The organism is Euzebya sp. (assembly GCF_964222135.1).
GTDB lineage: Bacteria > Actinomycetota > Nitriliruptoria > Euzebyales > Euzebyaceae > Euzebya.
Genome location: NZ_CAXQBR010000075.1, coordinates 54,872 through 111,725, shown reverse-complemented (window position 1 = coordinate 111,725; position 56,854 = coordinate 54,872). Strand labels below are relative to the sequence as shown.

The following is a 56,854-nucleotide window of genomic DNA, read 5'->3' as shown; positions in this document are numbered from 1 at the left end:
CTTCGACCTGCCGGGCTACTCCCACACGATGTCCTGGACGGAGTGGGGTGAGCTGGCGGAGTCCCAGCCGGCGTTCGCGATCATCCGCGAGATGGAGCCGCCGGAGGGCATCAACGAGGGTGCTGGCTGGTACCCCGAGGTGCTGTTGGTCCCCGAGCCCCTCGAGCCCTACCAGCCGGAGTAGGCTCCCGCCGGAGGGACCCCACACCATGCCGATCCTCGAGCTGCGCGACGTCCGCAAGCACTTCGGTGGCCTGCCGGCCGTCGACGGCGTCACGCTCGACGTCGACCGCGGGCTGATCTACGCGATCATCGGCCCGAACGGCGCGGGCAAGTCGACCCTGCTGAAGACGATCAGCGGGATGCACGACGCCACCAGCGGGCAGGTCACCGTCGACGGGGTGGACATCACGGCGATGTCCGCCCACGCGATCCGCCAGCAGGGGATCGGCAAGGTGCTCCAGACCCCCCGGCCCCTCGCGTCGCTGTCGGTGCGGGAGAACGCCGCGCTCGGCGCGATGTTCGGCACCCCCGGTGGGCGCAGGGGCGAGCGGGAGGCGCTGGTCGCCGCCGACGAAGCGCTCGAGCTGGTCGGCCTGTCCGACCGGGCCCACTGGCCGGTGGGCCAGCTCAACCTCCACCAGCAGCGGATCCTCGAGCTGGCCCGTGCGCTCGCCGGGCAGCCCAAGCTGCTGCTGCTGGACGAGGTCATGGCCGGCCTGAACCCCGGCGAGCTGGAGGACTCGATGGCCATCGTCAGACGGGTCCGGGACTCCGCCGACGTCACCGTCGTCTGGGTGGAGCACGTCATGCGCGCGGTGACGGCCCTGGCGGACCACGTCGCGGTGCTGAACTTCGGCCAGCTGCTGGTCCACGGGACGCCGGACGTGGTCATGCGCGACGACCGCGTCGTCGAGGCGTACCTCGGCCAGGGCGCCGCCGTGGGCGGGGGTGGCGCCGGTGCTTGAGGTCACCGAAGTCTCCGCGGGGTACGCGGGCAACGACGTCGTCCACGACGTCGCGTTCACCGTCGCCGCCAGCGAGGCGGTGGCCATCATCGGCTCGAACGGGGCGGGCAAGACCACCCTGTTGCGCGCGGTGGCCGGGCTGCACGCCTCGAGCGGTGGGACCGTGGTCCTCGACGGCGTCGACATCTCGGGGTGGTCCGCGCACCGGATCTCCCGTGCGGGGCTCGCCTACGTCCCGGCGGAGCGCCACCTGTTCGGGCAGATGTCGGTGGCGGAGAACCTGGCGCTCGGCGCCTACCCGTCCAAGCCCGACAGCGCCCAGCTCGACGTGGTCTTCGACCTGTTCCCGCGCCTGCGGGACCGGAGGGGACAGCACGCCGGCACGATGTCGGGTGGGGAGCAGCAGATGCTGGCCGTCGGGAGGGCGCTCATGGCCAAGCCGAAGGTGCTGATCCTCGACGAGCCGACCACAGGGCTGGCGCCCAAGCTGGCCGCCGACGCCTACACGGCGCTCGGCGTGCTGAAGGGAGAGGGCATGACCATCCTCGTCGCCGAGCAGCAGGTCCCCCTCGCGCTCGGCCTGGCCGACCGCGGCTACGTCCTCGAGGACGGTCGCATCGAGCTGACCGCCTCGTCCGCTGAGCTGGCCAACAACCCCGACGTCCGCCGCGCCTACCTGGGGATCGCCTGATGCTCGCCACCATCCTGGACGGCATCGTCGACGGCCTGCAGCTCGGCCTGCTCGGCATCGGCCTGTCCCTGCTGTACGGGCTGGGAGGGGTGCTCAACCTCGCCCACGGCGCGATCGGCGTCGGCGCCGCGATGATCATCTCGAACGCCATGGGCGCGGGCTGGCCGGTCGGCGTGGCGGCGGCGGTCGGCATCGCCGCCGCGGGGCTGTTCGGGGTGCTGATGGACCGGTCCATCATGCGGTGGGTCTACGCCGCGGAGGGCGAGCACCGCGTCCTGCTCAGCCTGCTCCTGACGCTCGGCACCGCCTTCGCGATCGACGGGCTGATCGGCTGGCGCTACCCCAACAAGGCCCTGAGCGTGCGGATCGGCGGCGGGTCGATCGACCTGCTCGGCGTGCCGATGCGGGCGGGCAGCATCTACGCGGCGGGCATCGCCGTCGTCTGCCTGGCCGTGATCATCTACGTGCTGCGGCGCACCAGCGTCGGGCGGGCGGTGCGCTCGATCATCCAGGACGAGGAGGGGGCGAAGCTGGTCGGGGTCAACCCCGCGGCGATGCGCACCGCCATCTTCGCCGTCGGGACCGCCCTGGCCGGACTGGTCGCCGTGACCACGTCGATGACCTCGCCCGTCACCGTCAACTCGGGCTTCGACTTCACCATCGAGGCGCTGATCGTCACCGTGGTCGGCGGGCTCGGCAGCGCGTCGGGCGCGCTGCTGGCGGGCATCCTGCTGGGCATCGTGAACGCCCTGTCCAGCTTCTACATCGGCGCCTACATCACCTCGATCATCCTGCTCGCCGCAGCCGGCCTGACCATCCTCCTCAAGCCGTCCGGGCTGATGGGGCGGGCCGCGTGAGCGCCTCGACCGCCCCCTCGTCCGAGGCCAGCACCGGCGCCGCCGCCGTGACCGGGGCCTCCGAGCACATGACCGCGACCAGCCGGCCGGTGTGGACCGCGTACCTGCCCATCGCGATCGCCGTGGCGCTGCTCGCGCTCGTCCCCCTCGTCCTGGGGGGGTCGCGGACCTACATGGGCCTCGCGATAGGCGCGCTCGTGTTCGCCGGCTACGCCACGTCGTTCAACGTCATCTTCGGCGCCACCGGGCAGCTGTTCCTCTGCCTGGGCGCGCTCGCGGGGGTCGCCGGCTACACCTCGGCGATCCTGACCGACCGCGCCGGGATGCCGCTCGTGATCGGGCTGCTGGCAGGGACCGCCCTGGCCTGCCTCCTCGGCGGCCTGTTCTCCTGGATCAGCGTGCGCCGGTCCCTCGACACGATCTTCACCGGCATCGTGACCCTCACCTTCGCCCTCGGCTTCGAGAACCTGCTGCTCGGCCAGCGCGAGTGGACCGGCGGCGAGACCGGCCTGGTCATCGACACCGGCTCCGAGGGGTTCCTCGCCGGCGACACCGGTGGCTACTACACCTTCCTGGCCGTGCTCGCGCTGTTCCTGATCCTCTTCCGCCTGCTGCAGCGCTCCCACTACGGCTGGGCGTTCCGGGCGCTGAAGGACGACGAGATGACCGCCGAGCTCGCCGGCGTGGACGTCGCCCGCTACCGCATCGCCGCCGGCGCGATCGGCTCGGCGATGATCGGCGTCATCGGCGCCCTCTACGCCCACCACGAGGGCTTCGTCTCACCGACCAGCTACGCCTTCCACCACGTCGACGTCCGCACCCTGGTGATGCTCGCGTTCGGCGGGATCAACACCCTGCTCGGACCCGTCATCGGCGCGGTCAGCTTCGGGTTCATCGACGAGTGGCTCCGCGACCTCGGCCAGCTGCGGGTCGCGATCTACGGCGCGGTCCTGGTCAGCCTCTTCCTCGGGTTCTCCGACGGCGTCGGCCCCGCGGTGGCGAAGGCCGTCAAGCGCGTGACCGGCCGGCGCTGATCGCCAGCGCCCGGGTCACAGCGCGAACAGCACCGACCAGACCGCCACGAGGATGACCGGCGCGGCCGTGGCCAGCAGGGCGAGGGCCTGGGCGATCGCGCCGCGGCGGGCGCGTGCGCGGACGTCGGTCAGGGCGGTCTGGGCGATGACGGTGTCGGTGGCGGGCTGCACGCGCATGGTCTTCCCCGGCGGTCGGGGGTGAAACCCTCCGCGAACGGCCGATCGCACAGCGTGGTCCCGTGGGTCGATGGCGGGGCGTGCGCTGGCGTGGTCGGTCCTGTTCGGCGCCCGTGGGTCGATGGCGGGCTGCCGATCGTCCCGCACGGGCGGGCGCCTCAGGTGGCGGGGTACGTGGCGAGGGCCTCCTCGACCGCCGCGGACACCGCGCCGGGGCCGCCGGCGATGGTGATGAGGAGCGGGCCGAGACGCCTGAGCTGCGCGTCGGTCGCCGGCGGGATCCGGTCCCGTTCGACCAGGAGGACCGGGGCGCCCCGCATCACCGCGGCCGGCCCGGCTGCCAGCGCGTCGGCGAAGTCCGCCCCCGTCGCCACCACGACCTCGTCGGCGGACGCGAACCGCGCCGCGCAGATCGCCGCGGCAGTCGCGATCCGGTCCGCGCCGGCGATGCGTTCGACGACTGCCGCGTGGCTCCCGAGCGCGTCGACCACCTCGTCGGCGATCGCCCCCGCCCCGCCGACGACGAGGATCCGCTCGGGTGACAGCCGATCGAGCTCAGCCGCCACGACGTCGGGCACCCCGTCGGGGCGCACCAGCAGCAGCGGTCCGCCGACCCGCGCGATCGCTGGCCCGCTCGCGAGCGCGTCGGCGAAGTCCGTCCCGGTCGCCACCACGACCTCGTCGGCGGACGCGAACCACGCCGCCACGATCGCCGCGGACGTCGCATACCGATCGGCCCCCGCGATCCGGACGACGTCCTCGGCGTGCGCACCGAGGGCCTCGACGACGGGGTCGGCGACGACCTCCGTCCCGCCGAGCACCACGATGCGGTCCGGCGTCAGCCGGTCCAACTCCGCGGCGACGACTGCGGGCACCGCGTCGGCCTCGACCAGCAGGAGCGGCCCCCCCGACGGTGCCACCGCGGGCACCGCGGCCAGCGCGTCGGGGAACGCGCCGGCCTGCGCCACGAAGACCACCGGGACGCCCACCGGGAACGTCGACCGGGACAGCTCGACGGCCGTCTCGATCCGGGTGGCCCCGCCGCGGCGGCGGACAGTCGCCGTCACCGACGGCTGGCCGGTGGGCGGCGCCGTCGGGTCCGGAGTGGTCGTCGGCGCCGGGGTTGGCGAGGGCGCGCCGACAGGCCCGCCTCCAGCGCCCGCGTCACCCCGCATCAACGGGGCGCGGTCGTCCGCCGGCGGTGCGAGCGCGGGATCCAGCCACACGGGGCTGGCGTACGCCCACGCGGCGCCCAGCTCCGCCCACACCCCCTCGGCCCGGACGTCCCGCTCGAAGGGCAGGTCGTCCGTCGGCTCGTGCGCCGGGTCGCTGAGCCGCACGACCAGCCAGGGCGAGGCGGCCGGGTCGACGTCCGGCACGAGGACGTCGATGACCGGCCCGTCGGCCCGGACGGTGGAGGTGTGGAGGATCGCCGGCATCGCCCCGCCGTCCCGCGGGCGGCTGAGCACCTGCAGCACCAGCTCGCGCCCGGCGTACCGGCCCCCGGTGTCGAGGTCCACCTGGACGCGGACCGGACCGCCGGGGTGGCCGAGCACCCCGCCCATCCGCACGGCGTTGCACGCGACGTCGAGGCGGAGGCCCCGCACCCGAGTCGCGTAGAACCTGCGGTTGAGCAGCGCCTCCTTCATGCCGACGATCGACAGCTCGCCGACCCAGAACCCTCCCCTGCCCTTGCCGGCCGGACGGCCCCAGTCGGTGCCGTGCTCGTCGGTGACGCCCAGGATCCCCGGTCGCCACCCCGCCGCGAGGCACTGCACCAGCGGGCTCACCTCACCGCGGTCGGTCCCCTCGAAGAGGTAGTCCTCCCGCCGGTTGAGCAGCTCGAGGGACACGATCCGGTCGGCCAGCGCGGGGGAGTAGGCGAACTCCCCGAAGCGGCCCACCTCACGGCCGGGGTGGTTGAAGCCGGCGAACCCCGAGCCGCCTCCACCGAACACCTCGTCGTCGGGCCGGGACAGCCAGCGGTGGAGCAGCGCCATCGCGACCGGCCCCTCGGCGAGCTGGAGGCCGTCGAGCAGGCCGTCGACCAGTGGCAGCACGAGCGCGGTGGCGGCGTCGCCGACGCCGGGGATCTCCCGGATGCCGTCCCCCACCGGGTCGATGAGGGTCTCCGCGCTGGCACCGGCCCCCAGCCCCGCGGTCGACAGCACGTCGATCCAGGTCGACGTGAACCAGACGTTCACGTGCCCGAGAGTGGGGCTCGACCACTCGAACCCGCGGACGGCGAGGAAGTCCCCGGTGGTGCGCTCGGCTGCCAGCTGCCCGGTCAGCGCCCACGACTCCTCGGTGATCCCGGCCAGCGACCCGCACCCGTCGCCGACCTCGGGGATCGCGCTGATGCCCGCGCACACGTCGCGGCGGAGCGGGTCGTCGGGCGAGTTCAGCACGGCGTGGTCGGTCAGCGCCGCCACGTCCAGGCCGGCGTCGCGCATCGAGTCGAACGCGAGCGCCGGGTCGCCGTCGCCGTCGGACAGCCGCGTGTGGTTGTGCAGGTCGGCGTGGACCAGTCGCTGGCCGGGGAAGAGGCGCGAGGCGCGCGACGTCCCGTACGCGTCGTCGGGGGCGAGGGGGCCGCCGAGCGCGCCGAGTGGGCGCAAGAGGAGGGTGGCGCCGGCGGCGGCGGTCGCGCGGTGCAGCAGGCGGCGGCGGTCCAGGCGCATGGGGGGATCCTCCGGGTGGGGGGGTCGAGGCGGAGTTCGACGTGGCCGTCCCCGGATCCTGCCCCGGCGCGGCGAACGGCAGGTTGCCGCGCGGTTGACGCGGCCCGTCCAGCGCTCAGGATCGCGCCGACCATCGCCGTCAGCCGACGCAGGCCCCGATCGCGCCCACCCTCGCCGGCCCGCGGGCGCGAGCCGGCTCAGCCGGCTCAGCCGGCATCGGTCCCGTCGCCCCCCACCACCGGCGACTCGAGGTAGGCCACCACCCGAGCGGCGTAGGCGACCGGCTCCTCGGCGTACACCCGGGGCGCGACGTCGGCGGCATCGCGCCGCAGCGCGTGGCGCTGGACGGCGGCGGCCCCGACGATCTGCTCGGTAGCACCGGGGTCGACCAGCTCCCCCGTGCGAAGCAGGCCGACCAGCACGCCGAGGTCGTGGTCCTCGCCGAGGTCGTCGCACAGCCCGTCGAGGTCGTCGGCGACCCCCTCCATCACCGCCGGCCACACCGGGGTCAGCAGGCGCACGTGGTACCAGAGGTACTTGGCGCGCTTGCGCCACTGGTGCCACTCGTGGGTCGTGGCGTGCGGGTCCTCGCCGACGGTGTCCGCGAGCGCCTCCCACCACCGCCGACCGCGCCCGTAGACCCGCTCGATGCTCGGCTGGAGCGCCGCGGGCGCCAGGTCGTCGTCGAGCGGCCAGGCCTCGATGCGGCTCGCGGCTGCCTCGAGGGCCTCGAGGGCGACCTGCAGGCGCCCCTCCTCGTCCGCCTGCTGGCGGAGGGTCAGGTAGCGGTCGCAGAGCCGCTCGCGCAGGCGTCGGAGAGGGCCGGCGTCGAGGAGGTCGTGGGACCCCGCGTCGTCGTCCAGCCCGGTGAGGCGGTCGGTCGTCTCGACCAGCGTCCAGCCGTCCCGCACGTCGGACAGGGTGGCGGCCGCGTCCCGGAACTCCGCGTTGACGTCGCGGTAGGCGTCCCCGAGCGCATCGCGGCAGAGCCGGGCCACCGCGCGGATCTTCTTGCACGACTTCCGGGCCTCGTGGACGCCCTCGTCCCAGACGTCCTCGCCGTCGAGGTCCACGTCGCCGACCGGGTGGGCGAGGGCGGCGCGCAGGGCGGCGATCGCGTCGTGGGCCTGCTCGCCCGCCACCCTGCGCAGCGCGGTGGCCAGGTCCTCGTCGTGGGGTCGGAGCTCGTAGGGCATCGCTGGTGGGGATACCCGACGCGGGGCTCGGCGACGCGCCTGACGGGTGCCTGACGTCGCACCCCTCGCTACCCTTCCCCGGCTGTGGACGAGCGCACGGGAGACACCCCACCCGAGGTGATGGTCGCCGCGGTCGGCCTGACCAAGCGGTTCGGCGACGCGGTGGCCGTCGACGGGATCGACGTCCGCATCCACCGCGGCGAGGCGTTCGGCTTCCTGGGGCCGAACGGGGCGGGCAAGACGTCCACGATGCGGATGATCGCGGCGCTGAGCCCGGTCTCAGGCGGGTCGCTGTCGGTCCTCGGCATGGACCCGACGCGGGACGGGTCGGCGGTGCGCGCGCGGCTCGGGATCGTCCCGCAGGAGGACAACCTCGACAACGAGCTGACGGTCCGCCAGAACCTCCTCTTCTACGGCCGGTTCTTCGGCCTGTCGTCGCGCGCGATCGGCGACCGGGCCGAGGAGCTGCTCCGCTTCGTCGAGCTGTGGGAGCGCCGCGACTCGCCGGTCCAGACCCTGTCGGGTGGGATGAAGCGGCGGCTGGTGATCGCCCGGGCGCTGATCAACGAGCCCGACCTGGTCCTGCTCGACGAGCCCACCACCGGACTCGACCCCCAAGCCCGCCAGCTGGTCTGGGATCGGCTGTACCGGCTCAAGTCCCAGGGCGTCAGCCTGGTGCTCACGACCCACTACATGGACGAGGCCGAGCAGCTCTGCGACCGGCTGGTGGTGATGCACGGCGGCCGGATCGTCGCCGAGGGCGCCCCGCAGCAGCTGATCGAGACCTACGTCAACCGCGAGGTGGTCGAGCTGCGCTTCCCGCGAGGTGTGCCAGACGACACCGCCGCGCTGGAGGCGGCTGCCCCGCGAGCCGAGGTGCTCGCCGACCGGGTGCTGCTGTACACCGACGACGCGACCGCGACCAGCGCAGCGGTGGCCGGCAGCGGCGTCGCGGTCGCCCAGACCCTCACCCGCCGCAGCACCCTCGAGGACGTCTTCCTGACCCTCGCCGGCCGCACCCTGACGGAGTAGGGCGTGACCGGGTCCCTCCGCTTCGCCCGCCACCAGGTCGACCTCTGGCGTCGGTCCTGGTACGGCAGCGCCTTCAGCACGTTCGTCGCCCCCGTGCTGTACCTGGCGAGCATCGGGCTCGGCCTCGGCAGCCTGATCGCGGACGGTGGCGCGAGCGAGGCACTCGGCGGGGTGACCTACGCCGCCTTCGCCGGGACCGGGCTGATGGCCGGCGCGGCCATGCAGACCGGCGCGGGGGAGATGGCCTGGCCGGTCCTCGGGTCGATCAAGTACACCCGGACCTGGCTGGCCGCGGTCGCGACGCCCCTGCGCCCGGTGGACCTCCTCGGCGGCAAGGCGCTGCTGCTCCTGGCGAAGCTGACCGTGTCGAGCGGGGTCTTCGCGGTGGTGCTGGCCGCCCTCGGGCTGGTCGACCCGCGGGGCGCGGCCGCCGCGGTCGTCCCCGCGGTCCTGACCGGCATGGCCGTCGGCATGAGCCTGTTCGCGGTCACGGTCACCGCGCAGAAGGACTTCACGCTGAGCTCGGTGTTCCGCTTCGGGGTCGTGCCGATGTTCATCCTCTCCGGCACGTTCCTGCCCGTCAGCGAGCTGCCCGACCTCGCCCGGCCCCTCGCCGTCGCGTCACCGCTGTACCACGGGGTGGAGCTGCTCCGCGCCGCCGCGCTCGACATCGCCCCCGCCTGGCCGTGGCCGGCCCACGTGGCGTTCCTCGCGGCCTGGACCGCGGTCAGCGCCGTGGTCGGCGAGCGGATGCTCCGCCGGAGGCTCCACCCGTGAGCGTCCCCGCGAGCGCGAGCCCCGCCACCGACCCCTACCGCAGCGCGTGGATGTCCCTCGCCCGGCTGGCGCCGTACCGGCTGCTCGGCGCGCCGGCGGCCCGCTTCGTCGTGGAGCGCAACCTGCTGCTGTGGCGCGGGCAGTGGGTGGTCCTGGTCAGCGGGGTCTTCGAGCCGCTGCTGTACCTGCTCGTCCTCGGCGTCGGCGTCGGCGGGCTGGTGGGCGAGCTGACCGACGCCGCCGGCAACCCCGTGGCCTACGACGCGTTCGTCGCCCCCGGCCTGCTCGGCGCCGCGGCGATGAACGCGGCGGTCTTCGAGACCTACAACGTGTACTTCAAGATCAGCGACAAGCTGTACGCGGCGATGGGCGCCACCCCGGCGCGGCCTCGCGACATCGCGACCGGCGAGGTCCTCTGGGCCGTGCTGCGCACCGGGATCTACGCCGTGGGGTTCCTGGCGGTGATGCTGGCCCTCGGCCTGGTCCGCTCCCCCCTCGCCGTCGCGGTCCTGCCCCTCGCGATGCTGGTCGGGTTCGCGTTCGCCACCACCACGCTCGCCGCGACGACCTTCATGCGGACGGTCAACGACTTCGACCTGCTGCAGATCGTCGTCGTCCCGCTGTTCCTCTTCTCCGCGACCTTCTACCCCCTCGAGGTGCTCCCCGGCTGGGCGCAGGTCGTGACGACCCTGAGCCCGCTGTACCACGGGGTCGAGGCGCTGCGTCAGGTCAGCCTGGGCGTCCTCGACTGGACCCTCGCCCTCCACCTGGTCGTGCTGGTCGCCGTCGGCCTGGCCGGCCTGGCGGTCGGCGCACGGCGGTTCGAGGCCCTGCTGCGGGACTGACCCCCGGTCCGCGGTGACGGTGCCAGGGCACGACGAGCAGACCGGCCCGCCGATCCGGTCTGCTCGTCTGACCCCGGTGCCCGCGGGGTGGGGTCTGGCGGTGGAGCCCTCCGCCCCCTGGCAGAGCTCCTCCGACCCGGAGTGTGCCGAACAGCGCCGCCGAGACCAATAGGAAGATGTGACTAGCTTCGGATGGCCCGACCGGCGGGGGAGGGGCTGGGGAGCTTGGGGTCGGCGGTGGGCCAGCGGGTACACTGCCGAGCCGCACCGCACGCAGCAGCAAAGGTCTTCTGACGATGGTCAAGCGCTCATTCGCCACCCTCCTCCTGGTCGGGCTCCTGCTCACCGGTGCGATGGCGTCCGCCGCGGTGGCGACGGAGGCGGAGGTCGAGCACCGCGAGTACGAGGAGATCGTCGAGAACGCGTCGGACGCCGGGCTCGAGTTCATCCCCGAGGAGTACGAGCGTCCCGGGTTCTTCGACTGGATCATCTTCCCGCTGGTCGGCGTCGGGGTGCTGGTGACCGTCGGCATCCTCGGCTACTACCTCGTCGCCCAGCCGCGGTTCCAGCGCGAGTCAGAGACGCGGTCGCGACGCTGAGCGCGACCGCGGCCGCGGGGGACGGCGCCGGCGCCACGCTGGCGGACTGGACCCTGGCCGAGCGCGTCGGCCGCTGGGTCGCCGGCCTCTCGGGCGTCGACGCGGACGTGCGGGACGTCGCGCGGCTGCGCGCCATGGTCGCCGACGCGGTGCGGCTGGCCGACGAGCCGAGCCGCCTGGCCACCGGCCTGGGGGAGGGGCTCGAGCCCGCGTCCGCGCGGGTCGTGGGCCGCGGCGAGTGGATCGCCTCGAACCTCGCGTCCATGCGCCACCTGACCGACCCGCACGCGGCCACCCTGCTGCGCCGATCGACGTTCCCGCCCGCCGCGTCCCGGAAGGCCGTCGGGATCCAGGTGGGCCTGGTCTTCGGCTACCTCTCCACCCGGGTGCTCGGCCAGTACGAGGTCTTCCTGCCCGGCGGCCGGACCCCCGGTCGGCTCACCCTCGTCGGGCCGAACCTCCTGCAGGTCGAGCGCGAGCTGGCCGAGGGGTCCGACATCGACGCCGAGGAGCTCGTCCGCGGCGTCGTCCTGCACGAGCTGGGCCACCGCCTGCAGTTCGAGGCGGTGCCGTGGCTTCGGGGCCACCTGCGCCACATCATCGACGACTACCTGGCACGCACCGAGATCGATCCCGAGCGGATCCGGAGCGGGATCGCGACCCTCCGCCACAAGGTCACCTCCGGCCAGCTGGACCTGCGCGACCTGGCCGAGGCGTTCCTCAGCCCCGAGCAGGCCGAGCGCCTTGAGGAGGCGCAGGCGGTCATGTCGCTGCTCGAGGGGCACGGGAACGTGGTGATGGACTGGGGTGCGGAGCTGATGGACGACGGCGGGATCGATCCCGCACGGGTCCGCACCGCGCTCAACGCCCGTCGCCGGTCGGTCAGCGGCCCGTCGAAGCTGGTCGGCAAGGCGCTCGGGATGGGGATGAAGGCCGCCCAGTACGCGGTCGGGGAGACCTTCATCACCGATGTCGCCGACGCGCACGGCCGTGCGACGTTCAACCGGGTGTGGGAGGACCCCGCCCACATCCCCACGGCTGACGAGCTGACCGACCCCGACGCGTGGGCCGAGCGGGTCGGCCGCGCCGCCTGACGCGAGGGGAGGCGGCGGGCGTGGGCGACCTGGCGGATCTGGTCGCCCGGCTGGCCGAGGGGCTGGACGACCCCTCCGTCGGGCTCGGTCCCGGCGCGACGGTCCTGGTCGCGGTCTCGGGTGGACCGGACTCCGTCGCGCTGCTGCACCTCACCGCGGCCGCCCGACCTGACCTCCGCGTCGTCGTCGGCCACGTGCGCCACGGCCTGCGGGACGACGCGGCGGATGCGGCCGCCGCGCAGGCCAACGCCGGCGCGCTGGGTGCGCCGTTCCTCGAGCGGGCCGTGCAGGTCGGACCGGGGGACGGCCCCGAGGACGCAGCGCGGCGGGCGCGCCGCGCGGCGCTGGCGGCGATGGCTCGCGAGGTGGGGGCGGCCGCGGTCCTGCTGGCCCACACCGCGGACGACCAGGCCGAGACGGTCCTGCTCCGCATCGCCCGCGGCACGGGCATCGCCGGGCTCGCCGGCATGGCCGCGGTGGCGGAGGGCGACGGGATCCGCCTGGTCCGCCCGCTGCTCGGCGAGCGCCGCGCCGCCGTGCGCGCGGCGGCGGCCGGGCACCCGTGGGTGGCGGACCCCACGACCGACGACCCGGAGCAGCGACGGGCCCGGGCGCGGCACGAGGTGCTGGGAGCCCTCTCCCGGCTGCACCCGGCGGAGGCCGACGTCACCCCCCTCCTCGCCCGCCGCGCCGCGCACGCCCGCGCGCACCTCGCCGACGTCCCGCCTCCCGGCGACGCGGGCGGAGGGGCCGGCACCCGCATCCGGCGCTTCGGCATGGCCGTGACCGTCGAGGCCCCTGCGGGCGGACCGGCCGCGGTGGAGCCCGCGCTGCGCCAGGCGTGGGAGGCCCTCCCCACCCCTCCCCGGTGGCCTGGCACGGCTGCCGCGGCGCGGATCGCGGACCTGGCCGTCGGGCGGTCCGTCGACCTACCGGGGGCGGTGCGGGCGACCAGGCTGGCGGACGCCGGGACGGGCCGGGGACCCGCCCCCCCGGCCGACGTGCCGCGCCGGCGCCACGTGCTGGTCGCGGTGGCCGACGACCCCCTGCCCGCGATCCCCCTGCCCCTCGACGGGCGGGTCGCGGTCCCCGGGTTCGGGTGGCTGGACGTCGGGCGCGGGGACGATCTCGCCGGGCCGGACCCCGAGCCCCCGACCCGCCCCGTCTGGCGCCGGTGGGACTGGACCGCCATCCTCGACGCGGGCGACGGCCACCTCGCCGTCCGCGGCCGCCGGCCCGAGGGGGACCGGGCCGCTCGCCGGGTGCTGCAGACCGTGCCCGCGGCCCTGCGCGGGCAGGTGCCGCTGGTCGTGGACGGCGCGGACCGGGTCCTGATGGCGGCCGAGGTCGTCCTCGCCCCGCCACGTCCGGGGGCCCGGTCGGTCCGGTTGACCGCCCGCCCCGATCTGTAGCCCGCACCCGCGGCCGGCTACGCTGCGCGCCCATGACCTCGCATGCCGAGCCTGACCACCCGGACATCGAGAAGATCCTCATCACCCACGAGGAGATCCAGGCGCGTCTGGCGGTGCTCGGCGAGGAGATCAGCCAGCACTACCGGGGTGAGGAGGTCGTCACCGCGGCGGTCCTGAAGGGCGCCTTCATCGTCCTCGCCGACTTCGCGCGGAACCTGTCCATCGACACGGTCTTCGACTTCATGGCGGTGTCGTCCTACGGCGCCTCGACGAAGTCGAGCGGCGTCGTGCGGATCCTGAAGGACCTCGACACCGACATCGAGGGCCGCCACCTGCTGATCGTCGAGGACATCATCGACTCGGGCCTGACGCTCAGCTACCTGCTGAAGAACCTGCGGGCCCGCAAGCCCGCGTCGATCGAGATCATGTCGCTGCTGGTCAAGCCGGACCAGCTCCAGGTCGAGCTCCCCGTCCGCTGGACCGGGTTCGAGGTGCCCAACGAGTTCGTCGTCGGCTACGGGCTCGACTACGCCGAGAAGTACCGCACCCTCCCCTACATCGGGACGCTGAAGCCCGAGGTCTACGCCTAAAGGAGCCGTAAAGCCCCAGGCCGCACGCCGGTCGGTCCCAGGAGGCCGCTGGTAGCATGCGGCTGCAGGCGCAGCCTGCACCACGAGGGGCTGCAACGCGTATCGACTGAGGATCCACCTCGAATGAATGTGCAGCGCTTCCTGCGGGGGCCGGTCATCTGGATCACCCTGCTGCTCGTGCTGGCCGTGCTCATGGTCTCGAGCCTGGGGTCCGGCGGCGAGGTCACGGAGCTGACCTACGGGGAGTTCACCGAGCGGCTGGAGGCCGACGAGGTCGACTCGGTCACGATCCTCTCCCGCGCCAACCAGCTCGAGGGTGAGCTGGCCGACGGCAGCGCGTACACGGCCACCTACGACCCGGTGATCAACGACGAGCAGCTCGACCGGCTGCTCGACGAGGCGGGCATCCAACCCGAGGACCTGGACGTCAACGCCCAGGACCAGAACGTCTTCATCACGCTGCTGATCAACCTGGTCCCGTTCGCGCTGATCCTCCTGCTGTTCTTCTTCTTCATGTCGCAGATGCAGGGCGGCGGCCGCGGCGTGATGAGCTTCGGGCGGGCGAAGCCGAAGCAGGTCTCGAAGGACCAGCCCAAGGTGACCTTCGAGGACGTCGCCGGCGCGGACGAGGCGGTCGAGGAGCTCCGCGAGATCAGGGACTTCCTGTCCAACCCGACGAAGTTCCAGGCCATCGGGGCGAAGATCCCGAAGGGCGTGCTGCTCTTCGGCCCCCCGGGCACCGGCAAGACCCTCCTGGCGCGCGCCGTCGCCGGCGAGGCGGGGGTCCCCTTCTTCTCCATCTCCGGATCCGACTTCGTCGAGATGTTCGTCGGCGTCGGCGCCAGCCGCGTCCGGGACCTCTTCGAGCAGGCCAAGAGCTCGGCCCCCGCGATCATCTTCGTCGACGAGATCGACGCCGTCGGCCGCCACCGCGGCGCCGGCATGGGCGGCGGCCACGACGAGCGCGAGCAGACCCTCAACCAGCTCCTGGTCGAGATGGACGGCTTCGACGTCCGCACCGGCGTGATCCTGATCGCCGCCACCAACCGCCCCGACATCCTCGACCCGGCCCTGCTCCGCCCCGGCCGCTTCGACCGCCAGATCGTCGTCGACCGCCCCGACATCGAGGGCCGCAAGGCGATCCTGAAGGTCCACGCCCGCGGCAAGCCCCTCGCCCCGGACGCCGACATCGAGGTGCTGGCCCGTCGCACCCCCGGCTTCACCGGTGCCGACCTGGCCAACCTGATCAACGAGGCCGCGCTGCTGGCAGCCCGTCGCGGCATGGCCGAGGTGACGATGGCCTCCCTCGAGGACGCGATCGACCGGGTCATCGCCGGGCCGGAGCGCCGCACCCGGATGATGGACGACGAGGAGAAGCGCCTCATCGCCTACCACGAGGGCGGCCACACGATCGTCGGCCACGCGCTGCCGCACGCCGACCCGATCCACAAGGTGTCGATCATCGCCCGCGGGCAGGCGCTCGGCTGGACCCTGTCCCTCCCCACCCGCGACAAGTACCTGGTCAGCCGCGGCGAGCTGATCGACCGCCTCGCGATGATGCTCGGCGGCCGGGTCGCCGAGGAGCTGACCATCGGTGACTACACCACCGGTGCCAGCGACGACATCGCCAAGGCGACCGCCACCGCGCGGGAGATGGTCACCCAGTACGGCATGAGCGAGAAGCTCGGCCCGATCGCCTACGGCGAGAAGGACGCCCAGCCGTTCATCGGCAAGGACGGCGGCCACAGCCCGAACTACTCCGGCGGGATCGCGGGGACGATCGACACCGAGATCCGCGCCCTCATCGACGAGGCGCACGACGAGGCGCTCGAGATCCTGGTCGACAACCGCGCCGTGCTCGAGGAGCTGGCGGAGGCGCTGATCGAGCACGAGACCGTGGAGAAGGAGGCCCTCGAGGCCATCCTCGGCAAGGTCACGTCGCGCCCCTCGCGCAAGATCCGCCCGCTGATGCACGGGGAGCCGTCCGGCTGGAGCTCGTCGGCGGTCCTCGGCGCGCTGCGACGGTCCACGGGGGCTCCCGGCGAGGTCGAGTCGCCCAGCACGATCCACGCCACCCGCTCCGAGGACCCGCCCCGTGGCTGACGCCGCCGGTGACGCCCACGAGGCGGGTGACGCCCACGAGATCGTCGGCGCCCGCGACCACCTCGACGAGTCCAACGACCGCGTCCGCGTCCTGACCAACGCCGAGCCGCGCGCGAGCTTCGACCACGAGAAGATCCGCGCCGGCGTGCGGATGCTGTTCGAGGGCATCGGTATGGACCCCGCCGACCCGCGGATCGTCGACACCCCGGACCGGGTGGCCCGGATGTACGACGAGATCTTCGCCGGCCTGCTGGTCGACCCGGCGGACGTGGTGGACACCGTGTTCGACGAGGGCCACGACGAGATCGTGATCGTCCGCGACATCCCCTTCGCGTCGGTCTGCGAGCACCACCTCGTGCCCTTCGTCGGGCGGGCCCACGTCGGCTACCTGCCGGCCGTCGGCGGCCAGGTGACGGGTCTCAGCAAGCTGGCCCGGCTGGTCGACGTCGTGGCGAAGCGCCCGAACCTGCAGGAGCGCATCACCGCCGACGTGGCCGACACCCTCGAACGGGTCCTCGAGCCCCGCGGCGTGATCGTCCAGATCGAGGCCGAGCACTTCTGCATGACCATGCGCGGCGTGCGCAAGCCGGGGGCGGTCACCGTCACCTCGGCGGTCCGGGGCATCATGCGGGAGGACGCCCGCACCCGCGCCGAGGCGATGGCGCTGATCGGCGGGTCGCGCGGCGCCGCCTACGGCTCGTAGCCACGTAGCGCCCAGCCGTCCACGGGCGGGGGAGGGCCAGGGGTAGGCTGCTGCCGCCATGTCTTCGGTCCCGCCGCCCCCCGCACCGCTCGTCCGCATCGTCGACGCCAGCCTCGGGAGCGACACCCAGGTCAAGCTCGTCGTCAGTCGCGTGTCGAAGCCGGACCGGCTGCGCTCGGCGTGGTCCTCCTCCGGCGCGGTGATCGAGCGCGTCGGGGACCGCATCCACGCCACCAGCACCGTCGAGGCGCTGGCCCGTGCAGCGGGCCGCTCGCTCGACCGGGACGAGGCGGGCGCCCTGGACCGGGCGCTCCGGGAGGCGGTTGCCGCCTGGACCGGCGTCGCGCCTGCGCTCCGTGCGCGGGGCCGGACCCTCCCGACCGACCAGCGACCCCTGGTGATGGGGATCGTCAACGTGACGCCGGACTCGTTCTCCGACGGCGGGGCCCTCTACCCCGACGGCCACCCCGGGCGGGCCATCGACCGGGCCCGCGAGCTCGTCGCCGCCGGTGCGGACGTCGTGGACGTCGGCGGGGAGAGCACGCGTCCGGGCGCCCAGCCGGTGTCCGCGGAGGAGGAGCTCAGCCGCATCCTCCCGGTGGTCCGGGCGCTGATCAGCGACGGGACGTGCGTGTCGATCGACACGCGGAAGGCCGACGTCGCACGCGCCGCGCTCAAGGAGGGGGCGCAGATCGTCAACGACGTCGGTGCCGCCGCCGACGACGACCTGGTCGCCGAGGCCGCCCGCACCGGCGCGGTCTACGTCCTGATGCACTCCCGGTCGACGCCGGCGGACATGGCCGACCACGCCGACTACGAGGACGTGGTCGCCGAGGTCTACGAGTTCCTCGTCGACACCCTCCGCCGCTGCGAGTCCCTCGGCCTGTCCCGCGAGCAGGTCGTGGTCGACCCCGGCATCGGGTTCGCGAAGACCGCGGAGCACAACCTCCAGCTCCTCCGCGCCGTCCCGCAGTTCCGCTCCCTCGGCCGTCCCGTGCTGATCGGGGCGTCGCGCAAGAGCTTCCTCGCCACCGTGTCAGGTGCGGAGTCCATGGCGGAGCGGATGTCCGGCAGCCTCGCCGTGGCAGCCCTCGCGACCGCCGCCGGCGCGGCGTTCGTGCGGGTGCACGACGTCGCCGAGACCGTCCGGGCGGTCCGCACCGCCCGCGCGGTCGCGGCGGGGCAGACCGACTGGGCGCCGCTCACCCGCTGACCGGCGCAGGTCACCCGGCGCGCGCGACCGCACGGGCCCGAACTGCACGTCGCCGGGTGGGGTGCCACCGCTGGACTGCACGTCGTCCGGTGGGCGCCGAGGGTCAACCGCACGCTTCACGGCACCCTCCGGGACAGCGTGCAGTCGGTCCGGTCGGCGCACCGGACAGCGTGCAGCCGGGTCGCTCGACGCACCGGACCGCGTGCAGGTGGAGGGGGGGACCGCCGGGTCAGCGGGCTGCTGGACCGACCGCGGGCTCCCCGGGGGTGACCGTCGCGGCGGCCTCCGCTTGGGCGGAGGTATCCGTTCGGGCGCGCTGGGACCGCGAGGTCACCGCCGCGCCGAGGATCACCAGCGCCGTGCCGACCACGGCCAGCGGGGCGATCGCCTCGTCGAGCAGCACCACGCCGAGGACGATCGCGACGACCGGCACCAGGTAGATGGCGATCGAGCCGCGGGCGGCGCCGACCCGTCCGGCGAGCGTCGTCATCATCGCGAGCGCCGTGCCGGTGCCCAGCACGCCCAGGGCGACCACGGCGAGGGTCGAGTCCCAGCCGAACGACGCCTCGGGCAGCGCCACCGCGGCGAAGGGCGCGGTCATGAGCGCCGCCAGGCCCTGGGCGCGCATCTGCACCGCGAGCGACCCGTAGGACCGCTGGAGGGGCACGGCGATGTTGAGCGCGATCCCGTACAGGATGGTCGCGAACACGACCAGGCCGGCGCCGAGCGCGACGGACCCCTCGGTGTCGAGCGTCGGCAGGCTGATCGCCACGATGCCGGCGAACCCGGCGACGAGCCCGATCAGCACCCCGCGCGGCGGCAGGCGCCGGGCGATGAGCGTCGCGACCAGCGCGGACCACAGCGGCACCCCGCCGTTGAGCATGCCGGCGAGGGACGAGTCGATCCACTGCTGGGCGATGGGGAACAGCAGGAACGGGATGGCCATCCACAACAGACCGAGCAGCGCGATGCGCGGCCAGGCGCCGGGGTCCACCGACCGCCGTGACGCCGGCACGGCGGCCAGGGCAGCGGTGCCGAGGGCGAGGCGCAGGAAGGCGATCTGGGCCGGCGCGAAGTGCCGGAGCCCCAGGTCGATGAACAGGAAGGACGCACCCCAGATCGCCGCGAGGCCGAGCAGAAGCGCCCAGTCGCCGATGGTGAAGGAATCCAGCTCGCGGTCGGTCATGTGGCGCACCATGATCGCCGTCGCAGGCGGGCCACATCGGCGACCACCGGACATCGATCGTCACGATCCTGCCACCGGCCACCGGACGCCGACCACGCCGGGGACTGGCACGGCGGCGACCCCAGCGGCTAGCGTCCGCGGTCGATGGCAGCCCAGCACTCGATCGATCCCGACGGACGCCCCTACGACCCCGCGGCGGTGCCGGCGAAGGACGTGGTGGGCGCCGAGGGGTTCTTCGCCGTCGACATGCGGGCCGGCGTGGTGACCGCGGTCGACGACTTCCCCGAGGCCCGCAAGCCGGCCTGGAAGCTGACCGTCGACTTCGGCCCGGTGATCGGCGAGCTCCGCACCTCCGCCCAGATCACCAACTACACCGCCGCCGAGCTCCTCGGCCGCACCGTGGTCGGGGCGGTCAACCTGGGGGAGAAGCGCATCGCCGGCTTCACCAGCCAGTTCCTGGTCCTCGGCGCGCTCGACCCCGACGGCACGGTCCGGCTGCTCGAGCTGCCGGACGGGGTGCAACCCGGCGCGCCGATCGCCTGACCGCGTCCACCTGACCGCGCACCGCCCCGGCGCGTAGCCTCGCGGCACATGGACGTGATCGAGATCAAGGGCCTGCGGGTCGTCGGGCACCACGGGGTCTTCGACTTCGAGAAGGCCGACGGCCAGACGTTCGTCATCGACGCCACGCTCGACGTCGACCTCTCGGCGGCGTCGAGGTCCGACGACCTCGACGACACCGTCAACTACGGCGTGCTCGCCGAGACCCTCGCCGACGCGGTCGCGAGCACGCGCTTCGACCTGATCGAGCGCCTCGCCGGCCACCTCCTCGACCTGATCATGGCCGACCCCCGGGTCGCCGGCGCGCAGGTGCGCATCGCCAAGCCGGACGCCCCGGTCGCGGCGGACCTCGACGAGGTCGCGGTCTGCCTGCGGCGGCGCAGGGCCTGACGTGCGGGTGCGCATCCGCGAGGCGGTCGCGCTCCGCCAGCCACCGGCGGGGCCGGAGGCGGTGTTCCTCGGCATCGGCGGCAACACCGGTGATCGGCTGCACTACCTGAACCGCGGCGTGCGGCTCCTCGACCGCCACCCGCGGATCAACGTCGACGACGTCTCGAGCGTGTACGAGACCGCTCCGATCGGACCGTCGGACGACCCGTACCTCAACATCGCGGTCCGCGTGCTGACCGACCTCGCGCCCCTGCCCCTGCTGCGGGCCTGCCAGCGCGTCGAGGCCACCCTCGGGCGGGTCCGCTCGACCCGCTGGGGCGCTCGGACCATCGACGTCGACGTGCTGCTCTACGGCGACCGCCAGCTCACCGCCGACGTGCTGACCGTCCCGCACCCCGAGCTCGCGAACCGGGCGTTCGCCCTCGTGCCGCTGACCGAGGTCGCCCCCGGGTGGCGACTGCCGGACGGTCGCAGCCTCGCGAAGGCGATCGCGGACCTGGCACCCCTCGAGGGCATCACCGCGATCGGGCGGCAGGTCTCCGTCGAGCCGCTGCCGTCGGGGCCCCCCGACCTCGCGATCGGCACCCCGTGATGCGGGTCGCGATCGTGGGGCCCGGTCGCGTCGGGGGCGCGCTCGCCCTGGCCCTCGCCCACGCCGGGCACGACGTCGTCGCGCTGGTGCCCGGCGACCCCGCGTCGGCGTCCCTCGCGCGCGCCCGGTCCCTCGTGCCGCAGGCCGCGGTGGTGGCGCTGGCGGACCTCCCCCGCGACGTCGACCTCGTGGTCGTGACCACACCCGACGACCAGGTCGCGGCCGTCGCCCGGGCCGCGGGGGCCGCCGACGTCGTGGCACCCGGCCAGCGGTGGGTGCACATCGCTGGCGGACTCGGCCTCGACGCCCTGGCGGTCGTCCGCGCCGCGGGCGGTCGGGTGGCCGCCTGCCACCCCGCGATGACCGTCCCCGACCCCGAGCGGGGGTACGCGAACCTGCCCGGCGCGTCCTGGGCAGTCACCGCGGAGGATGCGGACCTCGGGTGGGCCCGCACGCTGGTGCTCGACCTCCGCGGGTCGCCGGTCACCCTGGCCGCGGACGACCGGACGCTGTACCACGCGGGCCTCACCCTCGGCTCGAACGCGACCACGGCGGTCGTCGCCATGGCCCGCGACCTCCTGCTCGGCGCGGGCGTCGAGGACCCGGCGGCGTTCCTGGTGCCGCTGGTCACCGCGTCGGCCGAGGGGGGCGCCCGGCGCGGCGTCGAGGCCCTGACCGGGCCGGTGCGCCGCGGCGACCACGGGACGGTGCGCGCCCACCTCGGCGAGCTCCGGCGCAGCTTCCCCGAGGCGGTCGAGGCCTACGTCGCCCTGTGCGACCTGCTGCTCCGCCAGTCCGTGCGCGCGGGCCTGGACGCCGAGCGCGCCGCCGCGGTGCGGGCGGTGTTGGACGAGGTCCGCGGCTGAACCTAGTGTGCAGGTGCACGGGTGACGCCCGTCGAGCCGTGCCGCCGCGACCGCGCGGCGTGACGTCCGAGAGAGGATCGATCGTGGGGAACCGAACGATGGCGACCGCGCGGGCAGCCCTGGCGCTGGCCGTGCTGAGCCTGCTCGCCGCCGGCTGCCAGGTCCGGGTGGACGCGGGGATCGAGCTGCAGCCGGACGACGTGGCGTCGGTCGACCTGACCATCGGCATCCGCCTCGAGGAGGGCTTCCCGAGCGACGTCCCGACCGAGGACGCGATGTCGGTGGAGGACACCGAGTCCGAGATCGCCGACCTCGCCTCGACCTGCGGCTTCGACGCGTCGGCCGCCGACATCACGCAGTACGACGAGGACGGGTTCATGGGCGTGAACGTCGCCCTCGACTCGATCCCCCTCGACGCGGTCAACTGCTTCTTCACCGAGCAGGGTGACGACCAGTTCTTCCAGTCCTTCGAGCTCGAGCGGGACGGTGACGAGTACGTGTTCGCCGCCACGATCCCCGACCTGACCCAGGGGTTCACCGAGGCGTTCAGCGAGGGCTTCAGCGAGGGGCTGGGCGGCCAGAAGCGCCAGGTGGCCGCGGAGGGCGATGCACCGCTCGACGAGGACGCCTTGGGGGACGCGCTCGAGGAGGGCTTCGGCGAGGCCCTGCAGAACCCCGAGGAGCTGTTCGAGATCACCATCCGGGTGACGTTCCCGGGCAACGTGGGGGAGAACAACGCCACCCGCGTCGAGGGGACGACCGCGATCTGGGAGGTCGGCGCGGGTGAGACCCAGCTGATGGCCCGCGGGGAGGCCAGCGAGGGCGGCGGGCTCGGCGGCACCCTCCTGTGGGTGCTGGTCGGGATCCTGTTCCTCGCGGGACTCGGCCTGATCCTGTTCCTGGTCCTCCGGGGACGGAACCGGACCTCACCGACCGACACGCCCGCCTACCAGGGCGGGCCCCCGGGCACCGGCGTCCCGCCGGGGCACGAGGGCGCGCACTTCCCGCCCGCCGGGGGCCCCGGCACCGTCCCGCCCCAGGGCGCGCCGGGCCAGGCGCCGCCCCCGGGCGTGGCTCCCGGCGGTCCCCCGCCCGCGTCGTGGGGCGGCACGCCGCCGGTCTCCCAGACCCCGCCCCCGCCCGGCGATCCGGGCGGGTGGGGCCAGTCCCCCCAGGCACCCCAGCCCCCTCCCCCCCAGCCCCAGGCGCCCCCTCCCCCGGTGCCGGACCAGTCCCCGCCGCCGCCCGCCCCGGAGGGACCGGCCGACGGCGGCGAGCCGCCGGCCCGCGGCGCCACCCGCACCTTCCGCCCCCAGGACCTGCTGCCGCCCGACGAGGGCCAGCGCCCGCCGCAGTAGGTGGCCGACGCTCCAGCGGTCGCCCGCACCAGCGCGGCGGTCCGCGCGGCGCTGGACGGCCCCCTCCGCGCCGGCCGGTCCATCGGCCTGGTGCCGACGATGGGTGCCCTGCACGAGGGGCACCTGTCGCTGGTGCGGGCCGCCCGGGCCGGGACCGACGTGGTGGTCGTCTCGATCTTCGTCAACCCGCTGCAGTTCGGGCCGGGTGAGGACCTCGACGCCTACCCCCGGACCTTCGACGCCGACCTGGCGGCGCTGACCGGTGAGGGCGTGGACCTGGTGTTCGCGCCCGAGGCCACGGCCTACACCCCTGCGGACGCCCGCACGACCGTGCACGTCGTCGGACTGACGGACGGGCTCGAGGCGGCCAGCCGACCGACCCACTTCGACGGGGTCACGACGATCGTCACGAAGCTCTTCAGCACGGTCCGCCCCCACCGCGCCTACTTCGGCGAGAAGGACTTCCAGCAGCAAGCCGTCATCCGCCGGATGGCGCGCGACCTGGACCTCGGCGTGGAGGTCATCACCCGACCGGTCGTGCGCGACCCCGACGGCCTGGCGCTGTCGAGCCGCAACACCTACCTGAGCCCCGACGAGCGGCGTGACGCGCTGGCCCTGTCCGCTGCCCTGGCCGCAGCGCAGCGCGGCTGGGCGGGCGACGCCGATGCGACGAGGGCGGACCTCCTGGGTACACTCGGGAGCGCTCCGGGAGTGCGTCTGGACTACGCGGAGGTCATAGACCCCGAGACCCTCGAACCGCTCGAGGGCGTCCACGACGGACCAGCCCAGGCAGTGGTCGCGGCACACGTCGGCGACACCAGGTTGATCGACACCGCACCGCTGCAGCCCGCGAGCACCGACCGAGCCTGAGACCCCACAGCGATCGGCTGGATCCCGCAGCACCGACTCGTGCACGCGAGCGTGCAACGACGGGACCGGCACGAGGAAGAGGTGGTGTGCGTGTTCCGCACCTTGATGAAGTCGAAGCTGCACCGCGCGACGGTGACCGGCGCCGATCTGAACTACGTCGGGTCCATCACGATCGACCCGGACCTGATGGACGCGGCCGACCTGATGCCGAACGAGCGCGTCCAGATCGTCAACAACAACAACGGCGCGCGGCTCGAGACCTACGTCATCTCCGGCGTTCGCGGCTCGGGCGACATGTGCCTCAACGGCGCCGCCGCCCGCCTGGTCCAGCCCGGCGACACGATCATCGTGATCAGCTACGGGATGTTCGACCGCGAGGAGGCCGCGGTCCACGAGCCGACGGTGATCATCCTCGACGAGTTCAACAAGCCGGTCGACGTGCGCGCCGACGAGCCGGCCCACACCGTCCTCACCTGACGGACCCGGGGCACCTGGCGCACATGGCGACGGCGGAGGGGGAGCGCGTGCCCGCCCTGGTGGCGCTGGCCGATGTCGTGGCGACCGCCCTCGCCGAGGACCTCGGGGAGGGGTGGGTCGTCGACGACGACCTGACCGCCGCCGCGACCGTCCCCGCGACCGCCACGGCGACGGCCCGGTTCGTCCCGCGCCAGCCGGGCGTCGTGGCCGGGCTCGGTGCGGTGGTGGCCACCTACGCCCTCGTCGACCCCTCCACCACCGTCACCCTGCACGCCGCGGACGGCGATCCCGCCGTCCCCGGCCGCGCGGTCGCGACGGTCAGCGGGCGGGCGCGGGCGGTGCTGGTCGGCGAGCGGACCGCCCTCAACCTGCTCACCCACCTGTCGGGGATCGCGACGGCCACCCGCCGCCTGGTCGACGCGGTCGACGGGGCCTGCGCGATCCGGGACACCCGGAAGACCCTCCCCGGCCTGCGCGCCCTCGAGAAGGCCGCCGTGGTCGCGGGTGGCGGCGCCAACCACCGGATGTCGTTGGTCGACGAGCTGCTGGTCAAGGACAACCACGTCGCCGCCGCCGGCGGCATGCGCCAGGCCGTCACCGCGGCCCTCGCCGCCGCCGGCGGTCGTCCGGTCCAGGTCGAGGTGGACTCCCTCGACCAGCTCGACGTCGTCCTGGCCGCCGGCGCGGAGCGGGTCCTCCTCGACAACTTCTCCCTGGCCGACACCCGCGAGGGCGTCGCCCGCTGCCGGGCGACCGGGCGGACGGTCTTCGTCGAGGCCAGCGGCGGGATCACCGGGGAGCGGATCGACGAGGTCGCGGCCTGCGGCGTGGACGCGATCGCCGTCGGCGCGTTGACCCACTCCGCCGGCGCGCTCGACATCGGCCTCGACATCGACCTGGACCCCGACCCCCCCCTCCACCCCGACCCCCACCTCCACCCCGGCGGGGACGCCTGATGCTGCTCGCCGTCGACGTCGGCAACTCGACGACGGTCATCGGCGTCTACGAGGGCACCGAGCTGGTCGAGCACTGGCGGGTGTCGACCGAGTCGGGCCGCACCGCGGACGAGCTCGCGCTGGTGTTCCAGGGCCTCATGGCCTTCCAGAACCTCTCGTTCTCCCGCAACGTCCACGGGGTCGTGCTGTCCTCCGTCGTGCCGATCGTCACCGAGCGGCTCGTCGAGATGACCCGCAAGTACTTCCTCTTCCCCCCGATCGTCGTCCGCCCGGGCACCCGGACGGGGTTCGCGATCAACATGGACAACCCGCGCGAGGTCGGGGCGGACCGGCTGGTCAACGCGATCGCCGCCCACGACCGCTACGGCGGCCCGGGCGTGGTGGTGGACTTCGGCACCTCGACGAACTTCGACGTGTACACCGCGAAGGGCGAGTTCATCGGCGGGGCGATCGCCCCAGGCGTGATGATGTCGATGGAGGCGCTCAGCGCCCGCGGGGCCCAGCTGCCGAAGTTCGAGCTGCGCAGCCCCCGCTCGGCCGTCGGCCGCAACACGATCGAGGCGATGCAGTCCGGCGCGGTCTACGGGTTCGCCGGGCAGGTCGACCGCATCGTGACCGAGATCGCCGCCTCCCTGGTCGACGCCGGCCACGCCTCCCCGACGGTCGTCGCCACCGGCGGGCTCGCGTCGGCCATCGTCGAGGAGTGCCGGACGATCGACCACTACGAACCCTGGCTGACCCTCGACGGGCTCCGCCTGATCTGGGAGCGCAACACCGGGTGACCTCGGTACTGTCGGGCGCGTGAGCACCGTGCCGCCCGACACCCCCGTGCCGCCCGACACCCCCACCGCGCAGCGCCGGTCCGCGCCCCTCGGGTGGGTGCTCGCCGTCGTCCTGCTCGTGGTGGCACTCGCCGCCGCGGGCACGGTCGCGGTGGTGCAGAGCGCGCGGCTGTCCGACGCCCGGGAGGACGTCGCCGCCCTCGAGGCGCAAGCCGCCGCGGACGCCGCCACCATCGAGGAGCTGCAGTCCGAGCCGGCGCTGCCGGACGCGTTCGGCGACGTGTTCGGCGAGGGCGGCCTCGAGGACCTGCTCGGCGAGGACGGGCCCCTCGGCGAGATGTTCGGCGAGGGCGGCGGACTGGAGGACCTCTTCGGCGGGGAGGGCGGGCTCGAGGACCTCTTCGGCGCCGTCGCGGAGGCGCCCGACGTCACGGCCTGCCTGTCCGACGTCGAGGACCTGCCCGACGTGTCCGACGCCGACCTGGCCACCCAGTTCGACGAGGTCGCCGGCGCCGTCGAGGTGCTCCGGGGAGCGGAGTTCCCGTCCGCGATCGAGCCGACGCTGATGACCGGCGAGGAGATCAGCGAGGTCTTCACCGACGAGGTCACCGAGGTCTACCCGGCGGAGGAGGCCGACGCCGACCGCCGGATCCTGGCGGCCCTCGGCGCGGTCGACGCCGACATCGACCTGATCCAGACCCAGATCGACCTGCTGGGCGCCCAGGTCGCGGGGTACTACGACGACGAGACCCAGGACCTCGTGGTCCGGGCCGACGCGGCGGACGAGCCGCTCGGGGGGCTCGGGCTGATCTCGCTCGCCCACGAGATGGAGCACGCCCTCACCGACGCCGTGGTCGGGTTCCCCGACCTCGATGCCTTCGGCGACGACGAGGACGGCCAGCTCGCCGCCCTCAGCGTGGTCGAGGGATCTGCCGTCGCCCTCCAGAGCCGGTTCCAGACCGCGTCGCTGTCGCTGTCGACCCTGCTGACCGACCCAGGCCTGCTCGACACCGACCAGGGGCTCGACGAGGTCCCGCCCTACATCGCCGACAGCCTCACCTTCCCCTACCTCGCCGGGCCGAGCTACACCTGCGGGCTCTACGGCGAGGGCGGGTGGGACGCCGTCGACGCGGCGGTCGCGGAACCCCCGGCCACCACCCACGAGATCATGTTCCCGTCCGCAGCCGGCGTCGAGTACGTGGACGTCCCCCAGCCGTCCGGGCCGGATGGCTACGAGCTGGTCACCCGCCGGACCTTCGGCGCCGCCCCCCTCAGCTGGCTCTTCGCCGCTCCGGACGGCGACGAGGCGGCCGCCCTCGACGACCCCGAGGCAGCGGTCGAGGGATGGCGCGGGGGGGCGGCGTCGCTCTTCACCGCAGGCGAGGACTCCGCCGTGGCCCTGGTGCTCGCCGGCGAGGCGCTGTGCGATCCCGTCACCGAGTGGTGGCGCGCGGGCGCGACGGGGGAGGAGGCGGCGGCGCAGGCTCCCGAGGTGCTGGTCCGCGCCACCGCGGAGGGGGAGTGGGGGGTGGTCTCCTGCGACGGCGCCGACGTGCGCGTGGGGATCGGGCCGTCCGCGGAGGTCGCCCGGGCGGCGATCAGCTGAGCCGAGGATCAGCTGGCACCGGGCCACCGCTAGCCTTCCCGCCCATGGACGAGCGGACCGAGGACCACAGCCACCTCGACGAGCTGATGCGGCAGCGCCGGGAGACGGTCGATGCGTGGCGGGCCGAGGGCGTCGAGCCCTACCCCGTCGGGATCGAGGTGACCGACGCGCTGCGGGACGTCGCCGCGGCCTGGGCCGACCGCCTCGAGCCGGGGGAGGAGACCGACCACGAGGTGGCGGTCGCCGGCCGCATCGTGCTGCGCCGGGGCCACGGCAAGCTCGTCTTCCTGGTCCTGCGCGAGCGCGGCGTCGACCTGCAGGTGATGGTCAGCCTGGCCGAGGTCGGCGAGCAGGTGATGGCCGGCGTCGACCGGCTCGACGCCGGCGACTGGGTCACCGCCCGCGGCCGGGTGATCCGCTCGCGCCGGGGGGAGCTGAGCGTGATGGCCGCCGACGTGGCGATCATCGCCAAGGCCGTCCGCCCCCTGCCCGACAAGTTCCACGGCCTGAGCGACGTCGACACCCGCTACCGCCAGCGCTACGTCGACCTCATCGTCACCGAGGAGACCCGACGGGCGTTCGCGATCCGCTCGGCGGTGATGCAGGCGCTGCGCAGCGAGCTGATCGAGCGGGACTTCGTCGAGGTCGAGACCCCGATGCTCCACCCGATCCCGGGCGGGGCCGTGGCCCGCCCCTTCACCACCCACCACAACGCCCTCGACGTCGACCTGTACCTGCGGATCGCCCCCGAGCTGTACCTCAAGCGGCTGATCGTGGGCGGCATGGACCGCGTCTTCGAGCTCGGCCGGGTGTTCCGCAACGAGGGCCTGTCGACGCGCCACAACCCCGAGTTCACGATGCTCGAGACCTACGAGGCCTACGCCGACCACGCCGACGTGATGGCCATGACCGAGGCGCTCGTCCGCCGCGCGGCGCGGGAGGCCACGGGGTCCGAGCAGGTCACCTACGCCGGACGCCCCGTCGACCTCGGCGCTGCCTTCGCGCGCCGCCCGCTCCTCGACCTGGTGCGCGAGGCCACCGGCGAGGCGGACCTCGCCTACGACGCCGACCTCGCCGAGGTCCGGGCGCTGTGCGAGCGGCACGAGGTGCACGTCGAGGCGCCGTGGGGCGTCCAGAAGCTCGTCGTCGAGCTGTACGAGAAGCTGGTCGAACCGACCCTGTGGGACCCGACGTTCGTCACCGAGCACCCCGTCGAGACCTCCCCGCTCGCCCACGCGCACCGCTCCGAGCCCCACGTCACCGAGCGCTTCGAGCTGATCGTCGCCGGACGCGAGCTCGCCAACGGGTTCTCCGAGCTCGCCGACCCCGTCGACCAGCGCGCGCGGTTCGAGGCGCAGGCCGCCGCGAAGGCCGCAGGGGACGCCGAGGCGATGGTCGTCGACGAGGACTACCTGCGCGCCCTCGAGTACGGCCTGCCGCCCACCGGCGGCCTCGGGGTCGGCATCGACCGGCTCGTCATGCTGCTGGCCGGCGTCGAGTCCATCCGCGACGTCATCCTGTTCCCGACCCTGCGGCCGGAGGCCGGCAGCTAGCGTCAGCGGGCCCGACGGCCCTTCAGGCGCTCCATCTCGCGGCGGTCCTTCTTCGTCGGCCGGCCGGCGCCGGGATCGCGGATGCCCTCGAGCAGGTGGGTCACGTCGCGCGTCGGCGGCGGTGGGGACCGGTCCACGTAGCAGTCGACGGCCACCTTCGCCCCGACGCGGGTCTCGATGACCCGGGCGACCTCGACCACGCGGGGCCAGTCACCGACCCGCGCCTCGACCACGTCGCCGACGCCGACCGCTGCAGCGGGCTTCACCCGGTCGCCGTTGACGCGGACGTGACCGGCGCGGCACGCCTGCCCTGCGGCCGTCCGGGTCTTGTAGAGCCGGATCGACCACAGCCACTTGTCGACTCGTGTCGTCTCCACCCCGCCCAGTGTGGCAGGCGCGGCGGGGCCGGGCGGACCTGGTCAGCCGCGGTGCTGGTCAGCCGTCGATGCCGTCAGCCGCCGATGATCGTGGCGACCGACGTCGACCCGCCGGCGGGGGTGGCCGTGCCGGGGAGCGGCTCGGAGAAGTCGAGGATCGGGGGCTCGACGCCGACCGGCGGCGGTGCGACGCCCGAGTCCGACAGGTCGAGGGCGACGATGAGGATCTCCACCCGGCGGTTCGTCGCGCGGTTCTCGGGGCTGTCGTTCGGGACCAGCGGCCGGTGCTCGCCGTAGCCGGCGGCGGAGATCCGGTCGTACGGGAAGCCGTGGACCTCGCCGAGGTGCTGGAGCACGGCGATGGCGCGGTCGGTCGACAGGTTCCAGTTCGTGTACCCGCCGCGGTTCATCGGCTGGTCGTCGGTGTGCCCCTCGATCACGACGGTGTTCGGGGCGTCGAGCAGCACCGGCGCGATCTCGCCCAGCACGGTGTGCCCGTCCGGGTTGAGGACGGCCGACCCGGTCGCGAAGAGCACGTCGTCGGTCGAGATCGAGATCACGAGGCCCCGCTCGTCGTCGCGGATGTCCGCGGAGATGGGGATCTCGAGGTCGCTGAGGGCCTCCTCGAGCTGCTCCTCGACGGCGTTGAGCTGCTCGGCCGCCTCGCCGGCCGCGCCGGTGTCGGTCTCACCCAACTCGTCGACCAGCGGGTCCTCGGGGTCGCTCTGGTTGCGCTGGGGGGCGATCAGCGAGATCGGCGTGGCGCTCGTGTCCTCGAGGCGGGTGCCGTTGACCAGCCCCATCTCGACGGCCGGGTTGTCGAACGGGCCGGCGAGGCCGGACACGAACGCCTCGAACTTCTTCGCGTTCGTGTCGGACACGGCGAACAGCATGACGAAGAACGCCATGAGCAGGGTGACCATGTCGCCGTAGGTCCCGAGCCACCTGCCGGTGTCGGCGGGGGGATCGGGCTCCTTGCACCTGTGCTTGGCCATGTGCGGGCTCCCTGCGGCCTAGGCCGCGGCGGCCATGCGGTCGGAGTAGCCCACGTGCTCGCTCGGCGGCAGGTAGGACTCGAGCCGCTCGACCAGCATCTGGGGGCTCATCCCCGCCTGGATCGACAGGATCCCGTCGAGGACGACCTGCATCGAGGCCTGCTCGGCGTCGCTGATCAGCTTCAGCTTCGAGGCGAACGGCAGGAACATCATGTTCGCGAAGATGACCCCGTACAGCGTCGTCAGCAGGGCCACGGCCATGCCGGCGCCGAGCTGGGAGGGGTCGGCCAGGTTCCCGAGCATGTTGATCAGGCCGATGACCGTGCCGATCATGCCGAAGGTCGGCATGTAGCCGCCGACGGCCTCGTGGAAGCTGATCATCTTCTTGTGGCGGGTGCCGACGGCCTCCATGTGGATCATCAGGGTCTCCTCGACCCGCTCGGAGTCCACGCCGTCGAGGATCAGCTGGGTGCCCTTCTTCAGGAACTCGTCCTCGATCTCGCCGAGCCGGGACTCGAGGGCGAGGACGCCCTCGCGCCGGGCGACGTCGGCGAGCTGGGCCATCATCGTGACCGTCGCCGAGTTGTCGAAGCTCGCGCCCTTGATGGACTTGAGGATGCTCGGGACGATCCGACCGAGGTCCTCCTTGTCGAGGCTGGACATGGCCGAGCCGAGGGCGCCGAAGAACACCAGCACGAAGGACGACGGCCCGATCAGGGGGCCGAAGCTGTTCCCGTCCATGACCGTCGACACGATGATCGACAGGAAGGCCATGGCGAGCCCGCCTATGAGTGCGATGTCCATGCGTGCGGTCCCTGCCTCGTCCGTGAAGCGACGGACGTGGTCCATCCACGCCCTGCAGGAAGAGGATCGGCCGCCGCCCGGCCGACTTGAGGGCAGACTTCACGCAGCGTGATGTCCCTCAGCTCAGGGCCTCGTCGGCCGACCAGGAGGGGAGCTCGGCGCCCCCGTGAGGCACGTCTCGTCGAGGGCGGCAGCTTGCGGCCCTGGGTAGGGTGGGGCGTGAGGTGACCACCCCGATCCGGGCCGGATCCGCCGGTGCGATGACGATACGGTTCACCGGACTCCCCGCTACTGCCCAGGGGGCACAGAGATGTTCGAACGCTTCACCGACCGAGCACGGCGAGTTGTGGTTCTCGCTCAGGAAGAAGCTCGGATGCTCAACCACAACTACATCGGCACCGAGCACATCCTGCTCGGGCTGATCCACGAGGGTGAGGGCGTGGCCGCGAAGGCCCTCGAGTCGCTCGGCATCTCCCTCGAGGGCGTGCGCGAGCAGGTCGAGGAGATCATCGGCCAGGGCCAGACGGCTCCGGCGGGTCACATCCCCTTCACGCCGCGCGCGAAGAAGGTCCTCGAGCTGAGCCTGCGGGAGGCGCTGCAGCTCGGGCACAACTACATCGGCACCGAGCACATCCTGCTCGGCCTGATCCGCGAGGGCGAGGGCGTCGCCGCCCAGGTCCTCCAGAAGCTGGGCGCGGACCTCAACCGCGTGCGCCAGCAGGTCATCCAGCTGCTCAGCGGCTACGCCGGCGGCGAGTCGGGGTCCTCGACCTCCGGCTCGGGGCAGAAGGCCGGCGTCTCCGGTGGCTCCGGCGAGGGCGAGTCGAAGGGCTCGGCGGTGCTCGACCAGTTCGGGCGCAACCTCACCCAGCACGCCCGCGACGGCAAGCTCGACCCGGTCATCGGCCGCAAGCGCGAGATCGAGCGGGTCATGCAGGTCCTCAGCCGCCGGACCAAGAACAACCCGGTGCTGATCGGCGAGCCAGGTGTCGGCAAGACCGCGATCGTCGAGGGCCTGGCCCAGATGATCGTGGCCGGGTCGATCCCCGAGACGCTGAAGGACAAGCAGCTCTACACCCTCGACCTCGGCGCGCTGGTCGCCGGATCCCGCTACCGCGGTGACTTCGAGGAGCGCCTGAAGAAGGTGCTGAAGGAGATCACGACCCGCGGCGACATCATCCTGTTCATCGACGAGCTGCACACCCTCGTCGGGGCGGGCGCCGCCGAGGGCGCGATCGACGCCGCGTCGATCCTGAAGCCCATGCTGGCCCGCGGCGAGCTGCAGACCATCGGCGCGACGACCATCGACGAGTACCGCAAGTACCTCGAGAAGGACGCCGCGCTCGAGCGCCGCTTCCAGCCGATCACCGTCGAGCAGCCCTCGATCGCCCACACGATCGAGATCCTGAAGGGCCTGCGCGACCGCTACGAGGCCCACCACCGCGTCACGATCACCGACGACGCCCTGGTGGCCGCGGCGAACCTCGCCGACCGCTACATCTCCGACCGCTTCCTCCCCGACAAGGCGATCGACCTGATCGACGAGGCCGGGTCCCGCCTCCGGATCCGCCGCCTGACCGCCCCGCCGGACCTCCAGGACCTCGAGGACGAGGCCAACGAGGTCCGCAAGCAGAAGGAGGCGGCGATCGACGACCAGGACTTCGAGAAGGCCGCCCGGCTGCGCGACGAGGAGAAGAAGCTCCTCGAGCGGAAGGCGGCCCGGGAGAAGGAGTGGAAGTCCGACGGCATGGACTCCGTCCTCACCCTGGACGAGGAGGACATCGCCGAGGTCCTCAGCAACTGGACGGGCATCCCGGTCTTCAAGCTGACCGAGGAGGAGACCCAGAAGCTGCTGCGGATGGAGTCCGAGCTCCACAAGCGGATCATCGGCCAGGAGGAGGCCATCGCAGCCGTCTCCAAGTCCATCCGCCGCACCCGGTCCGGCCTGAAGGACCCGAAGCGCCCCGCCGGCTCGTTCATCTTCCTCGGCCCCTCCGGCGTCGGGAAGACCGAGCTCGCCAAGACGCTGGCGGAGTTCCTCTTCGGCGACGAGGACGCGCTGATCCACCTCGACATGTCCGAGTACATGGAGAAGCACACGGTCAGCCGCCTGATCGGCTCGCCTCCGGGCTACGTGGGCTACGAGGAGGGCGGCCAGCTGACCGAGGCGGTCCGCCGCCGGCCCTTCAGCGTGGTCCTGTTCGACGAGGTCGAGAAGGCCCACCCGGACGTGTTCAACAGCCTCCTGCAGATCCTGGAGGACGGTCGCCTGACCGACAGCCAGGGCAAGAGCGTGGACTTCAAGAACACCGTGCTGATCATGACCTCGAACCTGGGGACCCGTGAGCTGGGTCGTACCCAGACCGGCTTCGGGGTGCAGGACGAGGCCAGCCACTACGAGCGGATGAAGTCCCAGGTCGATGACGAGCTGAAGCGCCACTTCCGCCCGGAGTTCCTCAACCGCATCGACGACACGATCGTCTTCCACCCCCTGACCCAGGAGCAGGTGAAGGCCATCGTGGACCTGATGATGAAGCGGGTGAAGGGCCAGCTGAAGGCCAAGGCCCTCGACATCGAGCTGACCGAGGACGCGAAGGACTGGCTGAGCAAGAAGGGCTACGACCCCACGCTGGGCGCCCGGCCGCTGCGCCGGACCATCCAGCGCGAGATCGAGGACGCCCTCAGCGAGAAGCTCCTCTACGGCGAGTTCAGCGCCAACCAGCTGATCGTCGCGGACATCGAGGAGGACGCCGTCGTCTTCCGCGCCGTCGACGCCCCGGAGGTCCCGCCGATGGAGCTGGCCGGCACCGGCAGCGACGCCGAGGACTGACCAGCCCGACCACGATCACGACGCCCCGGCCGCCAAGAGGCCGGGGCGTCGTCGCGTCCGCGGCGCGGTGGCGCCGCACCCGATGTCTCAGATCTGAGCGCTCGGTGCGCGGGCGGACCTCGTGCTCAGATCTGAGGATCAGGGCGACCGACCGGAGACCGAGATCTGAGGGGCAGGTCCGTCGGCGGAGCTACCCCTCAGATCTGAGGATCAGGGGTCAGTGCCGGCGGCGGCGGATGGTGCGGTGGAGCAGGACCGAGCCGATGAGCCAGGCGGCCACGGCGGCCCACCACCAGATCTGGCCGTCGGCGAAGAGGCGGTGGGACAGGCTGTCGGCGTAGACCGCCGGCGGGGCCATCCAGCTCGCGAGCGCCGGGGTCGTCGCGACGCCGTCCGGCAGCCCGGGATCGCTCAGGTTCGCGCACGCCACCTTGTTGCCGTCCGGGTCGTGCAGGACGACCGACCGCGCCTCCGGCCCGGCGATGGCGAACGCGGTCGCGGTGCCGCGGCCGACGCCCTGCGCGTCGCTGATGAACGACGGGTGGATCTCGTTCGGCGGCATCGTCGACCCGCCCGGGGTGAACTGGAAGTGGTCGCCCCCGGAGTTCGCGCAGGTGTCGACGTGGACGTGCACCGGCACGGTGGTGCTGGCGGGCAGCCCCTGGACCTGCAGCTCGACCTCGGTGGTCCCGTGGACGGTGCGGACCATCGTCGCGGTCCCGCTGACCTCCCCGTAGGCCTCTGACGCCTCCGGCAGCGGGGCGATCGAGCCGACGCTCCGGTACTCGCCGTGGCTGCGGTCCCCGCGGGTGTCGCCCTCGACCCCGCCCGTGACCTCCGCCAGCTCGGCCACGACGTCGTCGGACAGCGCCGCGGTCCCGCCGACGACCCGGATGTCCTCGGCGACGGCGGCCTTCTCGCCCAGCAGGGCGCTGGCCGGCTCGCCGAGGGAGTCGGCGGGGACCTGCAGCAGGACGCCCTCGGCCACGGCCGCCGCGGCCGCGGCGCCGAGCGCGTCCGGCCAGTTCTCGACCGTGGCGATCCACCACCCGGTGTCGTCCTGACCCATCTGGATGCCGAGCTCGGCCATCAGCGCGCTGGTCTCGAGCGCGTCGGCCCCGGCGGTGCGCTCGACGTCGCTGATGTCGGGGTCGACCTCGGGCAGCGACCCCTCGACGGCCTCGGACACCGCCTGGCCGACCACCCGCACGTCGACGACCTGCCCGCCCTGGAGGAACGAGCGGACGCTCGGCGCCAGCTCCTCTGCGGGGGTGAGCAGGACCGGGCGGGTCACCAGCGCGCCGACGGCGGAGGCCGCCAGCGCCGAGGCGAAGTCGTTCCCCTCCACCAGGAAGGCGTTCCCGCTGCCGATGGACTCCGCGATCATCACCGCGGTCTGGAAGCGGTCCCCACCGCCGATCCGGGTGACGTCCTCGATGCCGGCGGCGGCGAGGTCGGTGACCACCTGGTCGTCGAGGGCCGCGGTGCCGCCGAGCAGCCACGCCCGGGTGGCGCCCAGCCGCGCGATCTCCTCGGCGACGCGGTCGTCCAGCCCGGCGCGGGGGGTGATCAGCAGCGGCGCCTCGAGGTGGGCCGCGAGGGGCGCGCCGGCCAGCGCGTCCGCGAACTGCTCGCTGGTCGCGATCACCACGTTCGCCGCCGCGCCCGGGAAGGCCTCGCGGCTGACCTCGAGGGCCGTCCCGATCCGCTCGTCACCGGCGAGCCGCTCGATGGTCGCGCCCTCGGGTGCCCGCCCCGCTGGGGGCTCTGGTGTGGAGAACCAGTTGCACAGCGGCGGGTTCGGCATGTCGTCGCGGTCGTACTCCGCGCACGTCGCCGCCGCGAGGATCCCCGGACCCGGCGTGAACGGCGGCCGGTTGTCGCAGTCCGACGGCAGGGGGATGCCCGGGACCTGCGCGGTGCCCGACCCGTCGCCGACGGCGCTGGTCGCCTCCCCGTCCACGCCGGTGTTGCCCTCCCAGCAGTTCCCCTCGCCCTCGCCGTCCCAGACCATGTCGGTCCCGTTGGGCTGGGCCAGGCCGTTGGGGTTGATGCCGTAGGCGTTCTCCCGCCAGGTGTTGAAGTTCGAGGTGTCGAACTGCAACAGCGGGTCGTCCTCGCCGCGCAGCGTGGCGGGGACGAAGAACTGGAAGGTCCCGTTGCGCCAGTTGTCGTAGATCGTGTTGTGCTCGTAGAGGTTGTAGTTCCCGCCGGCGAGCACGATGCCGGACCCGACCGGCAGGGGGACGACCGGGCAGACGACGCCCTCGTCGTAGTCGCGCTCGGAGAACGGTCCGGTGCAGACGCCCTGCTGCACGAAGTCCTCGAAGTAGCCGGTGTTGTTCGAGTGGAACAGGTTGTCGTGGAAGTACGCGTGGTCCTGCGGCAGGCCGGGGTGGTCGGGGAACAGGCTGTCCATCGCCGCGCCCACGGCGTTGTGGTCGAACTCGTTGTGGTGGGTGTGGACGGAGTTCCCGGCCGTGCCCGAGTACCCGAGGGTGTTGTGGTGCCCACGGCAGCCGCGGATCTCGGTGCCGAGGCGCAGCCCCTCGTTGTCGTCGAAGAGCCCGGCCTCGGCGTTCAGGTCCGTGGCCGAGCCCGGGTAGATCGCGGAGTCCCCGTTCCCGTACCCCTCGCAGTTCTGGTACAGCCCGTGGTCGACGGCGAAGGACAGGAACCCGTACTCGTCGTTCCAGCGGGTCAGGACCTCCTCGAACGCGAACCCGTCGGTCTCGAGGACGTAGACCGCGTTGAACTCGAAGCGCTGGACGGTGAAGTTCCGCAGGTACAGGCCGTCCGCGCGGTCACCGCGGATGCCGTTGAGCTGGGAGTAGTCGCCGTCGATGACCGTGTCGAGCGGGGAGGCACCGGTCCCCTCGATCTGGAGGTCGCAGAGGGCGTTGTCGCAGACGCCGTCGCCGTCGGAGTCCCCGAGGATCGGGATCAGGTTCTGCAGGTAGGGGCACTCGACCTGCTCGTCGTAGGTCAGGATCAGCGACCCCGGGTCGTTGTTCCCCTCGTCCTCGGCGGGGTCGTCGAGGGGCGGCAGCGGGATCGGGCCGATGTCGATGCCGCCGTCGCCCTCGGTGGTCCCGATGTCCATGCAGGACTCGTCGACCGCGCCGACGTACGGCTCCTCGCGGTACACGCCGGGCATGAGGAGGATGCGGGTCCCCTGCTCGCCGCTCGCGCGGATCTCGTCGATGGCCTCGTTGAGGTGGGTGTGCTCGCACTCGGCCAGCAGGGCTTCGTTGCGCTGGCGCAGCTCGGGCGGCAGCACGCGCAGGCGGGCCGGGGTGTCCGGCTTGCACACGACCTCGGTCGGCCCGTCGAAGCGGTACGTCGGCGTCCCGAGCTGCCCGCTCGGGAACGTCGCGTCGCGCTCGGGGTGGGCCGCTGCGGGCAGGGCCATCACCCCCGCGAGCATCCCGACGACGAGGACGACGATGAGCTGACGGCGCATGTGGGGCTCCCGGTGGCGACTGCGAGGACAATGCGTACCGCATGCGGACTTCGCCGTCGAGTCCCCGGGCACCTGCCGGCCACCGGATGGCTACGGAACCGGAACACCTGGTTGTTCAGGTCGCCACCTCACGTGACGATGATGAGGTGCACCCACCGCCGCGGAGGGTCCGGCGCACAAGCGCGCCGCGCCCGAGCGGGTGACGGTGGCGACCCAGACGAGGCCCGGCGCGCCAAGAGCGCCGGGCCGTTGTCGTCTCCGGGAGCTCGAGCCGATAGCCTGCGGCCGCCCTGCGCCTGCTCGGCGCCCGCTGCACCGTCGACTACGACGGGCGCCTGACCGCCCACCTGCCCGAGGCGCGGCGGCTGATCATGGTCAAGGCCGACGGTTGCGTGGCGATCCACGCCGACGGCGGGGCGTACAAGCCGCTCAACTGGATGAACGCGCCGAACACCCTGGCCGAGGAGCCCGACCGCTGGGTCGTCACCTCCCCCAAGGGCGAGACGCTCACCATCCAGCTGCACGAGCGCATCTGGGAGGCCGCCACCGAGCTGGGGGAGGACCCGGGGCTCACCAAGGACGGGGTCGAGGCGCACCTCCAGGAGCTGCTCGCCGCGAACACCGCCCCGCTGGGCGACGCGCTGACGCTGGTCCGGCGGGAGTACCCGACCGACATAGGGCCCGTCGACCTGCTGCTGCGGGACGCCGAGGGCCGTGCGGTCGCCGTCGAGATCAAGCGGCGCGGCGAGATCGACGGCGTCGAGCAGCTCGCCCGCTACCTCGAGCGGATGGAGCGCGACCCGCTGCTCCGCCCCGTCCGGGGTATCTTCGCCGCACAGGTCATCAAGCCCCAGGCCCGGGTGATGGCCGAGGCCCGCGGCATCGCCTGCGTCGAGGTCGACTACGACGCGCTCAGGGGCATCGAGTCCGACGAGCTCCGGCTCTTCTGACCGTGCCGCGCACCCCCGCGGGTCGCTCAGGCCGCCGGCACGTAGGTCGCCAGCAGCTCGCCGTCGTGCTCGAGGAGCCGGGACAGCCGCAGGGGGAGGGGCACGCCCAGGCCGTCGACCACCCGGCGGGGGTCGGTCCCGCCGGCCAGCGTCGGTGCCAGCGTGATGCAGAGCTCGTCGACCAGGCCCGCCGCGAGCAGGTCGGCGTTCAGCGACGGACCGCCCTCGACCAGCAGGTGGGCGAGCCCGTGCTCGTCTCGCAGCCGCGCCAGCCCGAGGGGGAGGTCGACGCGGCCGCTCCCGGCGCCCACGACCACGCCGCCGGCGTCGCGGACGCCCGCCACCCGGTCGGCGGGCGCGTCCTCGGGGGCCAGCACGATGGTGGGGGCCACCGCCTCGGTGAACAGCGGCGAGCCGACGTCCAGGTCGACGCTGGCCGTGACCACGACGATCGGCGCCGGATCCTCCCGCCCGTCTCGGCGACGGCGGGCTCCCCACCCCTCCCGCACCCGCATCGGCCCGTACCCCTCGGCGCGGACCGTGCCCGCACCCGCGACCACCGCGTCGCAGAGGTGGCGCATGGCCGAGAAGGCCTGGGAGTCCCCGTCTCCTCCCAGCCCACCGCTCAGGCCATCGGCGTCGGTCACGTGACCGTCGACGCTCGTCACCATGTTCACCCGGACCAACGGCGCCCGCGGGTCGTCGGGCCGGTAGGCGTCGTAGGCGTCGACGGCGTCGCGGGCGGACGGCAGCAGCTGGCGCATGGCGGGGTCCTGTGGGTGGAGGCGGTGGCGGTCGCCGGGGCGGCCAGCACCGGTGTACCCGACGGGGGCCGTGGGGGACCTCGTGCGCGCTGACGCGGTCGCCGACCGGGTGCTGGCCTGGCACGACCCGGCCACGCGCCGCCTTCCGTGGCGGGCCGGCACGACGCCCTACGGGGTGCTGGTCAGCGAGATCATGGCCCAGCAGACCCAGGCCGAGCGCGCGGCGGCCGCCTGGACGGCCTTCATGCGCGCCTTCCCGACACCGGCCGCGCTGGCGGCCGCACCCGTCGCCGACGTCATCACCGCCTGGCAGGGGCTCGGCTACAACCGCCGCGCGGTCAACCTGCACCGCTGCGCCACCGCCCTCGTCGCCCACCACGGCGGGGAGGTGCCCGACGACCTCGAGGCGCTGCTCGCGCTGCCGGGGATCGGGCCGTACACCGCGCGAGCGGTCCTGGCGTTCGCCTTCGGGCGCGACGTCGTGGGAGTCGACACCAACGTCGCCCGGGTGCTGGCCCGCACCGCCGACCGGGTCCTCGGCCGCGCGGAGGCCCAGCGCATCGCCGACGACCTGGCCGGCACCGGGCGCGGAGCCGACCTCGCGTCCGCCCTGATGGACCTCGGGGCCGGCACCTGCACCGCACGGCGTCCACGCTGTGACACCTGCCCGCTCGCGGTCGTCTGCGGGTGGCGGGGCGGCCCCGGCCCGGACCCCGCCGCCGCGGGGGCGCACCGCCCAAGGGCCCAGGGGACGTGGACGGGCTCGAGCCGCCAGGCCCGGGGACGCCTGGTCGACGCGATGCGCGCCGGCCCGATCTCGCGCGGCGAGGCGGCCGCGCTCGCGGGCGAGCGCGGCCAGGCCGTCATCGACGCGCTCATCGCCGACGGGCTGGTCGAGGCGACGTCGGACGGGTTTGGCCTGGCCGGATGGACGGGCAGGGATTGACCCAGCAGCGGGCCGGACCGGCCCGGACCGCCGCCGGAGCAGGCCCATGTCCACCACGGAACGAGGTAGCGCCACGGGGTCGTGGTGGCGCCTCGGACGCGATGGCTGGCAGTCGGTCCTCGGTTCTGCCGCCCAGGAGTTCACGCGGGACGAGCTCCCCACCTTCGCGGGCCAGGTGACCCTGCGGATCGTCCTCGCGCTGGTGCCGTCCCTCATCGCCGGCGTCGCGATCGCCGCCCAGCTCGTGGACCCGGCCGACATCGAGGAGCTGGTCGGCTCCGCGGACGACCTGATCCCCGGCGAGAACGCCCAGGCGTTCGTCCAGACCCAGCTGCAGAACGCCCTCGGCGAGCTCCGGGACGGCGGTCCCTGGGCGATCGCCCTGTCCATCCTGGTCGGGCTCTTCGCGGCCACGGGGGCCGCCGCCGCCCTGATCAACGCGCTGAACAAGGCGTACGGGGTGGAGGAGGCGCGCGGGATCGTCAGCCAGCGGGTCGCCGCCCTCGTGGTCGTCGCCGCCCTCGGCCTCTCGCTGGCCGGCATGTTCATCGCGATCGTCCTCGGACCCACGCTGATCGGGTGGCTCGTCCCCGACCGGTTGATGGAGCCGCCCCTCCGCTGGCTGATCACCGCGGGCCGCTACGCCGTGGCCGTGGTCATCCTGATGGGCTTCTTCGGCTTCACGTTCTGGTTCGCGCCCCACCGCGAGCGCCACCGCATCCGCTTCCTCACCCCCGGCGCGGTCGTCGGCGTCATCGGCTGGCTCGTGCTCAGCTGGCTGTTCGGCCTCTACGTCACGTTCACGCGGACCTACGCCGAGACGTACGGCTCGGTGGCGGGGGTGATCGTGCTGCTCGTGTGGTTGAACTACTCCTTCATGCTGCTGCTGGCCGCTGCGGAGCTCGACCACGAGATCGAGCGCCACCTGGACCGGGCGGAGCAGGCCGACCCCGCACCCGCGGCCACGAGGACGAGGTTGCGCGCCGCGCGACGCGGCAAGATGGGGGCCGGCCGCTCGGGCTGACCCCGGCGCGACCCGCCCGGATGTGCGTACACAGCATGGCCCATGTGGGCCAAAGTCCGTAGTCCCCACGCAGCGTCATCTAATGTCGCGCCCCGTCGTGTCGACAACGCCTTCATGATCGACGCACCAGTGACCCCCGAGGAGACCCCACCGTTGGACACCGACGTCCACGCCACCGGCCCGGCCGGCCTCGGTGCGTCCCCCGACCGCGACCCCGCGGAGCGGCTGAACCGCTCCTTCGCCGACTCCGACCGCCTCGCCGCACGACGGGTCATCCGTCCCGTGCAGCACTTCCTGCACACCGAGGCCTCGGGCGGCATCGTCCTGGTCCTCGCGGCGGTCGTGGCGATCATCTGGGCGAACTCGCCCTTCGCCGAGAGCTACGAGGCGTTCATCCACCACCACATCACGATCGACTTCGGCTTCCTCACCCTGGACGAGCCGATCGAGCTGTGGATCAACGACCTCCTGATGGCGGTCTTCTTCTTCGTCGCCGGACTCGAGATCAAGCGCGAGCTGGTCCACGGCGACCTGCGCGACCCGCGGACCGCGGCCCTGCCGATCACCGCCGCCATGGGCGGCATGATCGTCCCGGCGGTCCTCTTCACCGTCTTCAACGCCGGCGGTGACGGCGCGGCCGGGTGGGGGATCCCCATGGCGACCGACATCGCCTTCGCGGTGGGCATCCTGACCCTCGTCGGCACCCGCGCCCCCGCCAGCCTCAAGGTCTTCCTGCTGACCCTGGCGATCGTGGACGACATCGGCGCGATCATCGTGATCGCGCTCTTCTACACGACCAGCCTGGACGCGGTCTGGCTGGGCGTCGCCGCCCTCGTCGTCCTCGCGATCGTCGGCCTGCAGCGCATCCAGGTGAACTCGATCGTGCCCTACATCGTCCTGGCCGGCGTGCTGTGGCTTGCCGTCTTCGAGTCCGGGATCCACGCCACGATCGCCGGCGTCGTGCTCGGCCTGCTGACCCCCGCCTACCCCTTCCACCCGCCGGAGGCCGTCACCGGGACCATCCACAACCGGCTGCAGCGCCTCCGGGCGCTCCCGGCGGACGGCCGCGCAGACGAGGACGAGCAGAACGAGCTCGAGGGCATCGCCCAGCTGTCCCGCGACGGCGTGTCGCCGCTCCGGATCTGGGAGCGCCGCCTGCACCCCTGGTCGGCCTTCGTGATCCTGCCGCTCTTCGCCCTCGCGAACGCCGGCGTGAACTTCGATGGCGTGTCGTTCGGGAGCCTCTTCAGCGAGGCGGTGCCCCTCGGCGTCATCGTCGGCCTCGTCGCCGGCAAGCCGATCGGCGTCATGCTCGCCGCGTTCATCGCGACGAAGTCCGGCCTCGCGCGCCTGCCCCGCGGCGTCGGCTGGCTCGAGATGGGTGGCGTCGGGCTGCTCGCCGGCGTCGGCTTCACCGTGTCGATCTTCATCTCCGGCCTGGCCTACGCCGACCCGCACCTCGTGGAGATGGCGAAGGTCGGCATCCTCACCGCATCGGTCACCGCCGGGATCCTGGGCTTCGCCGCCCTCGCCGCCCGCAAGACGACGCCGTAGGGCTTCGCTCCGCCCGACCAGGCTCCCTGCGCTCGCGGTCGGGCGGCCCTACGACACGCTGCGTATGATGAGGCGGGTCGACAGAGGGAGTGCCCGTGGCAGAGCGCGAGGGAACGATGTTGGACATGCTCCAACTCGTCGCGCCTGGAACGGTGCTCCGCGAGGGCATCGAGCGGATCATCAAGGCCGGCAAGGGCGCGATCATCGTGCTCGGGTACGACAAGCAGATGGAGGAGATGCGCTCCGGCGGCTTCCAGCTGAAGGCGAAGCTGACCGGCCAGCACCTCTCCGAGGTCGCGAAGATGGACGGCGCGATCCTGCTCGACGACGGGTGCGAGAACATCCTGTGGGCCAACGTCCACCTCGTGCCGGACTCGTCGGTCACGACCATGGAGACCGGGACCCGCCACCGCACCGCCGACCGCGTGGCGAAGCAGACCGGCACCCCCGTCATCAGCGTCAGCGAATCGATGCAGATCGTGTCGCTGTACTTCGGGGACGACAAGCACGTGCTCGAGGACCTCTCCCAGATCATGTTCCGGGCCAACCAGGCCCTCGCGACCCTGGAGCGGTACCGCAACCGCCTCGACGAGGTCTCCGCCGCCCTGTCGGCCCTCGAGATCGAGAACGTGGTGACCCTCGGCAACGTCGTCTCGGTGCTGCAGCGCGCCGAGCGCGTGCGGCGGATCGCCGAGGAGATCGAGCACGCCATCGCCGAGCTCGGCACCGAGGGGCGGCTGCTGCAGCTGCAGCTCGACGAGCTCCTCCACGGCGTCGAGTCCGAGCGCGAGATGGTCGTGCGCGACTACGTGGCCGACCGCCGCCGGAAGGACGACAAGGTCCTCGAGGCCCTGGCGCGGCTCAGCGACGCCGAGCTGCTCGAGCCCGGCAAGGTCGCGAAGGCGCTCGGGTACAGCCCGGCGGAGCAGGGCGACGAGCGCCCGGTCGCCGCGCGGGGGTACCGGTTGCTCAGCCGCATCCCACGGCTGCCCGACAGCATCGTCCAGAAGCTCGTCGACAAGTTCGGCAGCCTGGACCGGCTGCTCGACGCCACCCTCGAGGACCTGAACACCGTCGACGGGATCGGCGAAGCCCGGGCGCGGTCGATCAAGGAGGGGCTGGCCCGCCTCGCGGAGTCGTCCATCCTCGAGCGCTACGCCTAGTCCGCGGGGACGCCGGGACACCGCGAAACCGCAGGTCAGCGGCCCGGAACCCACCGGCCATGTGTGGTACAATGGGCAATCGCACTAGTCGGGGAGGGCCAGGGCATCGGCACCTCCTCCGAGCGTGCGTCACAGTCCACACGAATCGGACAGGGGAATTGCATATGACCTATTCCGTCGGCGACACCGTCGTCTACCCGCACCACGGGGCGGCCGTCATCGAGCGCGAGGAGACGCGCAAGCTGCTGGGGGAGGAACGGTCATACCTCGTCCTCCGACTCACCTACGGCGACCTGACGATCAAGGTCCCCGCGGACCAGACCGACGAGGTCGGGCTCCGCAACGTGTGCGACGACAAGGAGATCGCCAAGGTGATCGGGGTCCTCAAGACCCGCGGCGCCAAGGTCCCCACGAACTGGTCCCGTCGCTTCAAGGCGAACAACGAGAAGCTCAAGGGCGGGGACATCATGAAGGTCGCCGAGGTCGTCCGCGACCTGTCCCTGCGGGAGATGGACAAGGGGCTGTCCGCCGGGGAGAAGCGGATGCTGTCGAAGGCCCGCCAGGTCCTGGTCTCCGAGCTCGCCGCCTCGCTCGGGAAGTCCGACGAGGACGCCGAGGCGCACCTGGACGAGATCCTCAACTCCTAGCGGGGCCGCCCCCGCGATCGTGCACCCCGCCCGGTACGCTCGTCCGATGTCGACGGACTCCGACGAGATACCGGGCGGTGTTGCGTTCGTCGAGCTGATCCGGCTCGCGATCGTCATCCTCGGGGCGGGGCTCGCGCTCGAGATCGCGGGGACCTACGAGTTCGACGACACCGCCCGCCTGGTCCTGACCGCGCTCGGGGCCGGCGGGGGCTACGTCATCGGCGGGGTCCTGGGCCGCTTCGTGCAGGGTCGGATCTCGACGGCGGAGAGCCGGCTGCGCACCGTCTCGACCTCCGAGATCGTCGCGGGCGCCGGAGGGGGGGTGATCGGGCTGCTGCTCGGCGCGGCGGTGTCGTGGCCGGTCCTCCTGTTCGGCGGCAAGGCGTTCACCGTCCCGATCGCCGTCGCCGTCATCACCACGACCGGGTGGACGGGCTGGCGGCTCGGCCGCAGCCGCGCCTCTGACCTGCTGCGCTACCTGGGGGCGGGCGGGCGGATGCCGAGCGGGTCGCGGGCCGCGGGCGGCTCGTACAAGCTCGTCGACAGCTCGGCGCTGATCGACGGCCGACTCGTCGACGTGTGCCGCGGCGGGTGGATCGAGGGGGTCCTGCTGGTCCCGACGTTCGTCCTGTACGAGCTCCAGGGCCTGGCCGACGCCGCGGAGCCCGAGCGCCGTCGGCGCGGCCAGCGCGGGCTCGACAACCTCGCGGCGCTGCAGCAGCTCGCGTCGGTCGGCGTGGAGGTCCTGGAGGAGCACCCGCCGGGTGACGAGGTGGACCTCCAGCTGCTCGCGGTCGCCCGGTCCCGCGGCACGCCGCTGCTCACCACCGACGCGAACCTGGCGCGGGTCGCCGAGGTCCAGGGCCTGAAGGTCCGCAACCTCCACAGCCTCGCCGACAGCCTGCGACCCCCGGTGGTCCCCGGCGACACCCTCGAGGTGCGCATCGCCAAGGAGGGCCGCGAGCGCCACCAGGGCGTCGGGTACCTGCCGGACGGCACGATGGTCGTGGTCGAGCGGGCCGCGGACGCCATCGACGCGACGGTCGCCGTCGAGGTGACCAGCATCATGGCGAACGCCAACGGGCGGATGCTCTTCGCGACCCGGACGGACCGGCCACGGCCGGTCAGCCGGGGCTCCTCGGCGTGAGCGTGCGCATCGGCCAGGGGCTCGACGTCCACGCCTTCGACGTCCAGACCCCCGACGATGCGCACGCGGCTCGCCCGCTCGTGCTCGGTGGCGTGGTGGTCCCCGGTCCGCCCCTGGCGGGCCACAGCGACGCCGACGTGGTGCTCCACGCCCTGGTCGACGCGCTGCTGGGCGCGGCCGGTGCCGGTGACCTCGGGGGCCTCGTCGGGGTGGACCGCCCGGAGACCGCGGGCGCGGACAGCGCGACGTTCGTGCAGGCGGCGGTGGCCGAGCTCGGGGGCCGCGGGCTCGCGGTCGGCAACGTCGACCTGACCGTCGTCGCGCAGCGGCCGCGGCTCGCCGCGCACCGCGAGGCGATGGCCACCCGCATCGCCGGTCTGCTCGGCGTCGCCGAGGGCGCGGTCTCGGTCAAGGCGACCACGACGGATCGGCTGGGGGCCATCGGCCGGGGCGAGGGGATCGCCTGCGTCGCGGTCGCGCTGCTGGTGCCCGCCGACCCCGAGGTCAGCTGACGGCGAGCGCCAGCGCGCTGAGGGCGACCACCGCGACGAGCAGCCCGAAGGCGACGCGCTGCAGGCGCTGCCGGCGGTGGAAGTCCCGGGTGCTCTGCCCGTAGCGCTGGCGCTCGATGCGGCGCACGACGCGCTCGGTCCGGACGCGCTCGCGCACGGACTGGCGGTTCACCTGCTGGTGCATGCAGACCCCATCGGCCGCCGCCGGCCGCTCCTTGAGCCCTGACCCGCTGGGAGGCCGAGGGCACCGACATCAGACCGCGAGAGGGTAGCGCGCGGCGTGCGGTCGACCACCGCGTACGCTGCGACCTGCCATGCGCCTGTACAACACCTTGACCCGGGAGCTCGAGGACGTCCTGACCGACGACGTGCGGTCCGGCGACCGACCGTTCGGCATGTACGTCTGCGGCCCGACCGTGCAGGACGTCCCCCACTTCGGGCACGCGCGGGCCGCGCTGGTGCCGGACCTGCTGCGCCGGCTGGTCGAGCACCACGGGATCGAGGTCCTGCACGTCCGCAACATCACCGACGTCGAGGACAAGATCATCGACCGGGCCAACGCCGAGGGTCGGGACCCCGCCGCGGTCAGCGAGCAGTACGCGCGGGTCTACGAGGCGCAGATGCGCCGCCTCGGCGTCCTCGAGCCGCACATCGTCCCGCGCGCGACGGGCCACATCATCGAGATGATCGAGCTGATCGGCGAGCTGGTCGAGCGCGGCTACGCCTACGCGGTCGACGGGGACACCCCCGGCCAGGACGTCCTGTTCCGGGTGCGCGCCTTCGAGGGCGACGGCACGCTCAGCGGCCGCAACCTCGACGACATGCTGGCCGGCGCGCGCGTCGAGCCGGACCCGCGGAAGGAGGACCCGGCCGACTTCACCCTGTGGAAGGCGGCCAAGCCGGGGGAGCCGAGCTGGGCGTCCCCCTGGGGGCCCGGCAGGCCGGGCTGGCACATCGAGTGCTCGGCCATGGCGCGGAAGTACCTGGACGGCCACCTCGACGTCCACACCGGCGGCAGCGACCTGATCTTCCCGCACCACGAGAACGAGATCGCCCAGTCCGAGGCGGCGACCGGCGAGCGCTTCGCCCGCCTGTGGCTGCACAACGGGATGCTCAACATCGACGGCGAGAAGATGTCGAAGTCCCTCGGCAACTTCATCACGCTGTCCGATGCGCTCGACACCTACGGCGGGGCGGTCCTGCGCCTGTACTTCCTGCAGCACCACTACCGCTCGATCGCCCAGTTCAGCCCCGACCGCCTGGAGGAGGTGCAGGCCGCGTGGCGGCGCCTGACGACCTTCGCGGCGAGCGCACCCGATGGCGGGGACGCGGACGAGGCCGTCCTCGATCGGGCCGTCGACGCGCTCGGTGACGACCTCGACACCCCCGAGCTGTCGAGCGTGCTGTTCGGCGTCGTCAGGGACGGCAACGCCGCGCTGTCCGGCGGGGACGCCGCTGCGGCGGCCACCGCGCGGGCGACCGCGATCGCGATCTGCCGCCTCGTCGGGCTGGACCCGGTCCAGCACGCCGGGGACGGACCGGACGTCGCGCCGCTCGTCGAGGTGCTGCTCGAGCTCAGGGCCCAGGCGCGACAGGACCGGGACTTCGCCACGTCCGATCGCATCCGCGACGCCCTGACCGCCGGTGGCATCGTGGTGGAGGACTCCCGGGACGGCGCCCGCTGGCGGCTCGCGTGAGCAGGCCGCGCAGGGGCGGACGACCGCAGCGCGGCGGCGGTGCCGACGACGAGCCCGCGCTCGAGGTCATCCCTGGTCGCCAGCCGGTCGCGGAGGCGCTGCGCGCCGGGCGCGCCCTCCGGTGGGTCGTGGTCGATCGGCGCGGCGGCGGGACCCTCGACGACCTGGCGGAGCAGGCCCGCCAGGCGGGCCTGGACGTCCGTGCCGCCACCCGCGACGAGCTCGATGCCATGGCGGGGGAGGTGCGCCACCAGGGCGTCGTCGCCGTCGCCGAGCCGTTCGCGTACGCCGACCTGGCCGACGTCGCCGGCGCGGATCTCGTCGTGGTCGTCGACGGGGTGACCGACCCCCGCAACCTCGGGGCGATCGTGCGCGTCAGCGAGCAGGCCGGGGCCGGCGGTGTGGTCATCCGCGACAAGCGGGCGGCAGGACCGTCCCCCGCGGCGGAGAAGGCCAGCGCTGGCGCGCTGTCCTGGCTGCCGGTGGTCCGCGTCACGAACATCGCCCGGGCCCTCGCGACGCTGCGCGACGCCGGCCTGTGGACCCTCGGCCTGGCGGGCGAGGCCGAGTGGACGGTGTGGGACGCCCCCCTCATGGACGAGCGGGTGGCGCTGGTCGTGGGGGAGGAGGGCCGAGGCCTGTCGCGGCTCGTCGCCGAGCAGGCGGACGCGCTGGTCGCCATCCCGATGGCGGGGCGGCTCGACTCGCTGAACGCCTCGACGGCCACCGCGGTCGCCGCCTTCGAGTGGCGGCGCCGCCACCTGGCGCGGGCCGCCGCGACTGGCTGAGCCGCGTAGGGTTGCCCGAGTGATGGACGCACCCGCGCAGTCCGGTGTGCGCGACGAGGAGCTGGTCGTGCGCGCCCGGCGCGGCGACGGGGTCGCACTCGACGCCCTCCTCGTCCGCTACCGGCCGGTGGTCCGGGCGCGAGCCCGGCGCTACCACCTCGCCGGCGCGGACCGCGACGACGTGGTCCAGGAGGGGATGGTCGGGCTGTACAAGGCCATCCGGGACTTCGCGCCCGACGGGGTCGATGGGCGCCCGGCGTCGTTCCGCACCTTCGCCGAGCTCTGCGTCGTCCGCCAGATCCTGACCGCGGTGCGGGCGGCGACCCGGGACAAGCACCTGCTGCTCAACGCCGCGGTGCCCCTCCACCCCGACCTGCCCCTCCCCGCGGACCGGCCCGGGTCGGGCGATCCCGCGGAGGACCTGATCCGACGGGCCGAGGCGGAGGTCGTGGGCAGGGTCGTCCGCCAGCTGCTGAGCGACCTCGAGGTGGCCGTCCTGGCCGGTCTGGCGGACGGGCACCGGTACGCCGAGATCGCCGAGGCGCTGGGGGTGACCGACAAGGCCATCGACAACGCCAGGCAGCGGATCCGGCGCAAGCTGGACGGTCCCCTCCGCCACGCGCGCGCCCGCGACCACGCTGCGTGATCCCGCGTTGACGTCATGTCATCGACCATCGACCGGCGGTGGACGCCGGCGGTACGGTGAGGTCGTGCGCGACGACGACCTCACCGCGGTGCTCGACCGGCTGGACCGCATCGCGCGGGCGCTCGACGTCGGGTGCACCAGCCTCGGCCACACCTACCGGGACGAGGTCGCGCGGGTCCTCCTCGAGACGTGCTGGGAGGGGATCGCCCTGGCGCACGGGCTGACGCTCGAGGTGGCCTACCACGACCTGTTCGGCGACATCGACGCGCTCTGCGCGGTGTGGGCGCAGGTCGCGGAGCAGACCGCGCAGGTGCACGCGGTTGAGCCGGCCGCCCGCGACGCCGTGGACACCTGCCGCACCACCGCCGCCGCGGTGGAGGCGCTCCGCGCGGGCGCCAGCGCCGTCGACGACGCCCAGCTGCAGGTGACCGCGCGCCCGCGCGACCGCCACGCCGCACGGGACGCCACGATCGCGATCCGCCGGCTGGAGGCGACGGCCGACTGCCTCTTCGTCGATGCGCTCGCCGACGACCGCCACGGCCGACTCGACGCCGCCATGGCGGTGCTCACCACCGTCGCGGCCCGTGCGGCCCGCGAGCGCGCCGCGGTCGCCCGCCGGGGCTGATGCGCCGGGGCTGGTCCGGCGAGGGCGACGGGGGTCCCGGCCGACTAGCCTTCCGGCGCCGCCCATCGCAGCCCCAGGGGAGGCGCAGTGACCGCCACGAACCTCACGCGTGAGGACGCCCGAGCCCGCGCGGCGTCGATCTCCGACGTCGCCTACCACGTCGAGCTCGACGTCGCCGACGGGGACCCGTCGACGTTCGGATCCACGACCCGGGTCACCTTCACCGCCCGCGAGGGCGCGGCCACGTTCCTCGACCTCGACGCGGTGGCGGTGGAGTCGGTCACCGTCGACGGCGTCGACGTGCCGGTCCGCCACGAGCGCGGGCAGCTGCACCTCACCGACCTCGCCGAGCGCAACGAGGTCGTGGTCACCGCCCGCTGCCCGTACAGCACGGCGGGGGCGGGTCTGCACCGCTTCGTCGACCCGGTCGACGACCAGGTCTTCCTCTACACCCAGTTCGAGCCCTTCGAGGCCCACCGCGTCTTCGCGTGCTTCGACCAGCCCGACCTGAAGGCGACGTTCGAGCTCGCCGTCCACGCGCCGGCCGGGTGGGAGGTCGTGTCCAACGGCACCGTCACCGACCGCCCCGACGCGGGTGAGGCAGGCCGGTGGACCTTCGAGCGGACCCCGCCCCTCCCCACCTACATCACCGCGGTGGTCGCGGGGCCCTACCACCGCGTCACCGCCGAGCACCGCGGCATCCCGCTCGGGGTCTACTGCCGACGCTCCCTCGCCGAGCACCTCGACCCCGACGAGGTCCTCGAGCTGACCCGCCAGGGTCTGGACTGGTTCGCCGCGACCTTCGACCGGCCCTACCCCTTCGGCAAGTACGACCAGCTGTTCGTGCCGGAGTTCAACTTCGGCGCGATGGAGAACCCGGGCTGCGTGACGTTCAGCGAGCGCTACGTCTTCCGGTCGCGGGTCACGAACGCCGCGAGGCTGTCCAGGGCCAACACGATCCTCCACGAGATGGCCCACATGTGGTTCGGCGACCTCGTCACCATGCGCTGGTGGGACGACCTGTGGCTGAACGAGTCCTTCGCGACGTTCATCGCCCACACCGCCGTCGCCGAGGCCACCCGCTTCGGCGAGGACTCCTGGGCGGACTTCGCCCACTCCGTGAAGGCCTGGGCGTACGCCCAGGACCAGCTCCCCTCCACCCACCCGATCGTGGCGGACGCCGTCGACACCCAGTCGGTCATGGCCAACTTCGACGGCATCACCTACGCGAAGGGCGCGAGCGTTCTGAAGCAGCTCCACGCCTGGGTCGGCGCGGACCCCTTCGTCGAGGGGCTGCGCAGCTACTTCGACGCCCACGAGTGGGACAACGCGACGCTCGCGGACTTCCTGGCCGCGCTCGAGGGCCCGTCCGGTCGTGACCTGACCCCGTGGGCGGCGACGTGGCTGCAGACGGCGGGCGTGGCGACCATCGCCGCGACCATCGAGACCGGACCGGACGACGTGATGACGTCGGTGACGATCACCCAGGACGCGCCGGCGGACCACCCCACCCTCCGCCCGCACCGCCTGCGCATCGGCCTGTACGACACCGGCCCCGACGGCCTGGTCCGCACCGACGTGGTCGAGACCGACGTCGACGGCGCCGCGACGGTCGTCGACGCGCTGGCGGGTCGACCACGTCCCGCGCTCCTGCTCGTCAACGACGACGACCTGGCGTACGCGAAGGTCCGCCTCGACGAGCGCTCGGTGCAGACCCTCGAAGCCGGCCTCGGCACGCTCCAGGGCAGCGTCGCGCGCGCGGTGTGCTGGAGCTCGCTGTGGGACGCCACCCGCGACGCCGAGCTGGCCGCGCGGCGCTTCGCCGAGCTGGTCGCCCACCACGGTCCCGTGGAGACCGACATCAGCGTGATGCAGACCCTGCTCCGCCAGGCCACCGCGTGCGCGGACCGCTACGGCGCACCGGAGAACCGCGACGCGATGCGCGCGGCCCTCGCCGACCTCGCCCGCGGCCAGCTCGGCGAGGCCGAGCCCGGCTCGGACGCCCAGCTGGTGTGGGTCCGCACGCTGGTGGCGACGCGGACCGACCCGGCCTTCGGCGCGGGGCTGCTCGACGGGTCGACGACCCTCGAGGGGCTCGCCGTCGACCACGACCTGCGCTGGTACGTCCTCGGGCACCTGGCAGCCGGCGGCCACGTCGACGCCGCGGCGATCGACGCCGAGCTCGAGCGCGACCCCACCGACGTCGGTCGCCGCGGTGCCGCGGCGGCGCGTGCGGCGCGACCGCTGGCCGAGGCGAAGGCGGCGGCATGGGAGACCGCCCTCGACCGCTCCACCACCCTGCACACGCGCCGGGCGATCCTGAGCGGGTTCTGGCAGGTCGAGCAGCAGGAGCTGCTGGCGGAGTACGCGGAGGGCCGCTGGGTGGACGCGCTCGCCGACCTGTGGGCCCACGCGAACGTCGAGGAGGCGCTCACCATGACCGAGGCGCTCTACCCCTCCGCCATCGTCGACGACGCCGTCGTGGCCGCTGCCGACCGGGCCCTGGCATCCGACCTGCCCGCCGTCGCCGGGCGCACGGTGTCGGAGAGCCGCGACGCGACCCTCCGCGCCCTCCGGGCCCGGGCGGCCGACCGCAGCTGAGCGGCGGGCACCCGCGCCGGTTCAGCGGGTCGCCAGGACCTCCGCCGCCGCCCGACGGCCCGACTCGACCGCGGCGTCGAGGGTCCCCGGGCGCGTGCCCGTGTGGTCGCCGGCGACGTGCCCCAGGCCGATCGGCTGGGCCAGGGCGGCGCGGGTGCCCCACGTGGCCGGGGAGTGCCCCGGGCGGCCGCCGAGCGCCCACGGCTCGTCGTGCCCCGCGCCCGTCACCGCGGGCCGGGCGGCGGCGAACGGCGCGGCGGGCATGCAGGCGTCGACAGCGGCCTTGACGGCGCCCACGGCCTCGGCGAGCGCGACCAGCCGGACGGCCTGGCCGCCGACGGCACCCGCCACCAGCAGCCCCGGTCCCCCCTCGCGCTGAGCCGCGGACTCAGCCGTCGTGCCGACCACCCCGTCGCCGAGCAGGCGGCCGGACAGGTCCTCGTCGCGCCACGACGGGGCCTCGTAGACCAGCAGGACGCGGGTCTCACGCCCGGTCGGGAGCGCCGCGAACCTCGCCGTCGCGTCCGGGTCGCCCAGGTCCAGGGTCGCGGCCACCGGGGCGGGCACCGCCAGCACGACGCGGTCGGCGCGCGTCTGCCCGCGGCTGTGGGTGACGATCGCGCCGCCGGGCCCCTGGCTGATCGCCGTCACCGCGTGGTTCGTGCGCACCGGCGCGGCGAGCGCGTCGGCCAGCGCCGACACGAGGACGTCCATCCCGCCCTCGACGGTCCGGGGCTCGGCGTCCGTGGACGTCCCGTCGGCGTCGGGGGCGGGCGCGAGCGCGGTCCCGACGAAGCCCGCGGACAGGTCGCTGAGGTCGTGGCCGACCAGGTCGCGGACCTGCGCGTCGAGGAGGCGGACCACCCGGGGATCGGGGTCCAGGGCGCGGAGCGCGGCGGGCACGGCGACGTCGACGACGTCCGGGTCGGCGTAGCGGACCAGCACCTCCCTGGCGGTGGCCAGCGCGGTCGCCTCGTCCGGGGACAGCGCGCCGGGGGCCCTGGTGGGGAGGCTGCCGAGGCAGACGACGTCGTCCAGGCCGGTCCGCGGACCCGCGTCGACCAGGGGGACGCGGACCTCCTCGGCCAGGCGGAGGACCGCTGCGTGGTCGGCGGCGATGCGGTCGGCGCCCGCCTCCATCCACGCGTCGGCCGGCAGGGGCCCGCCGCGGAGCGTGTGCACGCGCCCACCGACCCGTGCGGAGGCCTCCAGCACCTCCACCTGCCACCCACCCCGTTCGAGGTCGAAGGCCGCGGTCAGCCCCGCGAGGCCGGCGCCCACCACCACGGCCTGTCGACGGTCGACCTGGCGCTCCCGCGGCGGCGGTCCGGTGCACGCCGCCGCCCCGAGCGCGGCGAGGCCCCCCAGCACCGCACGTCGGCTGGTGCGCGCCACCCGGCTCAGAAGTCCGGGCCGACCAGGACGTGGATGTCGACGCCGTCGGACAGGCCCTGGTTCGCCTCGACGACCTGGAACCGCGGGTCCCGGGCGCGGAGCCCCTCGGCCTGCGGCTGGTTGCCGTCGGTGAAGTAGACCGTGGTGCGCTCGACGTCGCGCGACGAGCTCTGCCGCGCGACGATGTCGTAGCCGATCTGCTCGAGGGCGGACACGACCGCGTCGACCCTGGCCTGCCCGCCGCCGGCGTCGAGCACCTGGACCGAGGTCTCCGCCGGGGGTGCCGCGGCGGCGATCAGCTCCTCCGGGTCGACGGTGGGCGGCGCCGTCGGGGTGGCGCTGGCGGCCGTCGGGGTCGGGGTCGGGGTCGCGGCGGCCGCGGCGTCCTCGCTCGCGCTGGCCTCCGCCGCCGCCCGCTCGGCGGCGAGCGACGTGGCGTCGGGCCGCGCCTCGATGTCGAGGGCCCAGTTCAACCCGACGTACAGCGCCACCAGGAGGCTGCCCACGAAGATGAGGCGGGCGGCGTTCAGCGACAGCAGTCTCAGGAGGTTCTCCACGGCGAACCGCGAGGCTACTGCGAAACCCCGGATCGCTCGACGCGGCCGCCCGGCCGGGCGTCGTCCCCGTCGGGCGCGTCGGCTGGGTCCGGGGGCGGGCCGGCGCCGTCACCGGGCGCGGTGCCCGCGGCGTCCTGCAGCCGGCGGCGCAGGAGGAGGGGGTAGCCGATCAGGCCGACGGCGGCGAAGACGACCCACTGGACGGCGTAGGACAGGTGGTTGCCGGCATCGAGGCTGACCGGGCCGGCGGGCAGCGGCAGGTCGCCCGCGGTGCGGGCCTCCTCGTCGACCCGTTCGAGGTACGCGGTGGTGACCAGGTCGTCCACCTGCCCGCTCAGGCGCGCCAGGTCGACGCTGCTGACGAGCTCCGCGACGTCGCCGCCCGGCGGCAGGACCTGCCGAGCCGTGGTCGGCGGCTGGAGCCGGCCCTCCACCGCCACCTCGCCCGCCGGCGGCAGCGGCATCGGGCTGTCGAGCGGCATCCAGCCGCGGTTGACCACCAGCGTGCGGCCGTCGGCCAGCGCGAGCGGCGTCAGCACCTCATAGCCCGGCCGGTCCGCGTTCGATCGCGGGCTCAGCTGGACCTGCCCGTCGGCCAGGTAGGTCCCGGTGGCCGTCGTCGGGCGGTGCGCGACGTCCTCGGCCCCGAGGGCCTCGTCGAGCGGCACCGGCGCGCCGGCCAGCGCGGCCTCGGTCCGGGCGATCTCATCCTGGCGCTCGGCGTGCCGGTCGAGCTGCCACAGCCCGAGGTTCACGAACAGCACCACGATCGCGATCACGATGAGGTGCGTGACGATCCACCCCGGGCGCAGCAGCATGCGGGCCATGGCGTCCACTGTAGGTTTCGCCCGGTGCCGCCACCACCGCCCCCGCCGATCCGCACGCACCGCGTCGAGGTCGAGCCCGGGCGGGCGCTGAGCGTCCGCGAGCGGCCCGGCGACCGCCGCCCGTTCCTCCTCGTCCACGGGCTCGCGTCCAACGCGCGGCTGTGGGACGGGGTCTCGGCGGTGCTCGCCGCGGCGGGCCACCGGGTCGTCGCGGTGGACCAGCGCGGGCACGGCGAGAGCGATCGGGCCGCGACGGGCTACCGGTACCCGGAGGTGACCGGCGACCTCGTCGCGCTGGTCGAGGCGATGGACCTCGGCACCCCGGTCCTCGTCGGCCAGTCCTGGGGCGGGAACGTCGTGATCCACGCCGGGGCCGCCCACCCCGACCGGTGGCACGCGATCGCCGCGGTCGACGGCGGCACCATCGCCATCGGCGACCGGTTCGCCGACCCCCAGGAGGCCTGGGAGGCGCTGCGTCCGCCGCCGCTCGCCGGTCGCCCGGCCACCGAGGTCCGGGACATGATCGCCGCGGGGGTCGCCGGGTGGCCGGACGGGGCGCTCGAGGCGCAGATGGGCAACTTCCTCGAGCTCGAGGACGGCACGGTCCGGCCGCGTCTGGCGCTGGCCGACCACCGCCAGATCGTCGAGGCGATGCACGCGGCGGACCCGAGCGGCGTCTTCGGTGACGTGGAGGCCCCGGTGCTGCTGCTCCCGGTCCGCGGCGAGGGGGCCTGGGGGGCGGAGAAGGCGGCGGCCGTCGACGCGGCGCTGGCCGTCCTGCCCCGCGGTCGGGTCCACTGGTTCGACGGCGCGCACGACGTCCACCTCCAGCAGCCCGACGCGGTGGCCGAGGCCCTCCTGGCACTGGCGGCGGATCCCGTCGACGAGGTGTGACGCACCCGTCACACGGGTTTTGCATGCCGATCGACGGAAGGGGTCTACTCTGGGCCCGGTCGTGCTCCCTCCCTCCATAGGGCACGACCTCTGGTGTGGCCCTGCGCTATCGGCTCGGCGCGGGGCCACACCGTCCCCCTCCCCCTCCGGATGGCGGCACCTGGTGGCTCCGCACGCGCTGATCGGCGAGGATGCGCCCGATGGGATCCGGCGGTGCGCGTCGCCCCGCGACCGCCGTCTACGCCGCGGTCGCGGTGCTCGACGCCGCGCTCGCGGCCCGAGGTCCCACGGCCCGGCCGGTGCGACGGGTCACCAAGCCGCTGTTGATGCCGGTGCTGCACCTCGCGACGCGCCCCCGCGCCCGGCGGCGGGCCGTCGCCCGCGCCACGGCTGTCGCCCAGCTGCTGTCCTGGGCCGGCGACCTCGCGCTGCTGGGGGAGGGGCGGACCCCCTTCCTCGCCGGGGTCGGGTCCTTCGCG

At 73.7% G+C, this 56,854-nt stretch carries 54 protein-coding genes and 1 pseudogene (2 of these 55 cut by a window edge); 42 read left to right on the top strand and 13 right to left on the bottom strand.

Annotated features, from left to right (window positions below; genetic code table 11):
- From ACEQ2X_RS16990 to ACEQ2X_RS16970, 5 genes are all read left to right on the top strand, one after another.
- The coding region annotated (locus ACEQ2X_RS16990) for an ABC transporter substrate-binding protein (protein WP_370327019.1) crosses the window boundary (this coding region is incomplete at its 5' end): on the top strand, positions 1-184 show 184 of its 1,053 nt. Its footprint begins 869 nt before the window's first position.
- A 25-nt stretch (positions 185-209) separates the two neighbouring features.
- Positions 210-968: an ABC transporter ATP-binding protein gene (locus ACEQ2X_RS16985; RefSeq protein WP_370327018.1), complete on the top strand. Its 759-nt coding sequence runs from the start codon at positions 210-212 to the stop codon at positions 966-968.
- Positions 961-1,659, top strand: a complete 699-nt coding sequence (locus ACEQ2X_RS16980; RefSeq protein WP_370327017.1) for an ABC transporter ATP-binding protein — start codon at positions 961-963, stop codon at positions 1,657-1,659. Before ACEQ2X_RS16985 ends, ACEQ2X_RS16980 begins: the two co-directional genes overlap by 8 nt.
- A complete protein-coding gene (locus tag ACEQ2X_RS16975; RefSeq protein ID WP_370327016.1) occupies positions 1,659-2,516 on the top strand; it encodes a branched-chain amino acid ABC transporter permease in 858 nt (285 codons plus the stop codon). Before ACEQ2X_RS16980 ends, ACEQ2X_RS16975 begins: the two co-directional genes overlap by 1 nt.
- Positions 2,513-3,550, top strand: a complete 1,038-nt coding sequence (locus tag ACEQ2X_RS16970) for a branched-chain amino acid ABC transporter permease (protein ID WP_370327015.1) — start codon at positions 2,513-2,515, stop codon at positions 3,548-3,550. Before ACEQ2X_RS16975 ends, ACEQ2X_RS16970 begins: the two co-directional genes overlap by 4 nt.
- 15 nt (positions 3,551-3,565) lie before the next feature.
- Here ACEQ2X_RS16970 and ACEQ2X_RS16965 read toward each other — a convergent pair whose 3' ends face one another.
- The 3 genes from ACEQ2X_RS16965 to ACEQ2X_RS16955 form a co-directional block, all read right to left on the bottom strand.
- Positions 3,566-3,727, bottom strand: a complete 162-nt coding sequence (locus tag ACEQ2X_RS16965) for a hypothetical protein (RefSeq protein ID WP_370327014.1) — start codon at positions 3,725-3,727, stop codon at positions 3,566-3,568.
- 158 nt (positions 3,728-3,885) lie between these two features.
- Positions 3,886-6,408, bottom strand: coding sequence for a cell wall-binding repeat-containing protein (locus ACEQ2X_RS16960; protein ID WP_370327013.1), 2,523 nt, complete (start codon positions 6,406-6,408; stop codon positions 3,886-3,888).
- Between the two features lie 206 nt (positions 6,409-6,614).
- Positions 6,615-7,604, bottom strand: coding sequence for a CHAD domain-containing protein (locus ACEQ2X_RS16955; RefSeq protein ID WP_370327012.1), 990 nt, complete (start codon positions 7,602-7,604; stop codon positions 6,615-6,617).
- A 120-nt stretch (positions 7,605-7,724) separates the two neighbouring features.
- On the opposite strand from ACEQ2X_RS16955, the gene ACEQ2X_RS16950 reads away from it, so the two are divergent.
- The 10 genes from ACEQ2X_RS16950 to folP all read left to right on the top strand — a co-directional run bounded on the left by ACEQ2X_RS16950 (position 7,725) and on the right by folP (position 17,972).
- The gene (locus tag ACEQ2X_RS16950; protein ID WP_370327024.1) at positions 7,725-8,636 is read left to right on the top strand and encodes an ABC transporter ATP-binding protein; all 912 of its coding nucleotides are present in this window, start codon (positions 7,725-7,727) and stop codon (positions 8,634-8,636) included.
- A 3-nt stretch (positions 8,637-8,639) separates the two neighbouring features.
- Positions 8,640-9,413, top strand: a complete 774-nt coding sequence (locus tag ACEQ2X_RS16945; protein ID WP_370327011.1) for an ABC transporter permease — start codon at positions 8,640-8,642, stop codon at positions 9,411-9,413.
- The gene (locus tag ACEQ2X_RS16940) at positions 9,410-10,258 is read left to right on the top strand and encodes an ABC transporter permease (protein ID WP_370327010.1); all 849 of its coding nucleotides are present in this window, start codon (positions 9,410-9,412) and stop codon (positions 10,256-10,258) included. Before ACEQ2X_RS16945 ends, ACEQ2X_RS16940 begins: the two co-directional genes overlap by 4 nt.
- Positions 10,259-10,554: 296 nt before the next feature.
- Positions 10,555-10,857 carry a hypothetical protein gene (locus ACEQ2X_RS16935; protein WP_370327026.1) on the top strand — a complete coding sequence of 101 codons (303 nt, stop codon included), beginning with the start codon at positions 10,555-10,557 and terminating at the stop codon, positions 10,855-10,857.
- Positions 10,740-11,951 carry a zinc-dependent metalloprotease gene (locus ACEQ2X_RS16930; RefSeq protein ID WP_370327023.1) on the top strand — a complete coding sequence of 404 codons (1,212 nt, stop codon included), beginning with the start codon at positions 10,740-10,742 and terminating at the stop codon, positions 11,949-11,951. The genes ACEQ2X_RS16935 and ACEQ2X_RS16930 overlap by 118 nt, the downstream gene beginning before the upstream one ends.
- 20 nt (positions 11,952-11,971) lie before the next feature.
- Positions 11,972-13,363: a tRNA lysidine(34) synthetase TilS gene (tilS, locus tag ACEQ2X_RS16925; protein WP_370327009.1), complete on the top strand. Its 1,392-nt coding sequence runs from the start codon at positions 11,972-11,974 to the stop codon at positions 13,361-13,363.
- Between the two features lie 32 nt (positions 13,364-13,395).
- The gene (gene hpt, locus ACEQ2X_RS16920) at positions 13,396-13,953 is read left to right on the top strand and encodes a hypoxanthine phosphoribosyltransferase (protein ID WP_370327008.1); all 558 of its coding nucleotides are present in this window, start codon (positions 13,396-13,398) and stop codon (positions 13,951-13,953) included.
- Positions 13,954-14,076: 123 nt separating this feature from the next.
- Positions 14,077-16,056 (top strand): ATP-dependent zinc metalloprotease FtsH, encoded by a 1,980-nt coding sequence (ftsH, locus tag ACEQ2X_RS16915; protein WP_370327007.1) that lies wholly within the window; start codon positions 14,077-14,079, stop codon positions 16,054-16,056.
- Between the two features lie 91 nt (positions 16,057-16,147).
- Positions 16,148-16,759, top strand: coding sequence for a GTP cyclohydrolase I FolE (gene folE, locus ACEQ2X_RS16910; protein ID WP_370327022.1), 612 nt, complete (start codon positions 16,148-16,150; stop codon positions 16,757-16,759).
- A gap of 58 nt (positions 16,760-16,817) precedes the next feature.
- A complete protein-coding gene (folP, locus tag ACEQ2X_RS16905; RefSeq protein WP_370327006.1) occupies positions 16,818-17,972 on the top strand; it encodes a dihydropteroate synthase in 1,155 nt (384 codons plus the stop codon).
- A 229-nt stretch (positions 17,973-18,201) separates the two neighbouring features.
- Here folP and ACEQ2X_RS16900 read toward each other — a convergent pair whose 3' ends face one another.
- The gene (locus ACEQ2X_RS16900; RefSeq protein ID WP_370327005.1) at positions 18,202-19,158 is read right to left on the bottom strand and encodes a DMT family transporter; all 957 of its coding nucleotides are present in this window, start codon (positions 19,156-19,158) and stop codon (positions 18,202-18,204) included.
- Between the two features lie 144 nt (positions 19,159-19,302).
- Between ACEQ2X_RS16900 and ACEQ2X_RS16895 the strand changes: the two genes are divergently transcribed.
- The 11 genes from ACEQ2X_RS16895 (at position 19,303) to lysS (ending at position 29,169) form a co-directional block, all read left to right on the top strand.
- Positions 19,303-19,701, top strand: coding sequence for a tRNA-binding protein (locus ACEQ2X_RS16895; RefSeq protein WP_370327004.1), 399 nt, complete (start codon positions 19,303-19,305; stop codon positions 19,699-19,701).
- Between the two features lie 48 nt (positions 19,702-19,749).
- Entirely contained in the window at positions 19,750-20,109 is a 360-nt protein-coding gene (gene folB / locus ACEQ2X_RS16890) for a dihydroneopterin aldolase (RefSeq protein ID WP_370327003.1), read from the top strand.
- A 1-nt stretch (position 20,110) separates the two neighbouring features.
- Positions 20,111-20,701: a 2-amino-4-hydroxy-6-hydroxymethyldihydropteridine diphosphokinase gene (gene folK, locus ACEQ2X_RS16885; RefSeq protein WP_370327002.1), complete on the top strand. Its 591-nt coding sequence runs from the start codon at positions 20,111-20,113 to the stop codon at positions 20,699-20,701.
- Entirely contained in the window at positions 20,701-21,567 is an 867-nt protein-coding gene (locus ACEQ2X_RS16880) for a Rossmann-like and DUF2520 domain-containing protein (protein ID WP_370327001.1), read from the top strand. The genes folK and ACEQ2X_RS16880 overlap by 1 nt, the downstream gene beginning before the upstream one ends.
- 83 nt (positions 21,568-21,650) lie before the next feature.
- The gene (locus tag ACEQ2X_RS16875) at positions 21,651-22,925 is read left to right on the top strand and encodes a hypothetical protein (protein ID WP_370327000.1); all 1,275 of its coding nucleotides are present in this window, start codon (positions 21,651-21,653) and stop codon (positions 22,923-22,925) included.
- The gene (panC, locus tag ACEQ2X_RS16870; RefSeq protein WP_370326998.1) at positions 22,926-23,795 is read left to right on the top strand and encodes a pantoate--beta-alanine ligase; all 870 of its coding nucleotides are present in this window, start codon (positions 22,926-22,928) and stop codon (positions 23,793-23,795) included. It begins immediately after the preceding gene.
- Between the two features lie 90 nt (positions 23,796-23,885).
- The gene (gene panD / locus ACEQ2X_RS16865) at positions 23,886-24,272 is read left to right on the top strand and encodes an aspartate 1-decarboxylase (protein WP_370326997.1); all 387 of its coding nucleotides are present in this window, start codon (positions 23,886-23,888) and stop codon (positions 24,270-24,272) included.
- Between the two features lie 47 nt (positions 24,273-24,319).
- Positions 24,320-25,228: a carboxylating nicotinate-nucleotide diphosphorylase gene (gene nadC, locus ACEQ2X_RS16860; RefSeq protein ID WP_370326996.1), complete on the top strand. Its 909-nt coding sequence runs from the start codon at positions 24,320-24,322 to the stop codon at positions 25,226-25,228.
- Positions 25,228-26,010: a type III pantothenate kinase gene (locus tag ACEQ2X_RS16855; RefSeq protein WP_370326995.1), complete on the top strand. Its 783-nt coding sequence runs from the start codon at positions 25,228-25,230 to the stop codon at positions 26,008-26,010. Before nadC ends, ACEQ2X_RS16855 begins: the two co-directional genes overlap by 1 nt.
- A 19-nt stretch (positions 26,011-26,029) precedes the next feature.
- Positions 26,030-27,616: a hypothetical protein gene (locus tag ACEQ2X_RS16850; protein ID WP_370326994.1), complete on the top strand. Its 1,587-nt coding sequence runs from the start codon at positions 26,030-26,032 to the stop codon at positions 27,614-27,616.
- 44 nt (positions 27,617-27,660) lie between these two features.
- Positions 27,661-29,169 (top strand): lysine--tRNA ligase, encoded by a 1,509-nt coding sequence (gene lysS / locus ACEQ2X_RS16845; RefSeq protein WP_370326993.1) that lies wholly within the window; start codon positions 27,661-27,663, stop codon positions 29,167-29,169.
- 2 nt (positions 29,170-29,171) lie between these two features.
- Here lysS and ACEQ2X_RS16840 read toward each other — a convergent pair whose 3' ends face one another.
- From ACEQ2X_RS16840 to ACEQ2X_RS16830, 3 genes are all read right to left on the bottom strand, one after another.
- Positions 29,172-29,546 (bottom strand): RNA-binding S4 domain-containing protein, encoded by a 375-nt coding sequence (locus ACEQ2X_RS16840; protein WP_370326992.1) that lies wholly within the window; start codon positions 29,544-29,546, stop codon positions 29,172-29,174.
- A gap of 74 nt (positions 29,547-29,620) precedes the next feature.
- Complete coding sequence (locus ACEQ2X_RS16835; RefSeq protein ID WP_370326991.1) at positions 29,621-30,541, bottom strand: flagellar motor protein MotB; 921 nt, start codon at positions 30,539-30,541, stop codon at positions 29,621-29,623.
- A gap of 18 nt (positions 30,542-30,559) precedes the next feature.
- Positions 30,560-31,345: a motility protein A gene (locus ACEQ2X_RS16830; protein ID WP_370326990.1), complete on the bottom strand. Its 786-nt coding sequence runs from the start codon at positions 31,343-31,345 to the stop codon at positions 30,560-30,562.
- A 310-nt stretch (positions 31,346-31,655) separates the two neighbouring features.
- Here ACEQ2X_RS16830 and ACEQ2X_RS16825 point away from each other — a divergent pair, with 310 nt between their 5' ends.
- Complete coding sequence (locus tag ACEQ2X_RS16825; protein WP_370326989.1) at positions 31,656-34,175, top strand: ATP-dependent Clp protease ATP-binding subunit; 2,520 nt, start codon at positions 31,656-31,658, stop codon at positions 34,173-34,175.
- A gap of 217 nt (positions 34,176-34,392) precedes the next feature.
- Here the strand turns inward: ACEQ2X_RS16825 and ACEQ2X_RS16820 are convergent, their stop codons facing one another.
- A complete protein-coding gene (locus ACEQ2X_RS16820; RefSeq protein WP_370326988.1) occupies positions 34,393-37,638 on the bottom strand; it encodes a cell wall-binding repeat-containing protein in 3,246 nt (1,081 codons plus the stop codon).
- 290 nt (positions 37,639-37,928) lie between these two features.
- On the opposite strand from ACEQ2X_RS16820, the gene nucS reads away from it, so the two are divergent.
- Positions 37,929-38,588 carry an endonuclease NucS gene (gene nucS, locus ACEQ2X_RS16815; RefSeq protein ID WP_370327021.1) on the top strand — a complete coding sequence of 220 codons (660 nt, stop codon included), beginning with the start codon at positions 37,929-37,931 and terminating at the stop codon, positions 38,586-38,588.
- 26 nt (positions 38,589-38,614) lie between these two features.
- Here the strand turns inward: nucS and ACEQ2X_RS16810 are convergent, their stop codons facing one another.
- Positions 38,615-39,352, bottom strand: a complete 738-nt coding sequence (locus ACEQ2X_RS16810; protein WP_370326987.1) for a dihydrofolate reductase family protein — start codon at positions 39,350-39,352, stop codon at positions 38,615-38,617.
- A gap of 70 nt (positions 39,353-39,422) precedes the next feature.
- On the opposite strand from ACEQ2X_RS16810, the gene ACEQ2X_RS16805 reads away from it, so the two are divergent.
- The 7 genes from ACEQ2X_RS16805 to ispF all read left to right on the top strand — a co-directional run bounded on the left by ACEQ2X_RS16805 (position 39,423) and on the right by ispF (position 46,345).
- On the top strand, positions 39,423-40,298 hold the full coding sequence (locus ACEQ2X_RS16805) for an A/G-specific adenine glycosylase (RefSeq protein WP_370326986.1): 876 nt from the start codon (positions 39,423-39,425) through the stop codon (positions 40,296-40,298).
- A 46-nt stretch (positions 40,299-40,344) separates the two neighbouring features.
- Complete coding sequence (locus ACEQ2X_RS16800; protein WP_370326985.1) at positions 40,345-41,322, top strand: YihY/virulence factor BrkB family protein; 978 nt, start codon at positions 40,345-40,347, stop codon at positions 41,320-41,322.
- Between the two features lie 114 nt (positions 41,323-41,436).
- Positions 41,437-42,876 (top strand): Na+/H+ antiporter NhaA, encoded by a 1,440-nt coding sequence (gene nhaA / locus ACEQ2X_RS16795; protein WP_370326984.1) that lies wholly within the window; start codon positions 41,437-41,439, stop codon positions 42,874-42,876.
- A 125-nt stretch (positions 42,877-43,001) separates the two neighbouring features.
- The gene (gene disA, locus ACEQ2X_RS16790; RefSeq protein ID WP_370326983.1) at positions 43,002-44,039 is read left to right on the top strand and encodes a DNA integrity scanning diadenylate cyclase DisA; all 1,038 of its coding nucleotides are present in this window, start codon (positions 43,002-43,004) and stop codon (positions 44,037-44,039) included.
- A 164-nt stretch (positions 44,040-44,203) separates the two neighbouring features.
- A complete protein-coding gene (locus ACEQ2X_RS16785) occupies positions 44,204-44,686 on the top strand; it encodes a CarD family transcriptional regulator (RefSeq protein WP_370326982.1) in 483 nt (160 codons plus the stop codon).
- 46 nt (positions 44,687-44,732) lie between these two features.
- Positions 44,733-45,833, top strand: a complete 1,101-nt coding sequence (locus tag ACEQ2X_RS16780; protein WP_370326981.1) for a PIN/TRAM domain-containing protein — start codon at positions 44,733-44,735, stop codon at positions 45,831-45,833.
- Entirely contained in the window at positions 45,830-46,345 is a 516-nt protein-coding gene (ispF, locus tag ACEQ2X_RS16775) for a 2-C-methyl-D-erythritol 2,4-cyclodiphosphate synthase (RefSeq protein WP_370326979.1), read from the top strand. The genes ACEQ2X_RS16780 and ispF overlap by 4 nt, the downstream gene beginning before the upstream one ends.
- Here ispF and ACEQ2X_RS16770 read toward each other — a convergent pair.
- Positions 46,338-46,529, bottom strand: a complete 192-nt coding sequence (locus ACEQ2X_RS16770) for a hypothetical protein (RefSeq protein ID WP_370326978.1) — start codon at positions 46,527-46,529, stop codon at positions 46,338-46,340. The two genes, ispF and ACEQ2X_RS16770, sit on opposite strands and share 8 nt — an antisense overlap.
- A 130-nt stretch (positions 46,530-46,659) precedes the next feature.
- Between ACEQ2X_RS16770 and cysS the strand changes: the two genes are divergently transcribed.
- The 5 genes from cysS to pepN all read left to right on the top strand — a co-directional run bounded on the left by cysS (position 46,660) and on the right by pepN (position 52,702).
- The gene (gene cysS / locus ACEQ2X_RS16765; protein ID WP_370326977.1) at positions 46,660-48,042 is read left to right on the top strand and encodes a cysteine--tRNA ligase; all 1,383 of its coding nucleotides are present in this window, start codon (positions 46,660-46,662) and stop codon (positions 48,040-48,042) included.
- A complete protein-coding gene (gene rlmB / locus ACEQ2X_RS16760; RefSeq protein WP_370326976.1) occupies positions 48,039-48,830 on the top strand; it encodes a 23S rRNA (guanosine(2251)-2'-O)-methyltransferase RlmB in 792 nt (263 codons plus the stop codon). The genes cysS and rlmB overlap by 4 nt, the downstream gene beginning before the upstream one ends.
- A 22-nt stretch (positions 48,831-48,852) precedes the next feature.
- On the top strand, positions 48,853-49,476 hold the full coding sequence (locus tag ACEQ2X_RS16755; protein ID WP_370326975.1) for a sigma-70 family RNA polymerase sigma factor: 624 nt from the start codon (positions 48,853-48,855) through the stop codon (positions 49,474-49,476).
- 64 nt (positions 49,477-49,540) lie between these two features.
- Entirely contained in the window at positions 49,541-50,101 is a 561-nt protein-coding gene (locus ACEQ2X_RS16750; protein WP_370326974.1) for a hypothetical protein, read from the top strand.
- An 87-nt stretch (positions 50,102-50,188) separates the two neighbouring features.
- On the top strand, positions 50,189-52,702 hold the full coding sequence (gene pepN / locus ACEQ2X_RS16745) for an aminopeptidase N (protein ID WP_370326973.1): 2,514 nt from the start codon (positions 50,189-50,191) through the stop codon (positions 52,700-52,702).
- Positions 52,703-52,723: 21 nt separating this feature from the next.
- On the opposite strand, the gene ACEQ2X_RS16740 is transcribed toward pepN, so the two are convergent.
- The 3 genes from ACEQ2X_RS16740 to ACEQ2X_RS16730 are packed head-to-tail and all read right to left on the bottom strand — an operon-like array spanning position 52,724 to position 55,481.
- Positions 52,724-54,097 (bottom strand): flavin monoamine oxidase family protein, encoded by a 1,374-nt coding sequence (locus ACEQ2X_RS16740; protein ID WP_370326972.1) that lies wholly within the window; start codon positions 54,095-54,097, stop codon positions 52,724-52,726.
- A gap of 5 nt (positions 54,098-54,102) precedes the next feature.
- Positions 54,103-54,654 (bottom strand): LytR C-terminal domain-containing protein, encoded by a 552-nt coding sequence (locus tag ACEQ2X_RS16735; RefSeq protein WP_370326971.1) that lies wholly within the window; start codon positions 54,652-54,654, stop codon positions 54,103-54,105.
- 14 nt (positions 54,655-54,668) lie between these two features.
- Positions 54,669-55,481, bottom strand: coding sequence for an SURF1 family protein (locus tag ACEQ2X_RS16730; RefSeq protein ID WP_370326970.1), 813 nt, complete (start codon positions 55,479-55,481; stop codon positions 54,669-54,671).
- Positions 55,482-55,505: 24 nt separating this feature from the next.
- Between ACEQ2X_RS16730 and ACEQ2X_RS16725 the strand changes: the two genes are divergently transcribed.
- Both ACEQ2X_RS16725 and ACEQ2X_RS16720 read left to right on the top strand, forming a co-directional pair.
- The gene (locus ACEQ2X_RS16725) at positions 55,506-56,375 is read left to right on the top strand and encodes an alpha/beta fold hydrolase (RefSeq protein WP_370326969.1); all 870 of its coding nucleotides are present in this window, start codon (positions 55,506-55,508) and stop codon (positions 56,373-56,375) included.
- A gap of 191 nt (positions 56,376-56,566) precedes the next feature.
- A pseudogene (locus ACEQ2X_RS16720) lies at positions 56,567-56,854 on the top strand (lysoplasmalogenase) (its annotated part continues 378 nt past the right edge of the window); the annotation flags it as partial.

Coding starts and splice junctions, on each gene's coding strand:
- ACEQ2X_RS16755 (WP_370326975.1), top strand. CDS start 48,853: ATGGACGCACCCGCGCAGTCCGGTGTGCGCGACGAGGAGCTGGTCGTG.
- ACEQ2X_RS16955 (WP_370327012.1), bottom strand. CDS start 7,604: ATGCCCTACGAGCTCCGACCCCACGACGAGGACCTGGCCACCGCGCTG.
- ftsH (WP_370327007.1), top strand. CDS start 14,077: ATGAATGTGCAGCGCTTCCTGCGGGGGCCGGTCATCTGGATCACCCTG.
- hpt (WP_370327008.1), top strand. CDS start 13,396: ATGACCTCGCATGCCGAGCCTGACCACCCGGACATCGAGAAGATCCTC.
- ACEQ2X_RS16730 (WP_370326970.1), bottom strand. CDS start 55,481: ATGGCCCGCATGCTGCTGCGCCCGGGGTGGATCGTCACGCACCTCATC.
- cysS (WP_370326977.1), top strand. CDS start 46,660: ATGCGCCTGTACAACACCTTGACCCGGGAGCTCGAGGACGTCCTGACC.
- ACEQ2X_RS16855 (WP_370326995.1), top strand. CDS start 25,228: ATGCTGCTCGCCGTCGACGTCGGCAACTCGACGACGGTCATCGGCGTC.
- ACEQ2X_RS16900 (WP_370327005.1), bottom strand. CDS start 19,158: ATGACCGACCGCGAGCTGGATTCCTTCACCATCGGCGACTGGGCGCTT.
- folB (WP_370327003.1), top strand. CDS start 19,750: ATGGACGTGATCGAGATCAAGGGCCTGCGGGTCGTCGGGCACCACGGG.
- ACEQ2X_RS16785 (WP_370326982.1), top strand. CDS start 44,204: ATGACCTATTCCGTCGGCGACACCGTCGTCTACCCGCACCACGGGGCG.
- ACEQ2X_RS16800 (WP_370326985.1), top strand. CDS start 40,345: ATGTCCACCACGGAACGAGGTAGCGCCACGGGGTCGTGGTGGCGCCTC.
- ACEQ2X_RS16965 (WP_370327014.1), bottom strand. CDS start 3,727: ATGCGCGTGCAGCCCGCCACCGACACCGTCATCGCCCAGACCGCCCTG.
- ACEQ2X_RS16830 (WP_370326990.1), bottom strand. CDS start 31,345: ATGGACATCGCACTCATAGGCGGGCTCGCCATGGCCTTCCTGTCGATC.
- ACEQ2X_RS16985 (WP_370327018.1), top strand. CDS start 210: ATGCCGATCCTCGAGCTGCGCGACGTCCGCAAGCACTTCGGTGGCCTG.
- ACEQ2X_RS16895 (WP_370327004.1), top strand. CDS start 19,303: ATGGCAGCCCAGCACTCGATCGATCCCGACGGACGCCCCTACGACCCC.
- ACEQ2X_RS16810 (WP_370326987.1), bottom strand. CDS start 39,352: ATGCGCCAGCTGCTGCCGTCCGCCCGCGACGCCGTCGACGCCTACGAC.
- ACEQ2X_RS16820 (WP_370326988.1), bottom strand. CDS start 37,638: ATGCGCCGTCAGCTCATCGTCGTCCTCGTCGTCGGGATGCTCGCGGGG.
- ACEQ2X_RS16935 (WP_370327026.1), top strand. CDS start 10,555: ATGGTCAAGCGCTCATTCGCCACCCTCCTCCTGGTCGGGCTCCTGCTC.
- ACEQ2X_RS16770 (WP_370326978.1), bottom strand. CDS start 46,529: ATGCACCAGCAGGTGAACCGCCAGTCCGTGCGCGAGCGCGTCCGGACC.
- lysS (WP_370326993.1), top strand. CDS start 27,661: ATGGACGAGCGGACCGAGGACCACAGCCACCTCGACGAGCTGATGCGG.
- ACEQ2X_RS16780 (WP_370326981.1), top strand. CDS start 44,733: ATGTCGACGGACTCCGACGAGATACCGGGCGGTGTTGCGTTCGTCGAG.
- ACEQ2X_RS16835 (WP_370326991.1), bottom strand. CDS start 30,541: ATGGCCAAGCACAGGTGCAAGGAGCCCGATCCCCCCGCCGACACCGGC.
- ACEQ2X_RS16825 (WP_370326989.1), top strand. CDS start 31,656: ATGTTCGAACGCTTCACCGACCGAGCACGGCGAGTTGTGGTTCTCGCT.
- ACEQ2X_RS16950 (WP_370327024.1), top strand. CDS start 7,725: ATGGTCGCCGCGGTCGGCCTGACCAAGCGGTTCGGCGACGCGGTGGCC.
- folP (WP_370327006.1), top strand. CDS start 16,818: ATGTCTTCGGTCCCGCCGCCCCCCGCACCGCTCGTCCGCATCGTCGAC.
- ACEQ2X_RS16880 (WP_370327001.1), top strand. CDS start 20,701: ATGCGGGTCGCGATCGTGGGGCCCGGTCGCGTCGGGGGCGCGCTCGCC.
- nhaA (WP_370326984.1), top strand. CDS start 41,437: ATGATCGACGCACCAGTGACCCCCGAGGAGACCCCACCGTTGGACACC.
- ACEQ2X_RS16975 (WP_370327016.1), top strand. CDS start 1,659: ATGCTCGCCACCATCCTGGACGGCATCGTCGACGGCCTGCAGCTCGGC.
- ACEQ2X_RS16960 (WP_370327013.1), bottom strand. CDS start 6,408: ATGCGCCTGGACCGCCGCCGCCTGCTGCACCGCGCGACCGCCGCCGCC.
- disA (WP_370326983.1), top strand. CDS start 43,002: ATGCTCCAACTCGTCGCGCCTGGAACGGTGCTCCGCGAGGGCATCGAG.